This is a genomic window from Rhizobium beringeri, assembly GCF_004306515.1.
Lineage (GTDB): Bacteria > Pseudomonadota > Alphaproteobacteria > Rhizobiales > Rhizobiaceae > Rhizobium > Rhizobium beringeri.
In genome coordinates, this window is record NZ_SILG01000001.1 from 4,320,322 (window position 1) to 4,377,992 (window position 57,671).

General features: G+C 60.1%; 50 protein-coding genes (2 of these 50 only partly in view). 27 read left to right on the forward strand and 23 right to left on the reverse strand.

All coding sequences use genetic code 11. From position 1 onward, the window contains the following. Both ELH03_RS21475 and ELH03_RS21480 read left to right on the forward strand, forming a co-directional pair. Positions 1 to 798, forward strand: partial view of an NAD-glutamate dehydrogenase gene (locus ELH03_RS21475; RefSeq protein WP_130766616.1) — the 3' end only. It extends 3,978 nt beyond the left edge of the window; the window shows 798 of its 4,776 coding nt (coding positions 3,979-4,776); its start codon lies off the left edge, out of view; its stop codon occupies positions 796 to 798. Positions 799 to 825: 27 nt separating this feature from the next. Further along, positions 826 to 2,214, forward strand: a complete 1,389-nt coding sequence (locus ELH03_RS21480) for an MFS transporter (RefSeq protein ID WP_130766617.1) — start codon at positions 826 to 828, stop codon at positions 2,212 to 2,214. 58 nt (positions 2,215 to 2,272) lie between these two features. Here the strand turns inward: ELH03_RS21480 and purH are convergent, their stop codons facing one another. The 4 genes from purH to htpX form a co-directional block, all read right to left on the reverse strand. Further along, positions 2,273 to 3,889, reverse strand: coding sequence for a bifunctional phosphoribosylaminoimidazolecarboxamide formyltransferase/IMP cyclohydrolase (purH, locus tag ELH03_RS21485; protein ID WP_128404990.1), 1,617 nt, complete (start codon positions 3,887 to 3,889; stop codon positions 2,273 to 2,275). Positions 3,890 to 4,095: 206 nt separating this feature from the next. Continuing rightward, positions 4,096 to 5,769 (reverse strand): heparinase II/III family protein, encoded by a 1,674-nt coding sequence (locus tag ELH03_RS21490; protein ID WP_128404989.1) that lies wholly within the window; start codon positions 5,767 to 5,769, stop codon positions 4,096 to 4,098. 213 nt (positions 5,770 to 5,982) lie between these two features. After that, the gene (locus ELH03_RS21495; RefSeq protein ID WP_128401966.1) at positions 5,983 to 7,371 is read right to left on the reverse strand and encodes an RsmB/NOP family class I SAM-dependent RNA methyltransferase; all 1,389 of its coding nucleotides are present in this window, start codon (positions 7,369 to 7,371) and stop codon (positions 5,983 to 5,985) included. Next, the gene (htpX, locus tag ELH03_RS21500; RefSeq protein WP_128401967.1) at positions 7,362 to 8,324 is read right to left on the reverse strand and encodes a zinc metalloprotease HtpX; all 963 of its coding nucleotides are present in this window, start codon (positions 8,322 to 8,324) and stop codon (positions 7,362 to 7,364) included. Before htpX ends, ELH03_RS21495 begins: the two co-directional genes overlap by 10 nt. Positions 8,325 to 8,434: 110 nt before the next feature. On the opposite strand from htpX, the gene ELH03_RS21505 reads away from it, so the two are divergent. Further along, on the forward strand, positions 8,435 to 8,659 hold the full coding sequence (locus ELH03_RS21505) for a DUF1674 domain-containing protein (protein ID WP_128401968.1): 225 nt from the start codon (positions 8,435 to 8,437) through the stop codon (positions 8,657 to 8,659). A gap of 102 nt (positions 8,660 to 8,761) precedes the next feature. Here the strand turns inward: ELH03_RS21505 and acs are convergent, their stop codons facing one another. Next, positions 8,762 to 10,717 carry an acetate--CoA ligase gene (acs, locus tag ELH03_RS21510; protein ID WP_105007762.1) on the reverse strand — a complete coding sequence of 652 codons (1,956 nt, stop codon included), beginning with the start codon at positions 10,715 to 10,717 and terminating at the stop codon, positions 8,762 to 8,764. Positions 10,718 to 10,949: 232 nt separating this feature from the next. Between acs and ELH03_RS21515 the strand changes: the two genes are divergently transcribed. Further along, a complete protein-coding gene (locus tag ELH03_RS21515; protein WP_007632151.1) occupies positions 10,950 to 11,654 on the forward strand; it encodes a DUF1013 domain-containing protein in 705 nt (234 codons plus the stop codon). A gap of 79 nt (positions 11,655 to 11,733) precedes the next feature. On the opposite strand, the gene ELH03_RS21520 is transcribed toward ELH03_RS21515, so the two are convergent. From ELH03_RS21520 to ELH03_RS21530, 3 genes are all read right to left on the reverse strand, one after another. Then, on the reverse strand, positions 11,734 to 12,669 hold the full coding sequence (locus tag ELH03_RS21520) for a flagellin N-terminal helical domain-containing protein (RefSeq protein ID WP_018244147.1): 936 nt from the start codon (positions 12,667 to 12,669) through the stop codon (positions 11,734 to 11,736). A 155-nt stretch (positions 12,670 to 12,824) separates the two neighbouring features. Continuing rightward, the gene (locus ELH03_RS21525) at positions 12,825 to 14,735 is read right to left on the reverse strand and encodes a propionyl-CoA synthetase (RefSeq protein WP_130766618.1); all 1,911 of its coding nucleotides are present in this window, start codon (positions 14,733 to 14,735) and stop codon (positions 12,825 to 12,827) included. 82 nt (positions 14,736 to 14,817) lie between these two features. Further along, a complete protein-coding gene (locus ELH03_RS21530; protein ID WP_130766619.1) occupies positions 14,818 to 15,477 on the reverse strand; it encodes a YggS family pyridoxal phosphate-dependent enzyme in 660 nt (219 codons plus the stop codon). A 200-nt stretch (positions 15,478 to 15,677) separates the two neighbouring features. On the opposite strand from ELH03_RS21530, the gene leuS reads away from it, so the two are divergent. From leuS to holA, 3 genes are read left to right on the forward strand one after another with little or no spacing between them, the layout of a single operon-like run. Continuing rightward, positions 15,678 to 18,308, forward strand: a complete 2,631-nt coding sequence (gene leuS / locus ELH03_RS21535) for a leucine--tRNA ligase (protein WP_130766620.1) — start codon at positions 15,678 to 15,680, stop codon at positions 18,306 to 18,308. Continuing rightward, positions 18,298 to 18,819, forward strand: a complete 522-nt coding sequence (gene lptE, locus ELH03_RS21540) for an LPS assembly lipoprotein LptE (protein ID WP_130766621.1) — start codon at positions 18,298 to 18,300, stop codon at positions 18,817 to 18,819. The genes leuS and lptE overlap by 11 nt, the downstream gene beginning before the upstream one ends. Before the next feature lie 10 nt (positions 18,820 to 18,829). Further along, the gene (gene holA / locus ELH03_RS21545) at positions 18,830 to 19,870 is read left to right on the forward strand and encodes a DNA polymerase III subunit delta (protein WP_128410375.1); all 1,041 of its coding nucleotides are present in this window, start codon (positions 18,830 to 18,832) and stop codon (positions 19,868 to 19,870) included. Positions 19,871 to 19,971: 101 nt separating this feature from the next. Here the strand turns inward: holA and ELH03_RS21550 are convergent, their stop codons facing one another. The 8 genes from ELH03_RS21550 to hemE all read right to left on the reverse strand — a co-directional run bounded on the left by ELH03_RS21550 (position 19,972) and on the right by hemE (position 28,764). Continuing rightward, entirely contained in the window at positions 19,972 to 20,853 is an 882-nt protein-coding gene (locus ELH03_RS21550) for a ParB/RepB/Spo0J family partition protein (RefSeq protein WP_128401975.1), read from the reverse strand. A gap of 32 nt (positions 20,854 to 20,885) precedes the next feature. Further along, positions 20,886 to 21,680 carry a ParA family protein gene (locus ELH03_RS21555; RefSeq protein WP_011654065.1) on the reverse strand — a complete coding sequence of 265 codons (795 nt, stop codon included), beginning with the start codon at positions 21,678 to 21,680 and terminating at the stop codon, positions 20,886 to 20,888. A gap of 19 nt (positions 21,681 to 21,699) precedes the next feature. After that, complete coding sequence (rsmG, locus tag ELH03_RS21560; RefSeq protein WP_130766622.1) at positions 21,700 to 22,317, reverse strand: 16S rRNA (guanine(527)-N(7))-methyltransferase RsmG; 618 nt, start codon at positions 22,315 to 22,317, stop codon at positions 21,700 to 21,702. A 25-nt stretch (positions 22,318 to 22,342) separates the two neighbouring features. Then, positions 22,343 to 24,220, reverse strand: a complete 1,878-nt coding sequence (mnmG, locus tag ELH03_RS21565; protein ID WP_130766623.1) for a tRNA uridine-5-carboxymethylaminomethyl(34) synthesis enzyme MnmG — start codon at positions 24,218 to 24,220, stop codon at positions 22,343 to 22,345. A 70-nt stretch (positions 24,221 to 24,290) separates the two neighbouring features. After that, the gene (mnmE, locus tag ELH03_RS21570) at positions 24,291 to 25,610 is read right to left on the reverse strand and encodes a tRNA uridine-5-carboxymethylaminomethyl(34) synthesis GTPase MnmE (protein WP_130766727.1); all 1,320 of its coding nucleotides are present in this window, start codon (positions 25,608 to 25,610) and stop codon (positions 24,291 to 24,293) included. Between the two features lie 105 nt (positions 25,611 to 25,715). Beyond that, entirely contained in the window at positions 25,716 to 26,981 is a 1,266-nt protein-coding gene (gene rho, locus ELH03_RS21575) for a transcription termination factor Rho (RefSeq protein ID WP_020052216.1), read from the reverse strand. Positions 26,982 to 27,178: 197 nt separating this feature from the next. Continuing rightward, positions 27,179 to 27,715 carry a protoporphyrinogen oxidase HemJ gene (hemJ, locus tag ELH03_RS21580; RefSeq protein WP_105007771.1) on the reverse strand — a complete coding sequence of 179 codons (537 nt, stop codon included), beginning with the start codon at positions 27,713 to 27,715 and terminating at the stop codon, positions 27,179 to 27,181. Between the two features lie 2 nt (positions 27,716 to 27,717). Then, positions 27,718 to 28,764 carry a uroporphyrinogen decarboxylase gene (gene hemE, locus ELH03_RS21585; RefSeq protein WP_130766624.1) on the reverse strand — a complete coding sequence of 349 codons (1,047 nt, stop codon included), beginning with the start codon at positions 28,762 to 28,764 and terminating at the stop codon, positions 27,718 to 27,720. Between the two features lie 401 nt (positions 28,765 to 29,165). Here hemE and ELH03_RS21595 point away from each other — a divergent pair, with 401 nt between their 5' ends. The 5 genes from ELH03_RS21595 to dnaQ are packed head-to-tail and all read left to right on the forward strand — an operon-like array spanning position 29,166 to position 32,790. Then, positions 29,166 to 29,987, forward strand: coding sequence for a pyruvate, water dikinase regulatory protein (locus ELH03_RS21595; protein WP_011649834.1), 822 nt, complete (start codon positions 29,166 to 29,168; stop codon positions 29,985 to 29,987). A 33-nt stretch (positions 29,988 to 30,020) separates the two neighbouring features. Further along, complete coding sequence (locus ELH03_RS21600) at positions 30,021 to 30,620, forward strand: Maf-like protein (RefSeq protein ID WP_128401981.1); 600 nt, start codon at positions 30,021 to 30,023, stop codon at positions 30,618 to 30,620. Continuing rightward, positions 30,613 to 31,470, forward strand: a complete 858-nt coding sequence (locus ELH03_RS21605; protein WP_128401982.1) for a shikimate dehydrogenase — start codon at positions 30,613 to 30,615, stop codon at positions 31,468 to 31,470. The genes ELH03_RS21600 and ELH03_RS21605 overlap by 8 nt, the downstream gene beginning before the upstream one ends. Continuing rightward, a complete protein-coding gene (gene coaE / locus ELH03_RS21610) occupies positions 31,470 to 32,081 on the forward strand; it encodes a dephospho-CoA kinase (protein ID WP_128401983.1) in 612 nt (203 codons plus the stop codon). Before ELH03_RS21605 ends, coaE begins: the two co-directional genes overlap by 1 nt. Beyond that, positions 32,074 to 32,790 (forward strand): DNA polymerase III subunit epsilon, encoded by a 717-nt coding sequence (gene dnaQ, locus ELH03_RS21615; RefSeq protein WP_128410369.1) that lies wholly within the window; start codon positions 32,074 to 32,076, stop codon positions 32,788 to 32,790. Before coaE ends, dnaQ begins: the two co-directional genes overlap by 8 nt. Positions 32,791 to 32,857: 67 nt before the next feature. Here the strand turns inward: dnaQ and secB are convergent, their stop codons facing one another. Beyond that, positions 32,858 to 33,340: a protein-export chaperone SecB gene (gene secB / locus ELH03_RS21620; RefSeq protein ID WP_017995590.1), complete on the reverse strand. Its 483-nt coding sequence runs from the start codon at positions 33,338 to 33,340 to the stop codon at positions 32,858 to 32,860. A gap of 101 nt (positions 33,341 to 33,441) precedes the next feature. After that, positions 33,442 to 33,948 (reverse strand): FxsA family protein, encoded by a 507-nt coding sequence (locus ELH03_RS21625; RefSeq protein ID WP_130766728.1) that lies wholly within the window; start codon positions 33,946 to 33,948, stop codon positions 33,442 to 33,444. Positions 33,949 to 34,079: 131 nt separating this feature from the next. Here ELH03_RS21625 and ELH03_RS21630 point away from each other — a divergent pair, with 131 nt between their 5' ends. The 5 genes from ELH03_RS21630 (at position 34,080) to gyrB (ending at position 39,406) form a co-directional block, all read left to right on the forward strand. After that, entirely contained in the window at positions 34,080 to 34,784 is a 705-nt protein-coding gene (locus tag ELH03_RS21630; RefSeq protein ID WP_018068923.1) for a Tim44/TimA family putative adaptor protein, read from the forward strand. Then, positions 34,777 to 35,895 carry a murein transglycosylase A gene (gene mltA / locus ELH03_RS21635; RefSeq protein ID WP_130766625.1) on the forward strand — a complete coding sequence of 373 codons (1,119 nt, stop codon included), beginning with the start codon at positions 34,777 to 34,779 and terminating at the stop codon, positions 35,893 to 35,895. Before ELH03_RS21630 ends, mltA begins: the two co-directional genes overlap by 8 nt. Then, entirely contained in the window at positions 35,895 to 36,461 is a 567-nt protein-coding gene (locus ELH03_RS21640) for a Smr/MutS family protein (RefSeq protein ID WP_130766626.1), read from the forward strand. The genes mltA and ELH03_RS21640 overlap by 1 nt, the downstream gene beginning before the upstream one ends. After that, positions 36,458 to 36,835 carry a helix-turn-helix domain-containing protein gene (locus ELH03_RS21645; protein WP_018244167.1) on the forward strand — a complete coding sequence of 126 codons (378 nt, stop codon included), beginning with the start codon at positions 36,458 to 36,460 and terminating at the stop codon, positions 36,833 to 36,835. The genes ELH03_RS21640 and ELH03_RS21645 overlap by 4 nt, the downstream gene beginning before the upstream one ends. Before the next feature lie 135 nt (positions 36,836 to 36,970). Then, positions 36,971 to 39,406, forward strand: a complete 2,436-nt coding sequence (gene gyrB, locus ELH03_RS21650) for a DNA topoisomerase (ATP-hydrolyzing) subunit B (protein ID WP_130766627.1) — start codon at positions 36,971 to 36,973, stop codon at positions 39,404 to 39,406. A gap of 86 nt (positions 39,407 to 39,492) precedes the next feature. Here the strand turns inward: gyrB and ELH03_RS21655 are convergent, their stop codons facing one another. Continuing rightward, entirely contained in the window at positions 39,493 to 40,092 is a 600-nt protein-coding gene (locus tag ELH03_RS21655; protein WP_128403873.1) for a nitroreductase family protein, read from the reverse strand. Positions 40,093 to 40,138: 46 nt separating this feature from the next. Next, positions 40,139 to 40,423: a DUF2218 domain-containing protein gene (locus ELH03_RS21660; RefSeq protein WP_128403872.1), complete on the reverse strand. Its 285-nt coding sequence runs from the start codon at positions 40,421 to 40,423 to the stop codon at positions 40,139 to 40,141. A 275-nt stretch (positions 40,424 to 40,698) separates the two neighbouring features. Between ELH03_RS21660 and ELH03_RS21670 the strand changes: the two genes are divergently transcribed. The 10 genes from ELH03_RS21670 (at position 40,699) to ELH03_RS21715 (ending at position 50,915) form a co-directional block, all read left to right on the forward strand. After that, the gene (locus tag ELH03_RS21670; RefSeq protein ID WP_130766628.1) at positions 40,699 to 41,658 is read left to right on the forward strand and encodes a glutathione S-transferase family protein; all 960 of its coding nucleotides are present in this window, start codon (positions 40,699 to 40,701) and stop codon (positions 41,656 to 41,658) included. A gap of 143 nt (positions 41,659 to 41,801) precedes the next feature. Next, positions 41,802 to 42,644, forward strand: coding sequence for a fumarylacetoacetate hydrolase family protein (locus ELH03_RS21675; protein ID WP_128403869.1), 843 nt, complete (start codon positions 41,802 to 41,804; stop codon positions 42,642 to 42,644). Positions 42,645 to 42,849: 205 nt separating this feature from the next. Next, positions 42,850 to 44,127, forward strand: a complete 1,278-nt coding sequence (locus tag ELH03_RS21680; RefSeq protein WP_128403868.1) for a polyhydroxyalkanoate depolymerase — start codon at positions 42,850 to 42,852, stop codon at positions 44,125 to 44,127. 145 nt (positions 44,128 to 44,272) lie between these two features. Beyond that, a complete protein-coding gene (locus ELH03_RS21685; RefSeq protein WP_130766629.1) occupies positions 44,273 to 44,707 on the forward strand; it encodes a DUF2852 domain-containing protein in 435 nt (144 codons plus the stop codon). A 107-nt stretch (positions 44,708 to 44,814) separates the two neighbouring features. Then, the gene (locus ELH03_RS21690; RefSeq protein ID WP_128410363.1) at positions 44,815 to 45,573 is read left to right on the forward strand and encodes a M48 family metallopeptidase; all 759 of its coding nucleotides are present in this window, start codon (positions 44,815 to 44,817) and stop codon (positions 45,571 to 45,573) included. Positions 45,574 to 45,751: 178 nt separating this feature from the next. Continuing rightward, positions 45,752 to 46,420 carry a phosphoribosylanthranilate isomerase gene (locus tag ELH03_RS21695; protein ID WP_026230987.1) on the forward strand — a complete coding sequence of 223 codons (669 nt, stop codon included), beginning with the start codon at positions 45,752 to 45,754 and terminating at the stop codon, positions 46,418 to 46,420. A 2-nt stretch (positions 46,421 to 46,422) separates the two neighbouring features. Next, positions 46,423 to 47,643, forward strand: coding sequence for a tryptophan synthase subunit beta (gene trpB / locus ELH03_RS21700; protein ID WP_003544114.1), 1,221 nt, complete (start codon positions 46,423 to 46,425; stop codon positions 47,641 to 47,643). 3 nt (positions 47,644 to 47,646) lie between these two features. Then, complete coding sequence (gene trpA / locus ELH03_RS21705) at positions 47,647 to 48,486, forward strand: tryptophan synthase subunit alpha (protein ID WP_018068911.1); 840 nt, start codon at positions 47,647 to 47,649, stop codon at positions 48,484 to 48,486. 143 nt (positions 48,487 to 48,629) lie between these two features. Continuing rightward, positions 48,630 to 49,535, forward strand: a complete 906-nt coding sequence (gene accD, locus ELH03_RS21710) for an acetyl-CoA carboxylase, carboxyltransferase subunit beta (protein ID WP_018068910.1) — start codon at positions 48,630 to 48,632, stop codon at positions 49,533 to 49,535. A gap of 27 nt (positions 49,536 to 49,562) precedes the next feature. Then, on the forward strand, positions 49,563 to 50,915 hold the full coding sequence (locus tag ELH03_RS21715) for a bifunctional folylpolyglutamate synthase/dihydrofolate synthase (RefSeq protein WP_197730003.1): 1,353 nt from the start codon (positions 49,563 to 49,565) through the stop codon (positions 50,913 to 50,915). Positions 50,916 to 50,985: 70 nt separating this feature from the next. On the opposite strand, the gene trxA is transcribed toward ELH03_RS21715, so the two are convergent. The 3 genes from trxA to addB all read right to left on the reverse strand — a co-directional run. Next, on the reverse strand, positions 50,986 to 51,306 hold the full coding sequence (gene trxA / locus ELH03_RS21720; RefSeq protein ID WP_128403865.1) for a thioredoxin: 321 nt from the start codon (positions 51,304 to 51,306) through the stop codon (positions 50,986 to 50,988). Positions 51,307 to 51,381: 75 nt separating this feature from the next. Continuing rightward, positions 51,382 to 54,933 (reverse strand): double-strand break repair helicase AddA, encoded by a 3,552-nt coding sequence (gene addA / locus ELH03_RS21725; protein WP_130766630.1) that lies wholly within the window; start codon positions 54,931 to 54,933, stop codon positions 51,382 to 51,384. Further along, on the reverse strand, positions 54,926 to 57,671 hold the 3' portion of the coding sequence (gene addB / locus ELH03_RS21730) for a double-strand break repair protein AddB (RefSeq protein WP_130659365.1). 446 nt of this gene lie beyond the right edge of the window; 2,746 of the gene's 3,192 nt are visible here — the last part of the coding sequence; its start codon lies beyond the right edge, outside the window — the gene reads right to left on this strand; its stop codon occupies positions 54,926 to 54,928. Before addB ends, addA begins: the two co-directional genes overlap by 8 nt.

A 57,671-nucleotide genomic window follows, 5' to 3' on the forward strand; every position in this document is an offset into this window, starting at 1 on the left:
AACCGTGGCGGACCAAGCTTCACCGTCGCCATGATGGACGCGACGGCAGCTTCTGCACCGGAAGTGGTGCGTGGCGCAATCGTGGCTAGAGACGGTTTCGACCTGACCCGCCTCTGGGCCGAGACGGACGCCCTGGACGGCAAGATATCAGGCGAGATGCAGAACCGCATCTACGAGGAGATCAGCCACAGCTTTATCGTGCTGACGCGCCTGCTGCTGAAAACGGGCATGACCAAGGCCGATATGGCGGAAGTGATTAGCCGGCTGCAGGCGGCCCTGAAGAAGCTGAAAACCGCCTTCGCCGGACAGGTGGCCGACGAGGTCGCCGCGCGCCAGGCGGAGTACAGCCAGGCGGGCCTGCCCGAAAAACTCGCGGCCGAGATCGCCAGCCTCCCGATCTTCGCATTGGTGCCGGAGATCATGCAGATCGCCGAGCGCACCGGCGAACCCCTGGTGCGCGCCGCCGAGAACTACATCGCGGTGTCGCAGACCTTCCGTATTGGCAGGCTGCTGGCGGCGGGCGGGCGGATCCTCACCTCAGACCATTATGAGAATCTTGCGCTTGCTCGCAGCATCGACCAAATCGCCAGCGCAAGGCGCGACATCGTCATCTCGGCTCTTTCCGATCACGGCAAGGAAAAGCTTCCAGTTCAAGCCTGGCATGCACAGGATCGCATCCGCATCAACCGCATCCTCGAGGAGCTTTCAAGCCTCAGCGACGGCGGTGATCCCAACCTTGCGCGTATTACCGTTGCTGCAGGTATCCTGACCGATCTTGCGCGCGACCGGGCGAGGTGAGACAGTCCGCGTCAAAAGAAGGAGCGGATGTTGAATCGCATTGACTGGACAGGAACGCAACCGCCGAAGGCCACGGAGAAGGGCATCTGGGGGTGGATGTTCTTCGATTGGGCAGCACAACCCTTCTTCACCGTGGTCACAACCTTTATCTTCGGACCCTATTTCGTTTCCCGCCTGACCGATGACCCGGTTTCCGCGCAGACGACGTGGAGCAACATGGCGACGATCTCCTCGGTGATCATCGCCCTGCTCTCACCCGTCCTCGGCTCAATCGCCGACCAGTCCGGCGCACGCAAACCCTGGATCGGCTTCTTCGCGATCATCAAGATCGCCAGCCTCTTCTGCCTGTGGTTTGCCGCCCCCGGTTCGCCTGTTGTCTATCCCGTCATTTTCATGATCCTCGCCTCGATCTCGGCGGAGTTTTCGATCGTCTTCAACGATTCGATGATGCCGCGCCTGGTCGGCAAGCACGAGGTCGGAAAGCTCTCCAACACCGCCTGGGGGCTCGGTTACCTCGGCGGCATAATCGTGCTCATTGCCGTCGTGACGCTTTTGGCGGCGAGCCCCGAGACCGGCAAGACCATCCTCGGTCTCGATCCGCTATTCGGCCTCGATCCTGAGACCGGTCAGGATGCACGCATCACCGGGCCGATCTCGGCCGTCTGGTATCTAATCTTCATCCTGCCGATGTTCTTCTTCACGCCGGATGTCGGCATGGGTCTTCCCTTCGGCACCGCCGTCCGCTCCGGCCTGCGGGAACTCAGCAATACGCTTGGCGAACTCAGAGAACGCCGCGGCATCCTGACATTCCTCATCGCCCGTATGATCTATCAAGACGGGGTCAACGGGCTGTTGATCCTTGGCGGTATCTTCGCGGCCGGCATGTTCGGTTGGGCGACGATCGAAATCGGCATCTACGGCATCATCCTGAATGTTGTCGCGATCTTCGGCTGCCTGATCGCCGGCCGCGTCGACAAGAGCGTCGGCTCGAAGGTGACCGTCGTCATCAGCCTCACCATGCTGCTTCTCGCCACCATCGGCATCATCTCGACAGGACCGGGTTACACCCTGTTCGGACTGATGCCGCTGCCGACGGCCGATTCCGGCGGCCTTTTCGGTACTGCGGCGGAAAAGGCCTATATCCTCTATGGTCTGCTGATCGGGCTCGCCTTCGGGCCGGTGCAGGCCTCGTCGCGCTCCTATCTCGCCCGCAGCGTCAGCCCGGAGGAAGCCGGCCGCTACTTCGGCATCTACGCGCTTTCAGGGCGCGCCACGAGTTTCATGGCGACGCTGTTCTTCTCGTTGGTGACCTATATGAGCGGATCACCGCGGCTCGGGATGGCAACGCTGATCCTGTTTCTTGCCGGCGGACTGGTGCTCTTGTTCCGCACGCCCTATCCGGCCGATCGGGCATAAGAACGAGCCCGATCAAGCCGAAGCCGGAGACGAGCGCGTGACCGCGCCCAATCCTCACTCAGTGCCGGAAATGGCGCATGCCGGTAAAGACCATCGCGACGCCGTGTTCGTTGGCGGCATCGATGACTTCCTGGTCGCGCATCGAGCCGCCCGGCTGGATAACCGCCGTCGCCCCTGCAGCGATCATCGACAGAAGACCGTCGGCAAAAGGCAGGAAGGCCTCGGAGGCGACCGCCGAGCCATGTGTCATCGGCACTGCAAGGCCAAGCGCCTTGGCGGCCTCTTCGGCCTTCAGCGCGGCGATGCGGGCGGAATCGACGCGGCTCATCTGCCCGGCGCCGATACCGGCGGTCTGGCCGTCCTTGGCATAGACCACGGCATTCGATTTCACATGTTTAGCGACCTTGAAGGCGAACTTCATGTCATCCAGTTCCCGTGCCGTCGGCGCGCGCTTGGTGACGACCTTGAGTTCCAGATCCTCGACCATGCCGTTGTCGCGGCTCTGGACGAGCAGGCCGCCGGAAACGGTCTTCGCCGTCAGGCCTGCGGCACGCGGATCGGGCAGGCCGCCGGCGGACAGCAGCCGCAGGTTCGGCTTACGGGCGACGATCGCCTTTGCCTCCTCCGTGACATCGGGCGCGATGATCACTTCGGTGAAGAGCTTGACGATCTCCTCGGCCGTTTCGGCATCCAGCGTCCGGTTGAGCGCGATGATGCCGCCGAAGGCGGAAACGGAATCGCAGGCGAGCGCCCGCTGATAGGCCTCGACCAGACTGGATCCGGTGGCAACGCCGCAGGGATTGGCGTGCTTGATGATGGCGCAGGCCGGCGCCTTCTCAGGCAGGAACTCGGCGACGAGTTCGTAGGCGGCATCCGTATCGTTGATGTTGTTGTAGGAGAGCTGCTTGCCCTGGAGAAGGGCGGCTGTCGAAACACCCGGACGCTTCTCGCCGGTCACATAGAAGGCGGCCTTCTGATGCGGGTTTTCGCCGTAGCGCATCTCTTCCTTCAGCGCGCCGCCGATAACCCGGTGGCGCGGCGTGTCGATCGACAGCGCCTCGGCGAACCAATTGGAGATCATTGCATCATAGGCGGCGGTGCGGGCATAGGCCTTGGCGGCCATACGCTGGCGGAAGGCATAGGCGGTCTTGCCGTCATCTGCGGAAAGCTGCTCCAGCAGCTCGGCATAATCGGCCGGATCGGTCAGGGTCGTCACATAGGCATGGTTCTTGGCCGATGCGCGGATCATCGCCGGACCGCCGATGTCGATATTCTCGACCGTCGTCGGATAGTCGCCGCCGGCGGCGCGCACCTCCTCGAAAGGGTAGAGGTTGATGACCGCGAGGTCGATGCCCTCGATGCCGTGTGTTTTCATCGCATCCTGGTGTTCCCCGTCGTCACGGATCGCCAGCAGGCCGCCATGCACCATTGGGTGCAACGTCTTGACGCGCCCGTCCATGATCTCGGGAAAACCGGTAATTTCGGAGACATCGGTGACGGCAAGACCGGCCGCAGCGATCGTTTTGTAGGTGCCGCCGGTCGAGAGCAGGCGTACACCTCTGGCAGACAAGGCGTGGGCGAGTTCGACGATCCCGGTCTTGTCGAAGACGGAAATGAGCGCGGTCTTGATTTCGACCTTGTCGGGGGCGGGGATCTTCTTGGAAATGACGGCCATGAAACCTTCTCCGTTCGGGCTTCGGGAGGACATCCGCAAGGGATGTTTGCATGCTGGCGCCGCGTTAGCACAGGTTTGCCGCCGCGCAAACAGGCGTCAGAGCAGATGTCTAAAAGCACGAGCCATTTTTGGATGGCATCATACCTTACTTCCTTGCTGTGAATGTGATCCCCATCTTTGACCACTCGGCCTAAAATCATCCGCCTCTAGCTTTTGCGGGATAGGAACCAGCGGATTTCCGTTTTCTCGGCAAGATCGAAGTCGATTTCGATCTGGTCCGAACCGCAGATGCCGGAGCTGTCGGCAAAGAAAATGTCCTCGGCGATCAGCACTTCATTGCCGGGCGCCGAAAACAGCCAGCTTTCGCCGTCCGGCGCCGTCAGCAGCACGGACTCCCCGTCACTCTGATGCAGGACGATCGAGGGATGGATATGAAAACGGGCGACGGCCTTCAAAGGTTCGTCATGCTCATATCCTTCGCGGACGACGAGCCGATCGCGGCCCGTCACGATCGAGCCTGCGGCATTGAGTGTCAGCTCACGCTCGTGCAGCACCCCGAACACCCTGAGATAACCGTCATGGCTGAGCTTGATGCCGTCGCGTCCGTCCTCGGTTTCGGCGCGCTCAACAGTGATGGTTCTCACCGGTTCGGTGATCGCGTGATTAAGGAAGGGTGAGGGCGAAAAACGGCTGGACGACGTGTCGTTGAGGATGACGGTCGAATGCGCCGCCGTCGTGCGCGCCATCTGGACATAACGGTGCCCGGCAAATTTCGGCGAACCGGAATTGACGATGAAGCGATGGCGGCCGGACGACATCTCGAAGGAGAGGCTGCCGGCATGCACGGTCCGAAGTGCGCCTCCCGAAGGCGGCGTGCCGGTATCGGCAATAATCACCGTCTTTCCCCCGGAAAGCCGCTGATAGCGCGATTGCGGCAAAGCCTTGAACGGCTGGCCGGCAGTCTCGTCATATCGCAGCACCGACATCAGCTCGTTTGCGAGCGTCGAGGTCGCCCCGTTGAACAGCGCTAGATCCCCGTCCTGATGGCGAAAGAACCGCAATGCCGGATACATCCGATCTATGCCGGAGATCAGCTTCTGCGGCAGGTCATGGCCGAGATTGACATAGGTCTGCCTGAGCGGCAGCAGATCGAGCAGCAGTTCCAGCCCGACGCGCGGATTGCGCGACACATGGCCGCCATCTGGCAGAATCTGGCTATCGAATTCACGGTCGAGTGCCTGCGCCGCCCTTCTCAGCGTGGAGGCGCGCGCCGGCATGGCAACGGAGGCCATGGCGAGCGCGATGCGCAACCGAAACAGCTCCAAGCCGCCGAGGGTGAACGGCGCCATGCGGCGCAGGAACCTCACCTGGAACGCCAGCGACTTCATGAAGCGGCGATAGAAGCCGCGGTCGGCGTTCTGCAACACCACCGGCGAATGCGACAGCCAGGCGATAACGCGTTGGGCGGTAACGTCGGTCTCCCAGGCAATCCCCTCCATGCGACCGGCATGGATGGAAAGCCAGCTGTCGACGATCGCGCGGGCCGCAGCCGAACTACGCTCCGTCTTGTTCGCCCGCATATGCCGCAGCCAGCCGAAGCTGTGGAGACGCGTCGCGAAGGGGCGCGAGGGCAGGGTGAAGGTGAAGGGCGACTTTCCGTTTGTTTCCAGCATGCGCCCGGCCAGGAGAAACCGTCCGTTGAGGATCTCGTCGGCCACATGTGGATCGATGCTGCGGAGATCGGTCGGCGCGACGATCAGACGCTCGGGCACCTTGATCGAATGACGAAAGAGCTTCAGGCGCAGCAACGCGACGCGGCGCAAGGCGCGCCGCCAAGCCTCCCGAACATACATGCTCGCAAAACGCCGACCGGACTGCATATTCTATTGTCTATTGACCCTCGTGGTTAAGAATAGGTGAAAAGCGGCCGATTTCATCGTCCGCAATGAATTAATTCGTGACAAGGTTCGAATATACGCAAATTAACGCGTTTCACCTGAAATCATGCGGGCGGTTTTGGAGAACGGCATGCGTGACACGAGGCTATGAAGCACCTCGTTTAGTGCGAGCGTGCGAGCGCTCAAGCCTTGCAATCAGGCCACGCGCCGCAGCACAGCCGCATAGAAGCCGTCGAGGCCGGAGCCGATGCCATCAGGCATTTTCAGCATGGTGGGAAGCGTGCGGAATTCGCCGAGCGGCGTGATCGCCGCCTCAAGGCCGGGCCAGTCACCGGCGCCGATCGGAACGCGCTCGACCGCATCCGTATCGGAAAGAACACGGGCGACGACTTCCTCACCCTCGAGAGGATCGAGCGAACAATTCGAAAAAACCAGTGTGCCACCCGGTTGCAGCAATGTCAGCGCATGACGCAGCAGCCGCTCCTGCAGCGCCGCCAGCCTGGCGATATCCTCAGGCCCCTTGGTCCACAACACGTCAGGGTGCCGGCGTGTCGTGCCGGTAGAAGAACAGGGAGCATCGAGCAGGATCGCAGCGAAGCGTTCCGCCGGCTCGAATGTCGTCAGGTCTGCCGCAATCGTCTCCGCTTTGAGGCCGAGCCGGTCGAGATTCGAGCGCAGCCGTCTCAGCCGGCTTTCCGACTGGTCGAGTGCGGTGACTGCGCCGCCGGCAAGGATGAGCTGCGCCGTCTTGCCGCCGGGCGCAGCACAAAGATCGGCGGTGCGTTTGCCGGAGAGATTGCCGAACAGCTTCGCCGGGATGCTTGCTGCCGCATCCTGCACCCACCACGCGCCCTCATCGAAGCCTTCGAGCGAAGGAATGCCGCCGTCGAAGGCGGCGAGCCGCACGCCGCCCGTGGGCAGGACGACGCCGGTAAGCCGCTTCGCCCAACCTTCGGGGTCGGACTTGACGGTCAGATCGATTGCGGCCGGTTCGAGCTGGGATTCCGAAATCGCCAGCGCCGTCTCCCGGCCATAGGCCTTTTCCAGCCTGGCGATGAACCAGGCCGGCATCGGCGCGACGTTGCCGATCTCATCAAGCACCTGCTCCTTCTCGCGGCCGAGCCGGCGGAGGATGGCATTGACCAGCTTGGCGAAACGGCGATTTCGTGGATCCAGATTGGCCTGCTCGACGGCAAGATCGACAGCCGAATGATCCGGCACATCGAGATAGAGGATCTGCGCCGCCCCGATTGCGAGCACATGATGCAGCGCCCTTGCGCCCTCCGGCAGCGGCGAATCCAGCAATGCGGCAATCGCGGCATCGATGCGCGGCAGATGGCGCAGCGTCGTGTTCAGGATGGCGCGGACGAGCGCCCGGTCGCTTTCGCCGAGCGCCCTATAGGCCGGATTGCCGTGTTCATGATCGAGAGCACCGTCGAGCGGCAGCTTGCGGTCGACGACGGCTGCAAGAATTTTTGCCGCCGCGGCCCGGGCCTGCAGACCGGGCTTATCAGGCGCAGATCGCTCAGTGGAGGGCTTATGCTTGCGGAATGGCTTCTTCGTGCCGTCTGAATTCAAGACCACGGACCTTTTGGCGGTTGCGAACCACCGCGACCAAGACCCGTATCCGGAACAGAGCGCGATTTGCGCGACGGATTAGCAGCACGAGCCGGCGACGTCGAGACATTCATGCCGCCTTGCGCCATGTCGTGCAGCGCAGCGATGCGGTTTTCCGTGTTCGGATGCGTGGAGAACAGATTGTCCATACGCTCGCCGGAGAGCGGATTGATGATGAACATATGTGCCGTCGCCGGGTTGCGCTCGGCGTCCGCGTTCGGCACGTGGGCAGCGCCGCGCGCGATCTTGCCGAGCGCCGAAGCGAGCCAGAGCGGGTTGCCGCAGATCTCGGCACCGCGGCGGTCTGCCGAATATTCGCGCGTGCGGCTGATCGCCATCTGCACCAGCATGGCGGCGAGCGGCGCCACGATCATCGCGACGAGGACGCCGACGAAGCCGAGGGGATTGTTGTTGTTCTCGCGGTTGCCGCCGAAGAAGAAGGCGAAGTTGCCGAGCATAGAGATCGCGCCGGCAAGTGTTGCCGTGATCGTCATCGTCAGCGTGTCGCGGTTCTGAATGTGCGCCAGTTCATGCGCCATCACGCCTGCGACCTCCTCCGGAGACAAGGCGCTGAGCAGGCCGGTCGAGGAGGCGACGGCGGCATTATCGGGATTGCGGCCGGTGGCGAAGGCATTCGGCTGCGGGCTGTCGTAGAGATAGACCTTCGGCATCGGCAGGCCGGCATTGTGGGCGAGATCGCGCACGATCCGGAAGAATTCCGGCGCATTGCGCTCATCGACCTCCTGCGCGTGATAGGCCGAAAGCACCATCCGGTCGGAATTCCAGTACGAAAAGAAATTCATGCCGGCGGCAATGACGAACGCGATCATCATGCCGGCCCGACCGCCGATCAGGAAGCCGACAAACATGAAAAGCGCCGTCATGAAGGCAAGCAACATGGCAGTGCGAACGAGGTTCATTGCGGATCTCCATCTCCGATTTCGGCGTCACAAGCTTTTAATCCCGGCACCGGCGCATTATGATTTGGTTATTCACCAGCCATTTTCAATATTTCCGGCAGGAGACGGCCATGCAGGACGCCGATAACGACAATAGCGAAACGCCGATGGCCGGGGGAACGGAGCCGCCGCGCAAGATGCTGTCCCCGGCTGCCAGACGCGCCCTTGCCGAAGCCGAGGAGCGGCGAAAGAACCAGAAGCCGCTGGAGCTGCCGCCGGAGATCGGCGGCCGCGGCGGAGCCGAGCCGGCGCGCTTCGGCGATTACGAAATCAATGGCCGAGCGATTGATTTCTAAGTCAATATTCCTATTGGCGTCTTACGATCGAAATAGCCGAGAACCCGGCTAACGAACGAGTGAGCCGCTCCGGAACCGAACGGACCGGAGCAGCTCAATATGTCAGGCGGTTGCCTTGTTTTGCCGATTGGCGATCAGATCGTCGACCACGGCCGGATCGGCAAGCGTCGAGGTGTCGCCGAGAGCACCGAAATCGTCTTCGGCGATCTTGCGCAGGATGCGGCGCATGATCTTGCCGGAGCGGGTCTTAGGCAGGCCGGGCGCAAACTGGATCTTGTCAGGCGCAGCGATCGGGCCGATTTCAGCACGAACATGTTTCACCAGATCCTGGCGAAGCGTATCCGATCCCTCGTGACCGGCCATCAACGTCACGTAGCAATAAATGCCCTGGCCCTTGATCGGATGCGGATAACCGACGACTGCGGCTTCCGAAACCAGGTTGTGAGAGACAAGCGCGGATTCCACCTCTGCCGTGCCGAGCCGGTGGCCGGAGACGTTCAGTACGTCGTCGACGCGGCCGGTGATCCAATAATAACCGTCCGCATCGCGCCGGCAGCCGTCGCCGGTGAAATACTTGCCCTTGTAGGTGGAGAAATAGGTCTGAATGAAGCGCTCGTGATCGCCATAGACCGTGCGCATCTGACCCGGCCAGCTGTCGGTGATGCAGAGATTGCCGTCGGCCGCGCCTTCCAGCACCTTGCCCTCATTGTCAACAAGCTGCGGCTTGATGCCGAAGAACGGGGTCGTCGCCGAACCGGGTTTCAGATCGGTGGCGCCAGGCAGCGGCGTGATCATATGGCCGCCGGTTTCCGTCTGCCACCACGTATCGATGACAGGGCAGCGCTTGTCGCCGACGACATTGTAATACCATTCCCAGGCCTCGGGATTGATCGGCTCGCCGACCGTGCCGAGCAGGCGCAGCGAAGAGCGCGAAGAGCGCGTCACGAATTCGTCACCGGCCCCCATCAGCGAGCGGATCGCCGTCGGCGCCGTGTAGAAGATGTTGACCTTGTGCTTGTCGATGACTTCCCAGAAGCGGCCCTGATCCGGGAAATTTGGCACGCCCTCGAACATCAGCGTCGTCGCGCAGTTCGCAAGCGGCCCGTAGACGATGTAGGAGTGACCGGTGACCCAGCCGACATCTGCCGTACACCAGTAGACGTCACCGTCGTGATAATCGAAGACATATTCATGCGTCATCGCCGCATAGACGAGGTAACCGCCCGTCGTATGCAGCACGCCCTTCGGCTTGCCGGTCGAGCCTGACGTATAAAGAATGAAGAGCGGATCTTCCGCCTTCATCTTCACCGGCGGGCATTCCGCCTTCACCGTGGCGATCTCCTGGTGATGCCAGAGATCGCGGCCCGGCGCCCAGCCGGTCTTGCCGCCGGTGCGGCGAACGACCAGCACCTTGCTGACCCTGACATGCTGTCGAGCGGCGATATCGATCGCCGTATCGGTATTGTCCTTCAGCGGCACCGGCTTGCCGCCGCGCACGCCTTCGTCGCAGGTGATGACGAAGGTGGATTCGCAGTCGACGATGCGCCCCGCCAGCGCCTCGGGCGAGAAACCGCCGAAGACGACCGAATGCACCGCGCCGATGCGGGCGCAGGCGAGCATCGCATAGGCGGCTTCGGGGATCATCGGCATGTAGATGGTGACGCGATCGCCCTTCTTGACGCCGTGCTTCTTCAAGACGTTCGCCATCCGGCAGACATGCTCGTAGAGCTCGTTATAGGTGACCTTCTTGTCGATATAGGGGTTGTCGCCCTCCCAGATGATCGCCACCTGGTCGCCATTCGTTTTCAGGTGACGGTCGATGCAGTTATAAGAGACGTTTGTCTGACCGTCCTCGAACCACTTGATCGAAACCTTGCCGGTAAAGGAAGTGTTCTTGACCTTGGTATATGGCTTGAACCAGTCGATCCGCTTGCCGTGCTTGCCCCAGAACTTGTCCGGGTTCTCGACGCTTTCCTCGTACCATTTCAGGTACTTTTCCTTATCGATCAGGGCGCGCGCCTTCACCGGCTTCGTGACCGGATAGATCTTCTCCGACATGCAACTCCTCCTCATGGGACATGCGACGGGCCGCGTGAGCTATGCAGGGCCCGGATTTGAAATCACGGCAATTCATAGCAGTTCGCATCGCCACGGCAATTAGACAAAGGTCATTTCATTTCGGAAGAATTGCAATTATGCGACAGTGCGGTTATATAGCGGCATATTTCCCGGACATTGTGGTGACAATCCACGGACCGCGACCGGCGCGGACGATAGAAGGACTATATCCATGGCTCAAACACTGCTCATGCCGAAGGCGACCGCCATCTGGCTCGTCGACAATACGGCACTGTCTTTCGATCAGATCGCGCAGTTCTGCAAACTGCATCCGCTCGAAGTCAAGGCGATCGCCGACGGCGAAGCCGCGCAGGGCATCAAGGGCCTCGACCCGATCTCGACAGGACAGCTTTCCCGCGACGAGATTGCCCGCGCCGAGGCCAATCCGAACCACAAGCTGAAGCTTTCCGAACCGAAGGTGCGCGTGCCGGAATCCAAGCGCCGCGGTCCGCGTTATACGCCGGTTTCCAAGCGTCAGGACCGCCCGAACGCCATTCTCTGGCTCGTTCGCAACCATCCGGAGCTGAAGGACGCGCAGATTTCCCGGCTGGTCGGCACGACGAAGTCGACCATCGAGCAAATCCGCGAGCGCACCCACTGGAACTCCGCCAACCTGGCGCCGATGGATCCGGTAACGCTCGGCCTCTGCAGCCAGATCGATCTCGACATGGAAGTGGAAAAGGCCTCCAAGGGCCGTCCGCTGCCGACCGCTGCCGAGCTTGGCGCGACGCTGCAATCGGCTCAGGAAACCGAGCGCCTGACCCCGAGCTACGAGCGCGAAGAGGAAAAAGAAAAGGAAATCGACGCCGACGCCGTCTTCCGCAAGCTGAGCTCGCTGCGCTCGGCCCCGAAGGACGAGGACGACGATCAGTACTGAGGTATCAGCGATTTCATGAAAAACCCCGCAGGTATGAGCTGACCGGCGGGGTTTTTTGTTGCAGATTGCCTGTTTCGAATTAGCTGCGGAACAGGGTGAGAATGTTCTGCGCCGAACTGTTGGCGATCGAGAGCGACTGGACGGCGAGCTGCTGCTGCGTCTGCAACGCCGAGAGCTTGCTTGATTCCTCTTCCATATCGGCATCGACCAAACGGCCGACGCCGGAGTCGATCGAATCGTGCAGACCGCTGACGAATGTTTCCTGCAGCTGAATACGGGTCGAGATCGAGCCCAATGCCGAGCCGGCGGCGGTCATAGCGCCGAGAACCAGTTCGACACCGGTCAGGGCTGCGTCAAGCTGACCCTGGGTGAAACCGGTGATGTCGAGATCATATATTGACGCCATGACGATGACGGTGCCGCCATAGGTTCCGTTGAAGGCCGTGCCGATGATACCGCTTGATGTCTCGATCGCACCGGTGCTCGTCATGCCGAAAAGCACGTTTCCAAGCGAGCCCGAATCGAGCACATAGTCCGTCATCTTGACGGAGACGGCATTGCTGCCGTCGCGGACGAAGGACGAAACGACGCTCTTCGTGCCGGAAGCGCCGGCAACCCAGTTTTCGCCAGAGAAGGACGCCGACTGGGCGATGCTGAGCAGCTGCTCCTGCAGCTGGTCGAGTTCTTGCTGGATCTTCGTCTTGTCGACGCCCTTTTCCGTGGCGGCGACGATCTTGGCCTTGATGTCGCTGACGACATCGAGCGCGCTGTCCATAGCCGAATAGGCCGTATCGACCTTCGCCGCGCCGAGACCGAGCGCGTCGGAAACGGCCGAGAGCGCCTTGTTGTCAGAACGCATGGTCGTAGCAATCGACCAGTAAGCGGCATTGTCAGCCGCCTTTTCGACACGATAACCCGATGAAACGCGACCCTGGGTGTCCTTGAGGCTATCGTTTACGCCGCGCAAAGTCTGCAGCGCTGCCATAGCAGCGTTGTTGGTAAGGATGCTTGTCATGATCCGTTCCACAATCGTTGAGAAAGGGGCAATCCGGACTAGGCCGGTAACGGCGACCGCGTCATGCAAAGCCTGCTATGCAAGCCATTGCCGTTAACAAATGCTTGCATCAACATGGTTAACAATTCCTCAATTAGGCTTACCGAAAGTTTAATTCACATCGGCAGGGAGGCTAAACCGCGCCCGCGCAGGGCCTCGGCAATTTCCTCTAAAATCGTTGGATCATCAATGGTTGCAGGCATTTTCCAGGGTATGCCGTCGGCGATCTTCTGCATCGTGCCGCGCAGGATTTTACCGGAGCGTGTCTTCGGCAACCGGTTAACGGTGATGGCCGTCTTGAAGGCAGCAACAGGCCCGATCGAATCACGAATCATCGCCACGACCTCTGATTCGATCGCCGTCGCGTCACGGGAAACATGTCGTTTCAGCACCAGGAAACCGCAGGGCGCCTGACCCTTCAGCACATCGATCACGCCGATAACAGCGCATTCGGCGACATCGGGATGACGCGCACAGACCTCCTCCATCGCCCCGGTCGAGAGCCGATGACCGGCGCAATTGATGATGTCGTCGGTGCGCGACATGATGAAGAGATAGCCGTCCTCATCGACGTAGCCAGCATCGGCCGTCTTATAGTAACCGGGAAACTCATCGAGATAGGCCGAGCGAAAACGTTCGTCCGCGTTCCAGAGGGTCGGCAGGCAGCCGGGCGCCAAGGGCAGCTTGACGACGATATTGCCGAGCGTTCCCGCCTCGATCGGATGACCGGCATCGTCGAGCACCGCAATATCATAGCCGGGCATCGGCAGTGTCGGCGAACCGTGCTTGATGGGAAGGGCGCCGAGACCGAGCGGATTTGCGGCGATCGGCCAGCCGGTCTCCGTCTGCCACCAATGATCGATGATCGGTATGCCAAGCATACGCTCCGCCCATTTCAGCGTCTCCGGATCCGCTCTCTCGCCGGCCAGAAACAGCGCTCGTAGATCCGGCATGGGATACTTGTGCATCAATTCACCGTCACCATCCTCCCGCCGGATGGCTCGGAATGCCGTCGGCGCCGTGAACAGCACCCGCACCTTATGCTCTGAAACGATGCGCCAGAATGTGCCGGCATCCGGAGTGCCGACCGGTTTTCCCTCAAAGATCAGAGTGGTTACGCCGGCGAGCAGCGGGGCATAGACGATATAAGAATGTCCGACGACCCAGCCGATATCCGAAGCCGTCCAGAAAACCTCGCCCGGCTTCAAGCCGTAGATATTCCGCATCGACCAGTTGAGCGCGACCATATGGCCGCCATTGTCGCGCACGACGCCCTTCGGCTGGCCCGTCGTGCCCGAGGTATAGAGGATGTAGAGCGGATCGGTCGCCTTGACGGAGACACAGGCGATCTCGGCGCCACGATGCTGCGCCACCGCCGCCTCGAAATCCTGATCGCGGCCGCTGACGAGATCTGCCCGAAGCTCCGGTCGCTGCAGCACCAGACAGCGCTCCGGCTTCGAACGCGCGATCTCGATCGCCTGATCGACCAGGGGTTTATAGGCGACGATGCGACCAGGCTCGAGCCCGCAGCTCGCGGTGATCACCAGCTTCGCACCGCAATCGTCGATGCGCGCCGCAAGTTCGCTGGCGGCAAACCCGCCGAAAACGACGGAGTGAACCGCACCGATGCGGGCGCAGGCGAGCATGGAAAAGACCGCCTGCGGCACCATCGGCATATAAAGGATGACGCGATCGCCTTTGCCGATGCCGCGTTCGAGCAACGCTGCTGCGATGGCCATCACCTCCCGAAGCAGCTCATCATAGGTGAAATGGCGCTTCTCACCGTTCATCGCGCTGTCGAAGATCACCGCTGTCTCGCCGCCGCGGCCGGCAGCCACATGCCGGTCCAGGCAATTGTGGCAGGTATTGGTTTCCGCGCCGGAAAACCAGCGGCCGTAGACGCCCTCATTGGGCGAAAAAATCCGCGCCGGCGGTTTGAACCAGTCGATGTCACTGGCCGCTTCGCGCCAGAAGGCTTCGGGATCGCCTTTCCAGGCCGCGTAGACCTGATGATAGCCGTTCTGCATCTGCTCCTCCCCAGGACATGCAAACCTCGATATCAATCTAGGCGGCATTGAGGGGAACAGGAAGCCCGACCAAAGCAGCGTTTCAGCGCGTGCCGAATATCGCTGATCCCACACGCACGCTGGTGGCGCCGAAGGCGATTGCCGTCCCGTAGTCGCCTGACATGCCCATGGAAAGTTTTTCGACGCCGCTTTTGAGCGCGAGCTTTGCCAGCAGGGCGAAATGCGGCCCGGGATTTTCCTCGGCCGGCGGAATGCACATCAAACCTTCGATGGAAAGGCCGAGCTCATCGCGGCAAAGGGCAACGAAGTCCGACGTGTCGTCAGGAGCAATGCCCGCCTTCTGCGGTTCGAGCCCGGTATTGACCTGGACATAGAGCCGCAGCGCCTTGCCCTGCCGCTTCATCTCCTCGGCAAGCGCGCGGGCGATCTTTTCCCGGTCCACCGTCTCGATGACGTCGAAAAGCGCTACCGCGTCCGCGGCTTTGTTCGATTGCAGCGGTCCGATCAGATGCAGCTTGATATCCGGACGCTCGGCTTTCAGCGCTGGCCACTTGCCCTGGCTTTCCTGCACCCGGTTCTCGCCGAAGACGCGCTGTCCGGCTTCGATGGCCGGACGGATCGCGTCCGCCTCGAAGGTCTTCGACACCGCGACTAGCTGAACGAAACCCGCCGGACGACCTGCCGCTCGTTCCCCGGCCGCAATCCGTGATCGCACGTCGTTCAACCGCTCTTGAAGTTCCATCGTTCTGCCTCGACATACCAGGATGAAAGGATTGGCAATGAACTAACCAGCCAACCTGTGCTTGCCAAGACCCGCCTTCGCGAAATCGCTTGCGCGTGATCAAGATCGGACGCTTGCAGCGCCTGCAAAACTTGACGCTACGGTGGTTTCATGGTGAAGGTCTCGGCCAACTCCCCTGATTTTCCGGAAATACGAATACTATGGCCACCGAACGTTATAATCCGCGCGATGCCGAGCCCCGCTGGCAGCAGAAATGGAATGAAGACAAGGTCTTCGAGACCGACAATGCCGATCCGCGCGAAAAATATTACGTCCTCGAAATGTTCCCCTATCCATCGGGGCGCATCCATATGGGCCATGTCCGCAACTACGCCATGGGCGATGTCGTCGCCCGCTACAAGCGCGCGCGGGGCTACAACGTCCTGCACCCGATGGGCTGGGACGCTTTCGGCATGCCAGCAGAGAATGCCGCCATGGAACGCGGCGTGCATCCCGCTTCCTGGACCTACCAGAATATCGGCTCGATGAAGGCGCAGCTGAAGGCCATGGGGCTCTCGCTGGACTGGAGCCGCGAATTCGCCACCTGCGACGTTGAATATTACCAGCACCAGCAGCATCTCTTCGTGGATTTTCTGGAAAAGGGCCTGGTCTACCGCAAGCAGTCGAAGGTCAACTGGGATCCTGTCGACAACACCGTGCTGGCCAACGAACAGGTGATCGACGGCCGCGGCTGGCGTTCCGGTGCGTTGGTCGAACAGCGCGAGCTGACGCAATGGTTCTTCAAGATCACCGATTTTAGCCAGGATCTGCTCGACGCGCTGGATACGCTCGACCAGTGGCCAGAAAAAGTGCGGCTGATGCAGAAGAACTGGATCGGCCGCTCGGAAGGCCTGACGATCCGCTGGGAGATCGTGCCGGAAACGGCACCTGCCGGCGAGAGCGAAGTCACGGTCTATACCACCCGGCCGGACACGCTGTTCGGCGCCTCCTTCCTGGCGATCGCCGCCGATCATCCGCTGGCGAAGGATGCTGCCGCGAAGAACGCCGATATCGAAGCCTTCTGCGAGGAGTGCCGCCGTGCCGGCACGTCGCTCGCAGCACTCGAGACCGCCGAAAAGAAGGGCATGGATACCGGCATCCGCGTCAGGCATCCGCTTGATCCCTCCTGGGAGCTGCCTGTCTATATCGCCAATTTCGTCCTGATGGATTACGGCACGGGCGCGATCTTCGGCTGCCCATCAGGCGATCAGCGCGACCTCGATTTTGCCCGCAAATACGGCCTGCCGGTCGTGGCCGTAGTCATGCCGAAAGATGGCGATGCTGCAAGCTTTGCCGTCGGCGACACCGCCTATGACGGCGATGGCGTGATGATCAACTCCCGCTTCCTCAACGGCAAGACGACGGAGGAAGCCTTCAATATCGTTGCCGACCGCCTGTCTGCCGCTTCACTCGGCAATGCGCCGCAGGGCGAACGCAAGGTCAATTTCCGTCTGCGCGATTGGGGCATTTCCCGTCAGCGTTATTGGGGCTGCCCGATCCCGGTCATCCATTGCGATGATTGTGGTGTCGTGCCGGTGCCGAAGAAGGACCTGCCGGTCAAGCTGCCCGACGACGTCACCTTCGACCAGCCGGGCAATCCGCTCGACCGTCATCCGACCTGGCGTCATGTCTCCTGCCCGAACTGCGGCAAGGATGCCCGCCGCGAGACGGATACGATGGATACTTTCGTCGATTCGAGCTGGTATTTCACCCGCTTTACCGCGCCCTGGGAAGGAAAGCCGACCGATCCCGAGGCTGCGAACCGCTGGCTGCCGGTCGACCAGTATATCGGCGGCATCGAGCACGCGATCCTGCACCTGCTCTATTCCCGCTTCTTCACCCGCGCCATGCGCGAAACCGGTCACGTCGCCGCCACCGAACCTTTCAAGGGACTCTTCACCCAGGGCATGGTGGTCCACGAAACCTATAGCCGCGGCGCCGGCGCCGGCCGCGAATGGGTGGCACCCGCTGATATCCGCATCGACGAAATCGACGGCAAACGCCGGGCTTTCTTGCTGACGAACAACGAGGAAGTCGCGATCGGCTCGATCGAGAAGATGTCGAAATCGAAAAAAAACGTTGTCGATCCTGACGATATCATCGCCTCCTACGGCGCCGATACCGCTCGTTTCTTCGTTCTGTCCGACTCCCCGCCGGAGCGTGATGTCATCTGGTCCGAGGCAGGCGTTGAAGGCGCTCATCGCTTTACCCAACGTCTGTGGCGCCTGATTTCCGAAGTCGCCGATGCGTTGGCCGCCGTCGCACCGGCGCCGGCAACCGATGGCGAAGCCTTGTCAATCTCGCAGGCTGCCCACAAGACGCTGAAGGCGGTCCAGAACGACTATGACAAGCTCTGGTTCAACAAAGCCGTTGCCCGAATTTATGAACTCGTCAACGCGCTGGCCGCACCGATGACGAGGGTTGCGGCAGGCGAGGGTGATGCCACCTATCGCGCGGCGGTACGCGATGCTGCGGAGATCCTGATTCAACTCGTCTCTCCGATGACGCCGCATCTGGCTGAGGAATGCTGGGCCGCGCTCGGCAATAAAGGACTGCTTGCCCGGGCAAGCTGGCCGCAATACGACAAAACACTCGTCATCGAAAACGATGTCGTCCTGCCGGTACAGATCAACGGCAAGAAACGCGCTGAATTGACAATTTCTCGCGATGCAGATCAGAATGCCGTCACCGACGCCGTGCTGGATCTGGATGCGGTGAAGAACGCGTTGAACGGACAGGCACCGAAGAAGATCATCGTGGTTCCCCAAAGGATTGTAAACATTGTCGTCTGATATCGCTTGCAAGCTGGCTCGCAATGCCGGCATCGCCATGATCCTTGCCTCCGCGGCTTTTCTCTCCGCCTGCCAGGTTCGCCCGCTCTACTCCGAGAATTCCGGCGTCACTGAAAAGCTTTCATCGGTCGGCTTTTCCCCGGCAGGCAGCCGCATCGAGCAGCAGGTTCGTAACCACCTGATCTTCCTTGCGTCGCGTGGGGCCGGCGAGCCTGAAAAACCGGAATATCAGGTCGAAATACACGCCTCATCGTCCGTTGCCGATACGTTGCTGACGGAATCCGCCGATACCTCGCGAGCCGGTCGTGTGACCGTCAGCGTCACCTACATGCTGCGCGCGGCGACCGACAATCACGTCATCAAGGCGGGCAGCCGAGCGACCACGGCGCTGGTGGATTTCCCTGACCAGGAATTTGCCAAGCAGCGGGCAATCCGCGATGCCGAAAACCGAGCGGCGGATCAGGTGGCGGAATTCGTAGGAGCCGATATCGCCGCTGCTCTCAGCCGCTGAGGGCGGAGATGTGGCAGAGATAAAATCCCACGAATTCGAGACTTTCCTGCAGAAATCGGCACGGAACTATCGGATTTTCGTCATCTACGGGCCGGATCGCGGCCTTGTTTCCGAACGAGCGGGCCTGCTCGCCGGCAAGAGCGGTGTCGCTCTCGATGATCCCTTCTCATTGACGAAACTCGATATCGGCGACCTGCAGAAGGATCCCGGTCGGTTGGTCGACGAGGTCCACTCGATCGGGCTGTTCGGCGGTGAGAAACTGATCTGGATCCGCGGTGCCGCCAACGAGAAATACCTCGTCGATTCCCTGGCGCTGCTGGCTGAAAAACCACTCGAAGCCGCCAATCTGATCGTCGAGGCCGGCGACCTGAAGAAGGGCTCGTTGCTGCGTAAGACAGCCGAAGCCGCACGATCTGTCATGACGATCCCGTCCTACGCCGATGACAGCCGCGCCCTCAATGCCTTGATCGATACTGAACTCGGTGCAGAGAAGCTCGGCATTACGCCGGCCGCGCGCCAGGCGCTCATAGCCTTGATCGGCGGTGACAGGATCGCTTCCCGAAACGAGGTGCGTAAGCTCGCTCTCTACTGCCGCGGCTTCGATACAGTCGAAGAACATCACGTTACCGAAATAATCGGCGACGCCAGCGCCATTTCGGTTGACGATGCCGTTGATGCCATCCTCGGCGGCGATCTCAACGCCTTTCTGCACGCCATGCAAAAAATCAGCAGCTCGAAGACCGCAATTTTTCTCGTTCTGCAGGCATGCCTGAAGCAATTCCAGCTTCTGGACTCGATGCGCGCCGAGATGGATGAAAAACGGCTGCAGCCGCCTCAAATCATGCAGACGATGGGGAGGCATCTGCATTTTCGCCGCAAGCCGATCATCGAACAGGCACTGCGCCAGTGGACCGCGGAAAGCATCGCGCGTGAATCCAATCGGCTGCAGGCCGCTATTCTGCAAAGTCGACGGCGACAGGTGCTGGAGGACAGCGTCGCAATGCAAACGCTTCTGTCCACCACGCTTCAATCTGGCCGAAAATCCGCCTGAATAGTATCGGGCCGAAAATCGGAACCAATTTTCGGCCCGCACGATGCGAGAATTGAAAGAGTGAGTGCGTCCTTTGCGCGTTTGAAAGGACGCACGGCGCTCTAGCGCCTCTCAAGCAAGCGGCAGATTTCCTCGAGCTGTTCTAGTGACTTATAGGAAATTTTGATCTGACCACCACTTGACTTGTGATTGATCGCAACTTCAAGGCCAAGTGCATCGGAAAGTGTCCGCTCCAGCGCCAGCGTGTCGGAATCCTTCTGATCTCGCCGTAAGGCCGCCTGCTGTGGTTCCGACTGGGCCTTGATATTGTTTTGCGCCAGCTTTTCCGCGTCACGCACCGACATGCCCTTGGCAACGATCGTACGGGCGAGACTTGCCGGGTCAGATGTCGAAACCAGTGCGCGCGCGTGCCCAGCCGACAGGCTGCCGGCGGCAAGCAGATCGCGAACCGGATCCGGCAGCTTCAGCAAGCGCAAGGAGTTGGCAACGTGGCTGCGGCTCTTACCAATGATCTCCCCCAGGTCGTTCTGGGTGTAACCATATTCGGCAATAAGCTGCTCATAGCCCAGCGCCTCTTCGAGCGCATTGAGATCCGCGCGCTGCACGTTTTCGACAATGGCAATTTCCAGCGCCGTCTTATCATCCACGTCACGGACGATGACAGGAATCTCGATCAGCCCGGCAAGCTGAGCTGCGCGCCAACGTCGCTCGCCGGCGATGATTTCATATCGATCCCGCGACATAGTCCGCACAACAATCGGCTGAACAATACCGTGTTGACGAATGGAGCTTGCGAGATCATGCAGCTCAGCGTCATCGAAGAAACGACGAGGATTGCGAGGATTACGGCTAACGAACTCGATCGGGATCATCCTGTCGGCACTGATAATCCGCTCGGCTTCCACCGGAACAGGCTGATCCATTTCACCAATCAGCGCCGCAAGGCCACGGCCCAATCGCCTCTTCGATACATCGTCATTCATGATCTACACTCACCTACACCCCGAAAATGATATCACGCGGCCAGTCTTTGGCGCTCTCGCTGGATGACCTCGGAGGCCAGCTGCAGATAGGCCTGACTGCCAGCGCACTTCAAGTCATAGAGAATGGCCGGCTTGCCGTAAGACGGAGCCTCAGAAACCCGGACGTTGCGCGGAATTAACGTGTGGTAAACCTTGTCCCCGAGATGCGTGCGCACATCATTGACAACCTGCTGGGCAAGATTGTTGCGCGCATCGAACATCGTCAGGACGATCCCTTGAATATCCAGACGCGGGTTAACCGTCCGCCGGACCTGGCTGACCGTCTCAAGCAGCTGACTCAACCCCTCCAGCGCAAAGAATTCACATTGCAGCGGCACCAAGACCGAATGAGCTGCCGCCATGGCATTCATCGTCAGCAGATTGAATGATGGCGGGCAGTCCAGAAGAATATAAGAGAACGCCATTGCTTCGGGCGAAGACAACGCTTTCCGCAATTTGAAGACCCGATCGCTCTGCTGCGAGATCTCCATCTCGATGCCGAGAAGGTCCATCGTCGACGGGACGATAAAGAGATTAGGAACCGCTGTTTCGAGAGTGACTTCGGGGATCCCACGATCACCAACCATCAGATCATAGGAGGAAAGCTTGCGATCACGACGATCGATACCGAGGCCGGTGCTGGCATTGCCCTGCGGGTCGAGATCGACGATCAAGACACGCTCACCAATAGCAGCAAGCGCCGTTGCTAGATTGATTGCTGTGGTCGTTTTACCAACGCCACCCTTCTGATTTGCGATGGTGATAATCCGATGTCGTTCGCCAGCCATTGCCGCAATATCCCATCTGTTAAACCAAGCGCCGGAGATTTGATACTTCCAAAACAACGGATTCCTGCTCGACGGCGCTCTTATGTTCTAACAGATCGAATTCCCACCGACCACGTGCTTTGTCGATTTCCCTCAGGTAATCCCGGCCTTTGTGAAAAAAGCCATGACAATTTTCCTTGCCAAGCATCCAGGAGGCTGAATAGCCGAGAAGCCCATCAAGATCGGCAAGGGCGCGCGCTGAAATCGCGTCACATTCGCCAACTTCCGTATAGGCATCTTCGATTCGAGTGATATGCACGCTGCCGCGCGCATTTGTCTCCCGCAACGCGGTCCTAAGAAACGCCGCCTTTTTATGGTTACTTTCGACCAGATGTACCCATCCGTCCTGCAATTCGGCCAGAAAAATCGCCGTAATGACGCCGGGAAAGCCACCACCACTCCCGAGGTCGACCCAGCTTATCGGTTGCGGATGGATCTGAAAGACCTGGCTACTATCAGCGATGTGCCGGTCCCATAAGTCATCGAGGGTCGACGGTGCCACTAGATTAATAGCTTTCGCCCACTTCTGAAACAGCGCAGCGAAGTGTAGAAGCCGTTCCTGTGTTTCACGTGAAACACGCAAGCCGTTTAATTCCATTCTGAAAGACTCTCAAATCTTGTAATCAGGCTCTATGACGCTCAGAAGAGGGCAGGCGCCGCAAGTGAACAAGCAGCAATGCGATTGCCGCGGGCGTCATTCCTTCAACGATTGCAGCCTGGGCAATATTGAAAGGGCGAGCAGCACTGAGCTTCGCCTTAAGCTCGCTGGAGAGACCGGAAAGTGCGTCATAATTGAAATCAAGTGGTATCTGTCGCTCTTCGTCGCGCTGCTGATCAGCAATCGCCGTCGCTTGCCGATCCAGATAAACCGAATAGCCGGCCTCGATTTCCAACGCTTCCGCAACTTTCGGCCTGATCGCGACATGCGTCTCCGGCCAGACCTGCCGGAGCGTGGAAAAATCGTAATTTGGATAAGATAGTAAATCATAGGCAGTTCGGCGCTGACCATCGAGATTGATATTCAGGCCAGCGCGTCGCGCCTCATTCGGTGTAACCGTCAGCGACTGCAACAGCACTCGACCACCTTCGATTTCTGCCTGATAGGATGTGAATCGCTGCGCCCGCTCGCCGCTTACGCATCCAAGCCGCATAGCCAGGGGCGTCAAACGCATATCGGCATTGTCAGCTCGTAACGTCAGTCGATACTCCGCACGCGATGTAAACATTCGATACGGTTCCGTAACACCCCGTGACGTGAGATCGTCAATCATGACGCCGATGTAGGAGCTCGTCCGGCTAAAATGAAACGGATCCGAATCATTGCTTCGCAAAGCAGCATTCAACCCGGCTGCGAGGCCTTGAGCGGCTGCCTCTTCATATCCGGTTGTGCCATTGATCTGGCCGGCGAGAAACAGGCCTCTCAACCGTTTGACCTCCAACGATGGCGTCAGCTCTCTCGGATCGACATGATCATATTCGATCGCATAGCCCGGTTGCAGTATTCTTGCCAGTTCGAGACCCGGAATCGTTTTAATGAATTCGGCCTGTACCTCCGCCGGCAAGGAGGTGGAAATCCCGTTTGGATAAATCGTGTCATCGTCCAGCCCCTCAGGCTCGAGAAAGACCTGATGTCCATCCCGCTCTCCAAATTTCACCAGCTTGTCTTCGATAGACGGGCAATAACGAGGCCCGACGCCTTCGATCTGCCCAGAATACATTGCCGAGCGCATAATATTGTCGACAATGATGCGATGGGTCGCTTCGGTCGTCCTGGTGACTCCGCATTCGATCTGTTGGGTGGTAATCGCGTCGGTCATGAAGGAGAAAGGAACAAGCTCCTCGTCTGCCCCTTGTCGACCGACGGATTGCCAGTCGATCGTCTTTCCATCCAGCCGCGCTGGCGTTCCGGTCTTCAGACGTCCCAACTGTAATCCCAAGCGGCCCAGGGTAGCAGACAATCCGATCGACGGTGGTTCACCGACACGCCCGGCCGGTGTCTTTTCCGAGCCGATATGAATAAGGCCGCGTAGAAAGGTGCCAGTGGTCAAAACCACCGCCGGCGCTTTCAAGATCCGACCATCCTTCATGATCACGCCGGCGACGCGACCATCGACAACCTCTAGATCAAACGCATCGCCTTCGATGATATCCAGGCCAGGCGTCGCTTCGATCGCCGCCAGCATTGCCGAGCGATAAAGCTTTCGATCAGCCTGCGTCCGCGGTCCTCGGACAGCCGCGCCTTTCTTCTTGTTCAGCATCCTGAACTGAATGCCCGCGGCATCGGCGACGCGTCCCATCAGACCGTCCATCGCGTCGATTTCCCGAACCAGATGGCCCTTGCCAAGCCCACCGATCGCCGGATTGCAAGACATGACGCCGATCGTGTCTCGTCTATGCGTAACCAGGCCGGTTTTCGCCCCGAGGCGCGCAGCTGCGCTGGCAGCCTCCGAGCCCGCATGGCCGCCACCTATCACAATCACATCGAAGGCATTATCCGTCATTCAAGACTCCACATCCGGCGGACGTTTCACGTGAAACTTGCGCAAGCTGGCGCCCAAGGTTTCACGTGAATCATTTGCCGATACAAAACTCTGAGAAGATCACACCGAGTAGCTGTTCGACATCCACCCTTCCGGTAATTCTGCCCAAATACTCAGCCGCAATTCGCAGCTGCTCGGTCCGCAGTTCAAGATTCACATCCGGCTGCGATATGGCCGCATCAAGCGCCGCTAAACATTTCGCTAGCGAATCCTTATGCCGCTGCCGGCTGGGGATTGCCATAGACAGGCCGGCAAAACGTCTGTCGACGATGTCGCCGATCAACCGCCGTAGTTCAGGGAGACCCTCACCCGTCGCGGTCGAAATCTGCAGATCATATCGACCCGAAGCTATTTCGGTCAGATCCTTCTTTGTCCCGACAGTAACATGCGGAGAGGACTGCTCCAAGTCGTCGGGAATCAGCGGTTTCGTCATGTCGACCAGCAACAGGACAAGATCGGCATCACGTAATGCTACGCGCGCGCGCCGCACACCTTCCATTTCGACTCTGTCATCCGCCTCGCGAAGACCCGCAGTGTCATAGAGCTTGATCAGGTAACCATCAATGTCGAGATCAACCTGCAGGACATCGCGGGTGGTTCCGGCAATCTCCGTCACGATTGCGACGTCTCGACGCGCCAAAGCGTTCAATAGGCTCGATTTTCCAGCATTCGGAGCCCCGGCGATGACCACCTTGAAGCCGTCTCGGATAATCTCGCCGGCCGAAGCTGCGGCCAGGTGATCCTCGATATCGCCGCGAAGCTTCGCCATATCGGCCCAAACCACATCCGATACTGACCCTGGAATGTCATCCTCGTCGGGGAAATCAAGCTCCGCCTCGATCAACGCTCGGGCGCGCGTTAATCGTTCCGCCCACGAATCGTAAATTGCCGAAAGTCCGCCCGCGCTATGTTCCACCGCAAGGCGTCTCTGCATTTCGGTCTCGGCGCCAATGAGATCAGCCAGCCCTTCCACCTCGACGAGATCAAGCTTGCCGTTCTCGAAAGCTCGGCGGGAGAACTCACCCTCGACCGCCATCCGAACACCCGGAGTATCGCCAAGCGCGTGAAACAGCGCCGCCAGCACGGCTCTGCTGCCGTGGATCTGCAGCTCGCCAACATCCTCGCCGGTAAACGAATTCGGAGCAGGAAAAAACAGCACCAGGCCGCTATCAATCGGCTGATTGTTACGAGTCCGAATCGTTCGGTAAGACGCATGCCGAGCTTCTGGAACGGATCCGACGAGCTTCATCAAAATGTCTCTGGTCAACGGGCCGCTGATTCGAACGACTGAAACACCCGAAGGCAGGGCACCGCTCGATAGTGCATATATGGTATCATTCAACATGGCCATATCGCCTGGTTGATCGCTTGGGATAGAAATCGATTCCTTCAAATAGAAAAGCTGGCGACATCATGACGATGTCCCCAGCTCTCATAGAATGAATCCGACTAAAGATTATGTGTTCATCGATTCGAAGAAGTCGGAATTGTTCTTCGTCTGCTTGAGCTTGTCGATGAGGAATTCGACCGCATCGGTCGTGCCCATCGGAGCAAGGATGCGGCGAAGCACGAAGATCTTCTGCAGATCCTGGCGCGGAACCAGAAGGTCCTCCTTGCGTGTACCGGACTTCAGGATGTCCATGGCCGGAAAGATGCGCTTATCGGCGACCTTGCGATCGAGGACGATTTCCGAGTTGCCCGTGCCCTTGAATTCTTCGAAGATCACTTCGTCCATGCGGCTGCCGGTATCGATCAGCGCGGTCGCGATGATCGTCAAAGAGCCGCCTTCCTCGATGTTACGCGCCGCGCCGAAGAAGCGTTTCGGCCGCTGCAGAGCGTTGGCGTCCACACCGCCCGTCAGGACCTTGCCTGACGAGGGAACGACGGTGTTATAGGCACGGCCCAGCCGCGTGATCGAATCGAGCAGGATGACAACGTCGCGGCCGTGCTCGACAAGGCGCTTGGCCTTCTCAATGACCATCTCGGCGACCTGCACGTGACGCACGGCCGGTTCGTCGAAGGTCGAGGAAATAACCTCGCCGCGAACCGAGCGCTGCATGTCGGTCACTTCTTCTGGGCGTTCATCGATCAGCAGGACGATCAGATAGCACTCCGGATGGTTGGCGGTGATCGAATGCGCGATGTTCTGCAGCAACACGGTTTTACCGGTACGCGGCGGCGCGACGATCAATCCACGCTGGCCCTTGCCGAGCGGCGCCACCAGGTCGATCACGCGCGGCGACAGATCCTTGGTGGTGGGAATATCCAGTTCCATCTTGAAGCGCTCGTTCGGATAGAGCGGCGTCAGATTGTCGAAATGAACCTTGTGACGGATCTTTTCCGGATCGTCGAAATTGATGGTGTTGACCTTGAGCAGCGCGAAATAGCGCTCGCCTTCCTTCGGCCCCCGGATGGGGCCCTCGACCGTATCGCCGGTTTTCAGCGAGAAACGGCGGATTTGCGATGGGGAGATGTAAATATCGTCCGGGCCCGGCAGGTAGTTCGCATTGGGCGACCGCAGGAAGCCGAAACCGTCCTGCAGCACTTCGACGACGCCTTCGCCGATGATTTCGACATCCTGGCTGGCAAGCATCTTGAGGATCGCAAACATCAGCTCCTGCTTGCGCATCGTGCTTGCATTCTCGACCTCGAGCGATTCGGCAAATGCCAGCAGATCCGTCGGGGATTTACTCTTAAGTTCCTGAAGCTTCATTTCAGCCATGAAGTGACCAATACTCTTTTCAATTTCAAAGGGGAAAGGCGATGTTGGGTCGTATTCGGTACCGCGAAAGGGCTCGCAGACGACTGAACTCTACACACATGCCACGTAGATGAGATGCGCGGAAAATAGCGACTCGCAATCGCTGCCGCAAGAGGGCTGCTGAAAATGAAGCAAATTTAACCTGAGGACGATTTTCCTCAGAACGGCTTCACCACGACGAGGATGACGATCACGATCATCAGCACCGTCGGCGCCTCGTTCATGAACCGCCAATAGCGCGCGGAGCGGCGATTTTCATCCCGCTCAAAGGCTCCAACGGCGCGGCTGAAGAACATATGAACACCGGTCAGCAACACGACGAGACCGATCTTGGCATGTAGCCAACCGCCTTGGAATCCGTAAACCGACCAGGCGAGATAGAGGCCGAAAATCCACGTCAACATCATCGCCGGCGTCATGATGATTCGAAGTAGCCGACGCTCCATCACCTTGAAGGTTTCCGATTGCACCGAGCCCGGCTCCGCATCGGTGTGATAGATGAACAGCCGCGGCATATAGAACAGCCCAGCCATCCAGGAAATGACCGCGATGATGTGCAGCGCCTTGATCCAGAGGTAGAGATTATCGGGGTTCCAGGCAAAAAGCCCGACCGCCATCAGTGCGAAGAATGCCAGCGCAAAATGAGCCCGGCGCCGGGCGTAAGCGCCAGATCTCCGATCCGTCTGTTTTTCCATCATCACGCCCCGCCTCGTACGCGCCCACCTCGCACGTGATCGACCAGCAGACGCACATGCTCTGGGTCGGCCTGCGGCGTAATGCCATGACCGAGATTGAAAATCAGCGGACCATTGCCGAGGTGCTGCAGAATATCGTCGATGCCGTCTTCCAACACCCGGCCGCCGGCAACGACGCGCATCGGATCGAGGTTGCCCTGAACCGGTCCATCCTTTTGAAGTTCGGCTGCAAAGGCCAGCGGGACCGACCAGTCGAGGCCGATTGCATCTGCGCCCGTCTTCTGGCGATAGGTTTTCAGCTGGTAGCCGGCGCCCTTGGCAAAAGCGATGATGCGAGCATGTGGCCGTTGCGATTTGACCGAAGCGATCATCCGCGCAACCGGCCTGATCGCGAACGCCTCGAATTCCTTCTCGCCGAGAACACCAGCCCAGGAATCGAAGATCTGCACGGCATCCGCGCCGGCATCGATCTGGGCGACGAGATAGTCGGCCGATACGTCGGCAAGCAGCATCAGCAGATGCTCGAAGGCGCGGGGATGCCTGTAGGCGAAGAGACGGGCAGGCGCCTGATCCGGCGTGCCGTGACCGGCGATCATGTAGGTCGCAACTGTCCATGGCGCGCCACAGAAGCCGAGCAGCGTCGTCTCCGCCGGCAACTCGTCCCGCAGCCGCCGCACCGTCTCCAGAACCGGCCTGAGATAATCGACAACCTCTTCGCCATTCAATCTGCCGATACCGGCTTCATCGATGGGATCCATCTCCGGACCATGACCCTCGGTGAACCGGACATTCCGCTTCATTGCATCGGGAATGACCAGGATATCGGAAAACAGAATGGCGGCATCGAAGCCATAGCGGCGGATCGGCTGCAATGTCACTTCGACGGCGTGGTCAGGCGTATAGCAGAGATCGAGAAAACTCCCTGCCTTTGCCCGCGTCTCCCTATATTCCGGGAGATAACGTCCTGCCTGTCTCATCAGCCAGAGAGGAGGAGGGGAGAGGCTCTCGCCACTCAAAACCCTCATGATCTTTCGCCGCGTATCGCTCAAGCGCTTCTTCCCTATAAAAAAACAAAGATCTTTTAAAAGGTTTCTATTTCTTAGAGTCGGTGACTATCAAGGATTAAAATCCATCCACCGCCGATGCCATTTGTCGCGCGGCTGTAGAAGAACATCGGAAAGATTTGTCCATCTTGTCCAAATTTCGGGGAGAAGCCGAATCCGAAAATGATTCCAAATCCTTCCAGCTCGGCAATTTTTCTCATAGCTGTGGATAGGCTGTGGACGAGCTTTCAAGAAGCCTAGCCCTTCCCCGTCGTCCACAGGGTCAACCGAAACCGATCGGCAAAATCCGAAATGTGGATAAAGAGGCATGTTTTCCCTTGCCGGAGACTGCCTCGCCGCCGTAGCTCTGTTTCATCCAGTCTTTTCAACAGGCAGCGGAAAATAGCGTGGAGAACAGAACGAACTTCTTTCATCTGCATCTGATTTCTGACTCAACCGGAGAGACTCTGATCTCTGCCGGGCGCGCCGCGTCGGCGCAATTCAGATCGGCGCAGCCGATCGAACATGTCTACCCGCTGATCCGCAATCGCAAGCAGCTGCTGCCGGTTCTGCAGGCGATCGATGACGCCCCCGGTATCGTGCTCTACACCATTGTCGACCGGGAGCTTGCAAGCCTGATCGATGAGCGCTGCATCGAGATGGGCGTCGCCTCGGTGAATGTGCTGGAGCCGGTGATGAATGCCTTCCAGATCTATCTCGGGGCTCCATCGCGCCGTCGGGTTGGAGCCCAGCATGTGATGAATGCCGGCTACTTCGCGCGTATCGAAGCGCTGAATTTCACCATGGATCACGATGACGGTCAGATGCCCGACGACTACAACGACGCCGATGTCGTGATCATCGGCATCAGCCGTACGTCGAAAACACCGACCAGCATCTACCTCGCCAACCGAGGCATCAAGACGGCGAACATTCCGATCGTCTATGGCGTTCCATTGCCGGAGAGCCTCTTCGTCGCGAGCAAACCGCTGATCGTCTGTCTGATCGCCACCACCGACCGCATTTCCCAGGTGCGGGAAAATCGTGTGCTCGGGGTGACGCAGGGCTTCGACCGCGAACACTACACCGATCGCGCCGCGATTTCGGAGGAGCTGAAATATGCCCGCTCGCTTTGCGCCCGTCACAACTGGCCGCTGATCGACGTCACCCGCCGCTCAATCGAGGAAACAGCCGCGGCAATCGTTGCCCTGCGCCCGAAGCTGCGCTAAGCGCTGACGAAAAGCCGGCACTCCGAGGAACCCATGACGCCGAAACTCATCCTTGCATCGTCGAGTCCCTTTCGCCGGATGCTCATGGAAAATGCCGGTCTGTCCTTCGTGGCGCATGCCGCAGGGATCGATGAACGGGCCGTCGAAGCGCCGTTGGAAAGAGCTGGCGCAAAGCCCGATACTGTGGCCATCGTCCTGGCCAGGGCCAAGGCCGAGGAAGTCAGCAGCCGTTTTCCGGATAGCCTGGTCATCGGTTCAGATCAAACGATGTCGCTCGGTGACCGCGTCTTCCATAAGCCGAAGGACATGGCCGACGCAGCCAGTCATCTTCAAGCCCTTTCGGGCGTAACACACCGATTGAACAGCGCTGTCGCAATCATCAGCGATGGCGTGGTCTTGTGGGAACATCTCGCCCATGCGGACCTGACGATGCGGCAGCTGACGGTGGAGTTTATCGCCAGACATCTGGCGCGGGTTGGCGAGCGAGCGCTTTCCAGTGTCGGCGCTTATCAATTGGAGGGGCAGGGCATCCAGCTCTTCGAGAAGATCGAGGGTGACTATTTCACCATTCTTGGCCTGCCGATGCTGCCGCTCTTAAAAAAATTGCGAGAACTCGGAGCGATCGATGGGTGATTCACGTGAAACATTCGGGCCGAAAGCGTTTGTCACGGGCTTTCCCATCAAGCACTCGCGCTCGCCGCTGATCCACGGATATTGGCTGAAGACGCTCGGCCTGCCGGGTAGCTACCGCGCTCATGAAGTGGCACCCGAGGCCTTTGCCGATTTCATTCACTCGCTAAAGGACGGCAGTTCCGGCTTTACCGGAGGCAATGTCACCATTCCCCACAAGGAATTGGCGTTCCGGCTCGCCGACAAACCGGACGCGCTATCGCACGAGCTCGGCGCCGCGAACACGCTCTGGCTGGAGGATGGTGCGCTACATGCGACGAATACCGACGGTCGCGGCTTCATCGCCAATCTCGACGAACGCCATCCGGGCTGGGACCGGCATGGCACGGCGGTCGTCTTTGGCGCCGGCGGCGCCAGCCGGGCGATCATCCAGGCGGTCCGTGATCGCGGTTTCAACGAGATCCATGTCGTCAATCGTACCGTCGAACGCGCGCGTGAACTCGCGGATCGCTTTGGCCCGCGTGTTCAAGCCCACCCGGCCGGGGCGCTTGCCGAAGTGATGAAAGGTGCGGGCCTGTTCATCAATACCACCTCGCTCGGCATGGACGGCGAAGCGGCGCCGCAACTCGATTTCTCGCCTCTGGCAGCCGATGCCGTCGTCACCGATATCGTCTATGTACCCTTGAAGACGCCGATCCTGACACAGGCGGAAGAGCAAGGATTTCCCATTGTCGATGGTCTCGGCATGCTGCTGCATCAGGCCGTGCCCGGATTCGAGAGATGGTTCGGCCAGCGTCCCATCGTCGACGCAGCGCTGCGCGCGCTCATCATCGCGGATATGGAATCACACTGATGCTGAAGATCGGTCTCACCGGCTCTATCGGAATGGGAAAATCGACGGCGGCAAAGCTCTTCGCCGATGCCGGAATCCCGGTGAACGATTCTGATGCCGTGGTCCACGATCTCTATGCCGGCGAGGCTGCACCCCTGGTGAATGCCGCCTTCCCCGGCACGATGAAGGATGGAGCAGTCGATCGGCGTGAACTTGGCCGCCGGCTCGCTGTTCATCCTGACGGCTTCCAACGCCTGGAAGCGATCGTCCATCCGCTGGTTCGTAAACGCGAGACGGAATTTCTGGAGCGACAGCGCGCAGCCGGCGCCGACATGGTATTGCTCGATATTCCATTACTTTTCGAAACCGGCGCCGAGGCAAGAGTGGATATCGTCGTCGTCGTCAGCACTGATCCACAGATTCAGCGCCAGAGGGTGCTTGCGCGCCCAGACATGACCGAGGAAAAATTCGACATGATTCTCTCCCGCCAGACACCGGACGCGGAAAAACGGCGGCGGGCCGATTATCTGATCGACACCAGTCACAGTATCGCGGCGACGAGGGAACGGGTGCTCGAGATCGTCGCCGACCTGAAAACGCGGATTGCCAAGGGAGATTTCCGGAATGCGTGAGATCATCTTCGATACGGAAACCACCGGCCTCGACAACCGCGCCGACCGCATTATCGAAATCGGCGGCATCGAGCTCTTCAATCATTTCCCCACAGGCAACACGATCCACATCTTCATCAATCCTGGAGATCAGAAAGTTCATCCGGATGCGCTCGCCGTGCACGGCATCACCGATGAATTCCTGAAGGACAAGAAGCCTTTTGGGGAGGTTGCCGAACAAATCCTTACCTTCTTCGGCGATGCGAAGTGGATTGCCCATAACGCCACCTTCGATATGGGCTTCATCAACGCGGAATTCGCGCGAATCGGTTTGCCGCCAATCCTGCCGGAAAGGGTGCTTGACACCCTATCGATGGCGCGGCGCAAACACCCGATGGGACCGAATTCGCTCGATGCGCTCTGCCGACGCTACGGCATCGATAACTCGCACCGCACCAAACACGGCGCGCTGCTCGACTCCGAATTGCTCGCCGAAGTCTATATCGAGATGATCGGTGGCAGGCAGGCAGCCCTCGGCCTCGGCATGGCCGGCAAATCCAACCAGGCAGCTCGCGGTGACATGGAAGACGATGTGGTGATTGCCGCGGTTCTCGAGCGGCCCCGGCCGCTCGCCCCGCGCCTCAGCCAAATCGAGGAGCAGGCACATGAGGCGCTCGTCGCCAAGCTCGGTGAAAAAAGCGTCTGGGCGAAATACGCCAACCTCGATTAAACCGGTCCTCAATTGAAAATGCCCGGGACCAGCCCGGGCATCCGCATTTCAGACAAGAAAGAGCCGGTCAGTTCGGAACGGCCTGAACCTTGGCGCGGGCCTGTTCTTCGGCAACGCGCTGAGCGAACATTTGCGTGAAGTCGATCGGATCGATCATCAGCGGCGGGAAACCACCGTTGCGGGTGACGTCGGCGATGATCTGACGGGCGAAGGGGAAAAGCATGCGCGGGCACTCGATGAAGAGAACCGGCAGCATGTGTTCCTGCGGGAAACCGGCAACCCGGAAGACGCCGCCATAGGTGAGTTCGGTATGGAAAACCGTCTTGTCGCCGTCCTTGGCTTCGGCATTCAGCGACAGCACGACATCGAAATCCGTATCGGAAAGCGGGTTGGCGTTGACGTTCACATTGATGTTGATCGTCGGCGCCTTGTCGCGGGCCTGCAGCGAACGCGGCGCACCCGGATTTTCGAAGGAAAGATCCTTGGTATATTGCGCAAGGATCGAAAGGGTGGGGTTGGTCGCACCGTTGCTGTTGTTATCGTCTGCCATTGGCTTTTCCTCGAGGGGCATGGGAATGGTGCCGCCATCTAACATTTCAGGGAAGGGCTTACAACCCTGGGCGCTTGGCGCGGTTGATCAGCCGCAGTGCCTCAATCGCCGAGATGCTTGCCGGACCACGGCGAGTTGCGATCCGGCTCTCTATGATAGTCCTCTTCGTCGAGATCGACCACCTTCGAGTTCGGCTTGCGGTCGCGGAAATCGGGTTGCGGAGCGGAGGAAAAACCGCCCTTGGCATTGACGACGACGAAGCGTTTGACGATCACCCGCCAGACGAGATCGCGCACCGGCGGGATGAGAATGAGGATCGCGATGATATCTGTGAGGAAGCCGGGAATGATCAGGAGCAGCGAGGCGATGACGTTCATCGCCGGCCGCAGCAGGTCGCGGCCCGGCATTACCCCATTTCGTCCTTCACTCGACATGCGGCGCAAAATACCGATGCCCTGCCTGCGCAGCAGAACCACACCGATAACAAAACCCAGCATGACGAGCGCGAGTGTCAGCCACAATCCGATAGCCCGGCCGACGACGACGAAACCGGCAATTTCGGCGAGCGGCAGCAGCAGAATGAAAGCTGGCAGGATCGAAAAACGCATCTCGGTCATGTCCCGGGCTCGCCGGTCTCCTCTTGGCGCTGGCGAAGATGCCAGCCATCATTTGAATCATCTGTATAGGCAGACTATATGGGAGTACAAATCAGAGATGTTAACGGCGGCTGCGATACGATATGAGTTCGAACGACTTCATCACATTATTTTTCCTGGTGGCGGCTGTGCTGATTTTCTTTCAGCTCCGCTCCGTGCTCGGGCGCCGCACAGGAAATGAGAAGCCGCCGCGCGATCTCTATACGCCGCGGGATGCGGCTCCGGCCGAAGCCGCCGATGCCGGCAAGGTCGTGACGCTGCCGCGCCGCGATGCGACGACGGAGGACGAGGATCGCTTCGCCGCCATCGATGCTTTCGCGGCGCCCGGAACGCCGCTCAACGAATCGCTGCGCGCGCTGAACAAGGCCGATCCCGCCTTCAGCCCGAAGGAGTTTCTGAACGGCGCCCGCATGGCTTACGAAATGATCGTCATGGCCTACGCCGATGGCGACCGGAAAACGCTGAAGAACTTGCTGTCCCGCGAAGTCTATGACGGGTTCGATGCGGCGATCGGCGAGCGCGAAGCCCGGGGCGAGAAGGTGAAGTCCACCTTCGTCGGCATCGACAAGGCCGAAATCACCCATGCGGAAACGAAGGGCAGCGAAGCGCAGATCACCGTGCGCATCGTCAGCCAGCTGATATCGGCCACCTACGACAAGGCGGATGTGCTGATCGAAGGCGACGCCGAAAACGTCGCCGAGGTCAACGACCTCTGGACCTTCGCCCGCGACACTCGTTCGCGCGATCCGAACTGGAAACTCGTGGCGACCGAATCGGAACATGAGTGACCACGCATCGGACTTCGTCCTGCAGGCCATAAGCTTCGACACTCTGGAAGGCTGGAAGGATGATGATCCCTCCGGCCTTTTTGAAGTCATGCGAAGCTGCCGGCGGCAGATCACCGATGTCAAACCGTACCGTACCGGATCGCTTGGCCTGAGCTCGGAAGACCTGCTTCCGCTTCTCGCCGCCGCCGAAGATTTCACGCCGTCATCTCCGGCATTGGCACGCGCCTTTTTCGAAAGGCACTGTCGGCCTTTTCTGATCCGCCGCAAGGATGGCAATTCCGGCTTCGTCACCGCCTTCTACGAACCTGATATCGACGTGTCGGAGCGGCCGGACGAAATTTTCCGTTTTCCTTTCTACAGGCGCCCGGACGATCTGATCGATCTCGACGACGCCAATCGTCCCGTCGAGCTCGACAAGACCTATGCTTTCGGCCGTCTGCATGACGGCCGCGTCGCAGCCTATCCGGACCGCCGCGCCATCGATCAGGGTTTTCTCGAAGGCCGCGGCCTCGAAATTGCCTGGGCGAAGTCGAAGGTCGATGTCTTCTTCGTGCATGTGCAGGGTGCTGCCCGCCTGCGCTATAAGGATGGTCGTATCGGCCGCATCACCTATGCGGCGAAGGCCGGCCATGCTTTCTCGGCGATCGGCAAGCTGCTGATCGAGCGCGGGGAGATCGACCGGGCGGAGATTTCGATGCAGGCGATCCGTGCCTGGCTGGCGCGCAATCCCGAACGCGTCGACGAGGTGTTATGGCATAACCGCTCTTATATTTTTTTCCGTGAAGCGCCGGTTGCCGATCCGCAGGCAGGTCCGATAGCGGCCGCCAAGGTGCCGCTTCTCGCCGGGCGGTCGCTTGCGGTCGACCGGATGATCCATACCTTCGGCTTTCCGTTTTTCATTCACGCCGAAAGCCTCACCCATCTCGACCAGGGCCGGCCGTTCAGCCGGCTGATGCTGGCGCTCGATACCGGCTCAGCGATCGTCGGGCCGGCGCGGGGTGATATCTTCACCGGCTCGGGGGATATGGCCGGAGAAAGTGCCGGCACCGTCCGCAACGACGCCGATTTCGCCATCCTCATTCCCAATGCCGCCGCCGGAAGATTCGACTGATGGCCAGGGATCGCAAGCTGAGCGCGGATGAGAGGATCCTCTGGGGCAAGGTTGCCTGCAGCACGCGGCCGATGCCTGGTAAGGCGGGGGCGTTGACCGAACTCGATGCCTTTCTTGCCGAAGCCGAAGCGGCGGCTGAACGGGAACAGGAAAAGCAGACGCCCGCCACACTCATGCCGCTGCACCCGACAGCGCCGTCACCGCCGAAGCCATCGGCTGGGGTGCATCATCCGCTGGAAAAGCCGGTCAAGCGTAAGATCGCCAAGGGCCGGTTGGCGCTCGAAGCACGGATCGACCTGCACGGGCTGGTGCAGAGCCAGGCTCATGCCATCCTTCTCGATTTCCTGATCCGCGCCCACGAGCGCGGCATGCGCCATGTGCTCGTGATCACGGGCAAGGGCAGCTCGATGGGCAGCGAGGGCGCGCTGAAGCGGGCCGTGCCGCTCTGGTTTTCGAAGCCCGAATTTCGCTACCTGATCTCCTCCTATGAGCCGGCCGCACAGCACCATGGCGGTGAGGGCGCGCTTTACATTCGCCTGTCGCGGCGGCATGGGGAAAGGCCATGACACCCTTCGGGGAGGCGGTTCGCAGGCTACGGGCGCGCAAGGGTGTCTCGCAGAAGGAGATGGCGGAAGCGCTGAATGTCTCTCCCGCCTATCTTTCGGCGCTCGAACATGGAAAGCGTGGTTTACCGACCTTCGATCTGCTGCAGCGCATCGCCGGTTATTTCAACATTATCTGGGATGAAGCCGAGGAACTGTTCCTGCTCGCCCGCTCGTCCGACCCGCGCGTCGTGATCGACACCTCCGGCCTGCCCCCCGAATATACCGAATTTGCCAACCGGCTGGCCCGGCAGATTCGCAACCTTGACAGTGCAGAGATAGGCCGGCTATCGGCTCTTCTCGAAAATGGCGGCAAAGGCGACGGAAAAGCGTCATAATCCCCTGTTTTATGCCTTGTTTTAGGGGCTTGCCATTGGGAACTGGGTTCAAAAAACCTATATACGAGAGTGAAGAAAGCCGGTGATTCGCAAGGCACGCCGCAGCTTTACGACAACAGGGAAAATCTCGACAGAATGAGCGATACATCCGCGACGGAAAACGGCGTAAGCACCGAATATGGCGCAGATTCCATCAAGGTTCTGAAGGGCCTCGATGCCGTGCGCAAACGCCCCGGCATGTATATCGGCGATACCGATGATGGCTCCGGCCTTCACCACATGGTCTATGAAGTCGTCGACAACGCGATCGATGAAGCGCTTGCCGGCCATGCCGACATCGTCACCGTTACCCTCAATCCGGATGGCTCGGTGACCGTCACCGACAATGGTCGCGGCATCCCGACGGACATTCACACCGGCGAAGGCGTGTCGGCTGCCGAAGTCATCATGACGCAGCTTCACGCCGGCGGTAAGTTCGACCAGAATTCCTACAAGGTTTCCGGCGGCCTGCACGGTGTCGGCGTCTCCGTCGTCAACGCGCTGTCCGTCTGGTTGAAGCTGAAGATCCGCCGTCACGACAAGATCCATGAAATGAGCTTCACCCATGGCGTGGCCGATGCTCCGCTGAAGGTTACGGGCGACGCGCCGAATGAGACCGGCACGGAAGTGAGCTTCATGCCGAGCACCGGCACCTTCACCATGACGGAGTTCGACTACGGCACGCTGGAGCATCGCCTTCGCGAGCTCGCCTTCCTGAATTCAGGCGTCCGCATCCTGCTGACCGACAAGCGCCATTCCGACATCAGGCGGGAAGAACTGCGTTATGACGGCGGCCTCGAGGCTTTCGTCGCTTATCTAGACCGCGCCAAGAAGTCGCTCGTCGACAAGCCGGTTGCCATCCGCGGCGAAAAGGACGGCATCACCGTCGAAGTCGCGATGTGGTGGAATGACAGCTATCATGAGAACGTGCTGTGCTTCACCAACAACATTCCCCAGCGCGACGGCGGCACGCATATGGCCGGCTTCCGCGCAGCGCTGACGCGCCAGGTCGTTTCCTATGCCGACAGTTCCGGCATCACCAAAAGGGAAAAGGTAACGCTGCAGGGCGAAGACTGCCGCGAAGGTCTGACGGCGGTTCTGTCGGTCAAGGTGCCCGATCCGAAATTTTCCTCGCAGACCAAGGATAAGCTCGTTTCCTCGGAAGTCCGTCCTGTCGTCGAAAGTCTCGTCAATGAGGCGCTGAACACCTGGTTCGAAGAACATCCGAGCGAAGCCAAGATTCTCGTCGGCAAGGTCGTCGAGGCCGCCGCCGCACGCGAAGCGGCCCGCAAGGCCCGCGAGTTGACCCGCCGCAAGGGCGCACTCGATATCGCTTCGCTGCCGGGCAAGCTCGCCGACTGCTCCGAGCGTGATCCGACAAAATCCGAAGTCTTCCTCGTCGAGGGCGATTCTGCCGGCGGCTCGGCCAAGCAGGGCCGCTCGCGCGAGAACCAAGCGATCCTGCCGCTGCGTGGCAAGATCCTGAACGTCGAACGCGCCCGTTTCGACAAGATGCTGTCGAGCCAGGAAATCGGCACATTGATCACCGCCCTCGGTACCGGCATCGGCAAGGACGAGTTCAATGTCGAAAAGCTGCGCTACCACAAGATCATCATCATGACGGACGCCGATGTCGACGGCGCCCATATTCGCACCCTGCTGCTGACCTTCTTCTTCCGCCAGATGCCGCAACTGATCGAGCGCGGTCATCTCTATATCGCCCAGCCGCCGCTCTATAAGGTCTCGCGCGGCAAGTCGGTGCAGTATCTGAAGGATGAGAAGGCGCTCGAAGAATATCTCATCAGCCAGGGCCTGGAAGATGCTTCGCTGAGGCTCGGTAGCGGCGAGGTTCGCGCCGGCCAGGATCTGCGCGAGGTTATCCTCGATGCTTTGCGCATGCGCGCGCTCCTAGACAATCTCCATTCGCGCTACAATCGTTCCGCCGTCGAACAAGCGGCGATTGCCGGCGCCCTCAACGCCGAGCTCGCCAGCGACCCGGCCAGAGCGCTGGCGCTGGCAAACGAAGTGGCTGGACGCCTCGACATCATCGCCGAGGAAACCGAGCGCGGCTGGCGGGGCGATGTGACAACCGACGGCGGTCTGCGCCTCGAGCGCATGGTCCGCGGCGTCAGGGAACTCGTCGTGCTCGACATGGCGCTGATCGGTTCCTCGGATGCCCGTCACATCGACCAGCTGACGGCACGCCTCAAGGAAATCTATCAGACGCCGCCGTCTCTGCATCGGCGCGAAGGCGACGTCGAAATCTCTGGCCCGCGCGCCCTGCTCGACGCGATCTTCGCAAGCGGCCGCAAGGGCCTCACCATGCAGCGCTACAAGGGTCTTGGCGAGATGAATGCCGAGCAGCTCTGGGAAACGACGCTCGATCCGAACGTGCGCTCGCTGCTGCAGGTCAGGGTCAACGACGCCACTGACGCCGATGGTCTCTTCGCCCGCCTGATGGGGGACGAAGTCGAGCCTCGGCGCGAATTCATCCAGGAGAATGCGCTGAGCGTTGCAAACCTCGATATCTAATTGTTATTTCAGAAATAAATGGCCCCGCTATCTTTAGGATGGCGGGGCTTTCGTTTGCGCGATATCTGCTTGGCCTTTGGCGTCGCTCAATTCACGACGAAGCGGCCGTTGAAGGCGATCTCGGAGAGCGGCTTGCGCTGGCTGGGGAATTCGCGCGCCTGATTGCGTTCGGAAAGAACGCTCTTGTCGGCCAGGCGGCCGACGGCGATGCCTGCTTCGACCCGGTATGCCTCGGGAATGGCGAAAGCCTGCCTGATCTCTTCATGCTTGATGCCACCCATGCCATGGGCGTAAAAGCCGGAGAGGCGCGCCTGGATCGCCAGATGCCCCCATGCCGCACCGGCATCGAAGGAATGGGTGTAGCTCGGCTTTTCCTCAGCCGAGCCGGCAGTCCCCGTGAAGGCGCGCGACACGACGAAGATCAGCGCCGATGCATTCCTTGCCCATTCCTGGTTGGAATCGTTGAGCAATGCGACGAATTTCTCCCAATACTCCGAACCCTTGAGGCCATAGATGAAGCGCCAGGGCTGGTGGTTGGCCGAGGACGGCGCCCAATGGGCGGCGTCGAGCAAACCGAGCAGCTGCGCTTCCTCGATGATTTCGCCGGTAAAGGCGCGCGGCGACCAGCGGTCGAGAAACATCGGATCGATCGGATAGTCGGATTCGCGGTGATTGCTCTTCGTCATGCTTGTTCCAGGGTTTGGGCCAGAAAATTTGGATCGGGGGCTGGGCTTAGTCCGACCAGACGATGTCGAGTTCTTCGCGGAAGGCGAAGCGCTTCAGATGATCGTCGATGACCTGCTGCATCCTTTCCTGTTGCGAGGGATCGGCGACGGAAAGTGTCATGGTCAGCGCCGTATCGTCGGCCGCAAACATCACCTCGGTCGTATCGCTGAACGGCACCCGCCCCTTCAGAGCATCAAAATCGACACTGAACTTGTGGCTCCAGTGTTTGCAGAGCTGCTGCAGGTAGCGGCTCGCATGTTCGGTCCGCACGACGGCCTTCGAGATATGCATTTCGAACTCCACGTCATCTTGACTAAAGCATGTCGCGTAAAAGTGTGCAGCGGTTTTGCGATAACGACATGCGGAGAAATAAAAAACTAAAGCGCAAGGAGCGAATCTGGAAGATTGCGACGTGCTTTAGCGCAGTCATATTTCCTGCTTCACCGGCTTGGCAAGCGCAGCATCGTCGCAGTTTGGGTGTACAGACTGTCTTCATGAGAGCGGCCTGACGCCCGCGTCAAAGCAGGATAATCAACCACCTTAGTCAATCGATTGGGAAGTTGCGCATGCTGGTGAACGGAAAATGGACGGAAGATTGGCAGCCCGTTCAGGCAAAGGACGAGAAGGGCGGCTTTGTCCGTCAGACCTCAAGTTTCCGCAATTGGGTAACCCCGGATGGCAGCGCTGGGCCGACGGGCGAAGCTGGCTTCGAAGCCAGCGCCGGCCGTTACCATCTCTATGTCGCCTATATCTGCCCCTGGGCCTCGCGCACCCTGATCGGCCGCAAGCTCAAGGGCCTGGAAGACGTCATTTCCGTCTCGGTCGCTGAACCGCTGCTGGGCAAGCAGGGCTGGCGCTTCGGTGACTATCCTGGCGCGACGGAGGATCACGTCAACGGCGTAACCTATATGCATGAAATCTATACTAGGGCGGCACCGGATTACACCGGCCGGGCCACCGTGCCGGTTCTTTGGGACAAGCAGAGAAAGACCATCGTCAACAACGAATCCGCCGATATCCTGCGCATGCTGAACAGCGGTTTCGGCGCCCTGGCAAAAAATCCGATCGATCTTTACCCGGCGGAGAGGCGCACCGAGATCGATGCTTTCAACGACCGCATTTATCCTGAGCTCAACAACGGCGTCTACCGCGCCGGTTTCGCCACCACGCAGGTCGCCTACGAAGAAGCCTTTGCCGATGTCTTTTCCTGCCTCGACTGGGTCGAGCAGCAGTTCGAGGGCCGGCCTTTTCTCTTCGCGGATCATCCCACCGAGAGCGATATCCGGCTTTTCGTGACGCTGGTGCGCTTCGACGTCGCCTATCACGGCATCTTCAAATGCAATCTGCGCCGGCTTTCCGACTATGCCAAGCTGCGCGCCTTCTGCCGCCGCATGCTGGATTGGCCGGGCATCGCCGAAACGGTGAACCTCGATCACATCAAGCGCGGTTACTATTCGATCGAAAGCCTCAATCCGACGAAGATCGTTCCCGTCGGCCCTGATCTGGCGGAAATTTTTAGAGCATGATGGCGAGAGATACGGGCGCTTTTCGGCAGAAAAGCACCCAAATCGCGGAAAAGCCGTACCGCTTCCCGGCAAAGCCGTAATGACACCGATGAATAATTCGTTCATAGGTGGTTGCAAATCCGTTTTCGATGAGGAGGAATTCCATGAAGCTGATGCGTGTTGGCGAAGCAGGCAGTGAAAAACCCGCGCTTCTCGATGCCGGTGGCAAGATCCGCGATCTCTCCGGTCATGTCGCCGATATCGGCGGCGAAGCGATCACACCGTCAGGCCTTGCAAAGATAGCGGCCATCGATCCGAAGAGCCTTCCGGAAATCGCACCCGGCCGCATTGGCGCCTGCGTCGCGGGCACTGGCAAGTTCATCTGCATCGGCTTGAATTATTCGGATCATGCTGCCGAAACCGGTGCGACCGTGCCGTCCGAGCCGATCATCTTCATGAAAGCAACATCCGCAATCGTTGGGCCGAACGACAATGTCATCATTCCCCGCGGTTCGGAAAAGACCGATTGGGAAGTCGAGCTCGGCGTCGTCATCGGCAAAACAGCCAAATATGTGACGGAGGCTGAAGCGCTGGATTATGTCGCCGGTTACTGCGTCTCCAATGACGTTTCCGAGCGCGCTTTCCAGACCGAGCGGTCCGGTCAATGGACCAAGGGCAAATCCTGCGACACCTTTGGCCCGATCGGCCCCTGGCTCGTAACCAAGGATGAAATTCCGCAACCGCAGAACCTCGGCATGTGGCTGACGGTCAACGGCCAGAAGATGCAGAACGGCTCATCGAAGACGATGGTTTACGGAGTTGCGTTCCTCGTCTCCTATCTCAGCCAGTTCATGTCGCTGCATCCCGGTGACGTGATCTCGACCGGCACGCCTCCGGGCGTCGGCATGGGCCTCAAGCCGCCGCGTTATCTCAAGGATGGCGACGTGGTCGAACTCGGTATCGAAGGTCTCGGCACGCAGAAACAGACTTTCGTAGCGGATCGTTAACGACGCTTCCTCTTGAGAAACTTAAGTTTTCAGGTCGATAATAGTGCCGGAGATCAATTCTGCGGCATTTCTTGTGTCGGTCTGGTTCGTCCATGTTGCTGTGCAACAGAAACCTGTTAGTCTGCGTTACGTGCCCGCATTACGAAAAGAGTCGATGCCCCTCAATCGGCGTCATCTTTTCGATAGAGAAAGGTGGCGCCTTCCAATGTTTTATCAGCTTTATGAATTGAACCATGCCGCCATGGCGCCGTTTCGCGCCGCGGCCGATATCATGCGATTTGCCTATGCCAATCCGCTGAACCCGTTCTCCCACACGCCGTTCGGCCGGACGATGGCGGCAAGCCTCGAAATGTTCGAACGCACGACGCGCCGCTATGGGAAACCGGAATTCGGACTGAAGCAGACGACGATCGGTGACCGGACGGTGTCCGTCCGCGAAGAGGTCGTCTGGTCGCGACCCTTCTGCGATCTCCTGCATTTCGCGCGCAGTGTTCCAGCCGCCCGCGGCAATGATCCGCGCATCCTGATCGTCGCGCCGATGTCCGGCCACTATGCCACGCTGCTGCGCGGCACGGTCGAGGCGCTGCTGCCGAGTGCGGATATCTACATCACCGACTGGATCGACGCCCGCATGGTGCCGATGACGGAAGGCACGTTCGATTTCGACGATTACGTCGACTATGTCATCGAGATGCTGCATTTCCTCGGTCACGACACGCATGTCATCGCCGTCTGTCAGCCTTCCGTTCCGGTGCTGGCAGCCGCTGCGGTGATGGAAGAAGCCAGGGATCCGCTTTCGCCGGCGTCGATGACGCTGATGGGCGGCCCGATCGACACGCGCATCAACCCGACGGCGGTCAATAAGCTCGCCCAGGAGCGATCGCTGCAGTGGTTCTCCGACAATGTCATCATGAACGTGCCCTGGCCGCAGCCGGGCTTCATGCGCCCGGTCTATCCGGGATTCCTGCAGCTCTCGGGCTTCATGTCGATGAATCTTGATCGCCACCTCGTCGCGCACAAGGAATTCTTCATGCATCTCGTGAAGAACGACGGCGAGCCGGAAAAACATCGCGATTTCTACGACGAATATCTCGCCGTTATGGATCTGACCGCCGAATTCTATCTCCAGACGGTGGAGGAGGTCTTCATCAAGCATTCACTGCCGAAGGGCGAACTGATGCATCGCGGCAAACGCGTTGATCCGGCGGCGATTCGCAATGTGGCGCTTCTGACCGTCGAAGGTGAGAATGACGATATCTCCGGGGTCGGCCAGACAAAGGCGGCGCAGACCATCTGCGTGAACATTCCCGAAGATATGCGCATGCACTATCTTCAGCCGGATGTCGGCCATTATGGTGTTTTCAATGGTTCGCGGTTCCGCCGCGAGATCGCGCCGCGCATCATCGATTTCGTCCGCCAGCATTCGCGTTCTGCCGTGAAGCCTCCGGTCCCGCGTGTCATCAAGGGCGGCCGGGCGGGCTGAATCAGGAATAGCTGAATTAGCAAAACGGATTCAAGGCCTTGTCCGATTTCGCGGGCAATCGTCTTGAAGGCGGTTATTGCGGTAACCACATCGATTTCAGCGTTCGGTATTCTGCCGGGCGCGGAAAGCGAGGGATACCCGCACGATGAACCAGTCAGCATTGCTTCGACCGGATTGGACTCCGGCTACCATTGCCCTGATGATTCTCGGCTTCATGGTTTTCTGGCCTCTGGGTCTTGCCATGCTTGCCTACATCATCTTCGGCGACCGTCTGCGCGGCTTCAAGCGTGACGTCAACCAGGCGACCGATGGCTTCTTTGCCTCCTGCCGCCGCCCGCATGGCCGTCACCGCCCGCACTTCTCGACCGGCAACGTCGCCTTTGACGACTGGCGCAAGGCCGAACTCGAACGGATGGAGGAAGAGCGCCGCAAGCTTGACGAAATGCGCGAGGAATTCGACTCCTATCTGCGCGAACTCCGCCGCGCCAAGGATCAGGAAGAGTTCGATCGTTTCATGCGCGACCGCAGGAACGCCAAGCGCGATGACAACGGCCCGGTCGCTGAATACCAGACACCGTAAACGCCTGAACGATGAATTGATGACCGGCATCTCGCGATGCCGGTTTTTCCATGTCCGCCCTTCCGGCGATCATTTAGATTTGCCGGCGAATCGTATAGAAAACACGCATGTTCTCGCTTCTGAAAACAAGGTCGAAGGCGCGAAAGCCGGCTCCGCCCGAAATGCGGACGCTCGACGTCGCTGGCCGGCTCATGCCGCTGACGATCAAGCAGCATGACCGGGCGACACGCATTACGCTGCGCATCGAACCGGGTGGCCGCGCCTTGAAGATGACGGTGCCGAAAGGTCTTGCGGCGCGTGAGGTCAATGCCTTCCTCGATCGTCACCAGGGCTGGCTGCTCACCAAGCTTGCGAAGTTTTCGACCGATGCCGGCTTGCGTGACGGCGGCGAAATCCTCCTTCGCGGCGTTTCCCATCGCATCCAGCATAGCGGCAGCTTGCGCGGGCTGACGGAGGCGGTTTCCATAGACGGCAGGGCGGTGCTGCGCGTCAGCGGCATGCCGGAACATGTCGGGCGGCGCATTGCGGCCTTTCTCAAGAAGGAGGCGCGCGCCGATCTCGCAAGACTGGCGACGATGCATGCCGCAACGATCCGGGCGCCGATCCGCTCGATTTCGATGAAGGATACCCGCAGCCGGTGGGGCTCGTGCTCGTCGGAGGGAAATCTGAGCTTTTCCTGGCGTATCGTCATGGCGCCGCCTTCGGTGATCGATTATCTCGCCGCCCATGAGGTCGCCCATCTCAAGGAAATGAACCACGGCCCGCACTTCTGGGCCCTCTGCCGTAAGCTTTGCCCCGGTATGGAGGAGGCGAAGTCCTGGCTCAAGCGGCATGGCAGCCAGCTGCATGCCATCGATTTCGACTAGCGCATAACCCCGAAAATCGGAATCGATTTTTCGAAAAGGATTATGCGCAGATTTAAAGCGATAGAGCGTCCCTAGCGCGTGCTTGGGACGCGCGGCGCTCTAGCCGAGAGCCGCGCTAAATTCAGCGTCCGTCGCAAATTGGCTCGACTCTTTCCGCATTTCGTGTCACTTCGCTGCCATGAGACCGGATATCAAGATCTGTGGCTTGAAGACGCCTGACGCTGTCGATCGCGCGCTGAAACGCGGCGCGACCCATATCGGTTTTATCTTCTTCGAAAAGAGCCCGCGTTACATCGAGCCGGACCTGGCGGCAAAGCTTGCCGAACCTGCGCGTGGCAAGGCGAAAATCGTCGCCGTCGTCGTCGATCCGACCAATGACGAACTCGACGAGATCGTGTCGTTGTTGAAGCCGGATATGCTGCAGCTTCACGGCAACGAGAGCCCCGAACATGTGCTGACCATAAAGGCGGTCTATGGTCTGCCTGTGATGAAGGTCTTTTCGGTACGCACGGCAGACGACCTGAAGCGGGTCGAGGCCTATATCGGCATCGCCGACCGTTTCCTCTTCGACGCCAAAGCGCCGAAGGGTTCGGAACTGCCTGGCGGCAACGGTATTTCCTTCGATTGGAGCCTTCTCAGCTGGCTTGACGGCAGCGTCGACTACATGCTTTCCGGCGGGCTGAACAAGGACAATGTCGCAGAAGCGCTTTTCATCACCAAGGCACCGGGCATCGACGTCTCCTCGGGAGTCGAAACTGCGCCTGGCGTGAAAAGCGTCGCGAAGATCGATGAATTTTTTGACGCGGTCGAAAAGGCGAATGCGCCGATGATGGCCTCAGGGAGTTGAGAGTGAACGAGACGCCTAAACCGAATTCCTTCCGTTCCGGCCCCGATGAAGATGGCCGTTTCGGCATTTATGGCGGTCGTTTCGTCGCCGAAACATTGATGCCGCTGATCCTTGATCTGCAGGACGAGTGGAACAGGGCAAAGAACGATCCGGCATTCCAGGCCGAATTGAAGCATCTCGGCGCGCATTATATCGGCCGCCCGAGCCCGCTCTATTTCGCCGAGCGGCTGACGGCCGAACTCGGCGGCGCGAAGATCTATTTCAAGCGCGAGGAGCTGAACCATACCGGCTCGCACAAGATCAACAACTGCATCGGCCAGATCCTGCTCGCCAAGCGCATGGGCAAGACCCGCATCATCGCCGAAACCGGTGCCGGCCAGCACGGCGTCGCCTCCGCGACCGTTGCCGCCCGCTTTGGCCTTCCCTGCGTCGTTTATATGGGCGCCACCGACGTCGAGCGTCAGGCGCCGAACGTTTTCCGCATGAAGCTGCTCGGCGCGGAGGTCAAACCGGTCACGGCAGGCAGCGGCACGCTGAAGGACGCCATGAACGAGGCGCTTCGCGACTGGGTCACCAATGTCGAGGATACTTACTACCTGATAGGAACGGCAGCCGGTCCGCATCCCTATCCGGAGATGGTCCGCGATTTCCAGTCGGTGATCGGTATCGAAGCGAAAGAGCAGATGCTGGCAGCCGAAGGCCGCTTGCCTGATCTCGTCATCGCTGCCGTCGGCGGCGGCTCGAACGCCATCGGTATTTTCCATCCTTTCCTGGATGATCCGTCGGTCAAGATCGTCGGCGTCGAAGCCGGCGGCAAGGGTCTGCAGGGCGACGAACATTGCGCCTCGATCACAGCCGGTTCGCCGGGCGTGCTGCACGGCAACCGCACCTATCTGCTGCAGGATGGTGACGGCCAGATCAAGGAAGGCCATTCGATTTCGGCCGGCCTCGATTATCCCGGCATCGGCCCCGAACATTCCTGGCTGAACGATACTGGCCGCGTCGACTATGTGCCGATCATGGATCACGAAGCGCTCGAGGCTTTCCAGACCCTGACCCGCCTCGAAGGCATCATCCCGGCGCTCGAGCCCTCGCATGCCATTGCCGAGGTGATCAAACGCGCACCGACGATGGGCAAAGACGAGATCATCCTGATGAACCTCTCCGGGCGAGGCGACAAGGATATCTTCACCGTCGGCAAGATTCTGGGAATGGGACTGTAAGACATGACTGCACGCATGGACAAACGCTTTGCCGAGCTGAAGGCCGAGGGCCGTCCGGCGCTTGTGACCTATTTCATGGGCGGCGATCCTGATTATGACACCTCGCTCGGCATCATGAAGGCGCTGCCGGAGGCGGGCTCCGACATCATCGAGCTCGGCATGCCCTTTTCCGATCCGATGGCCGACGGCCCGGCGATCCAGCTGGCCGGCCAGCGCGCCCTGAAAGGCGGCCAGACGCTGAAGAAGACGCTGCAGCTGGCGGCCGATTTCCGGAAGACGAACGATGCGACGCCGATCGTGATGATGGGTTACTACAATCCGATCTATATTTATGGCGTCGAGAAATTCCTCGATGACGCGCTCGCCGCTGGCATCGACGGCCTGATCGTCGTCGATCTGCCGCCCGAGATGGATGACGAACTCTGCATTCCGGCCATCCGCAAAGGCATCAATTTCATCCGCCTGGCGACGCCGACGACCGATGAGAAGCGCCTGCCGAAGGTACTGAAGAACACCTCCGGCTTCGTCTACTACGTCTCCATGAACGGCATCACCGGTTCGGCGCTGCCCGATCCGTCGTTGGTTTCGGGCGCGGTCGAGCGCATCAAGCAGCATACCAATCTGCCCGTCTGCGTCGGCTTTGGCGTCAAGACGGCGGAACATGCAAAGGTCATTGGCGGTTCGGCCGACGGCGTCGTCGTCGGCACCGCGATCGTCAATCAGGTCGCGACCAGCTTGACGAATGACGGAAAGGCAACGGCGGACACGGTTCAGGCCGTTGCCACGCTGGTGCGCGGCCTTTCCACGGGAACACGTTCGGCGCGCCTTGTTGCTGCCGAATAGTTTGCCCACATTGGCACTAAAGCATGTCGCGCAAAGGTGTGCAGCGGTTTGCGGCAACGACATGCGGGAAACCAAAGACCTAAAAGCGTGGCAGGCAAATCTGAAAGATCGCGACGCGCTTCAGTCAATCAGGAGTATTCGAGTTGAACTGGATCACCAACTACGTTCGCCCGCGGATCAATTCCATGCTGGGCCGTCGCGAAGTGCCGGAGAACCTCTGGATCAAGTGCCCGGAAACGGGCGAGATGGTCTTCCACAAGGACCTCGAAGGCAACAAATGGGTCATTCCGGCGTCCGGTTATCACATGAAGATGCCGGCCAAGGCCCGGCTGGCCGATCTTTTCGACAATGGCGAGTTCGAATCGCTGCCGCAGCCGAAGGTCGCGCAGGACCCGCTGAAGTTCCGCGATTCGAAGAAATATAGCGATCGCCTGCGTGACAGCCGCCTGAAGACCGAACAGGAGGATACGATCCTCGCCGGTGTCGGAAAGGTGCAGGGACTGAAACTCGTGGCCGTCGTGCATGAATTCAACTTTATCGGTGGTTCTCTCGGCATGGCCGCTGGCGAGGCGATCGTTAAGGCTTTCGAGCGTGCGACGTCTGAAAAGTGCCCGCTGGTGATGTTCCCCGCTTCCGGCGGGGCGCGCATGCAGGAAGGCATCCTGTCGCTGATGCAGTTGCCGCGCACGACGGTTGCCGTCGACATGCTCAAGGAATCCGGCCAGCCCTATATCGTCGTGCTGACCAATCCAACGACCGGTGGCGTCACGGCCTCCTATGCCATGCTTGGCGATATTCATCTGGCAGAACCCGGCGCCGAAATCGGCTTTGCCGGCAAGCGCGTGATCGAGCAGACGTTGCGTGAAAAACTGCCCGAAGGCTTCCAGACCTCCGAATATCTGCTGGAGCATGGTATGGTCGATATGGTCGTCAAACGTCACGATATTCCGGAAACGCTGGCGCGCCTCTTGAAGATCCTGACGAAGAAGCCGGTTTCTGCGGCGAACGACATGAATGGCGGCGCGATTGCTCTGGCGGCGAGCGCCTGATAACCGACAAGCAGGCGGGGTGCCGAATTGATACCCAGAGGCCAAACCGCGGTGAGTGAGGCAGCACAGCAGATCGACAAGCTCATGGGATTGCATCCCAAGGGCTTTGATCTGTCTCTCGATCGCATCACTCGTCTTCTCGATGTGCTCGGCAATCCGCACAGGAAACTGCCGCCGGTGATCCATGTCGCCGGCACCAATGGCAAGGGGTCGGTCACCGCCTTCTGCCGCGCCCTGCTCGAAGCCGGCGGCTACAGCGCCCATGTCCACACCTCGCCGCATCTCGTCAATTGGCACGAGCGTTATCGCATTGGCGTCAAGGGCGGACGCGGGCAGCTTGTGGATGACGCCGTCTTTGCCGAGGCCGTGCGTCGCGTGGCCGATGCCAATGCAGGACAACACATTACCGTCTTCGAAATCCTGACGGCGGTCACCTTCATCCTGTTTTCCGAACATCCGGCCGATGCCGCGATCATCGAAGTCGGTCTCGGCGGCCGGTTCGACGCCACGAATGTCATTTCCGATCCGGCCGTCTCGGTCATCATGCCGATTTCGTTGGATCACCAGCCCTATCTCGGCGACAGGGTCGAGCTGATCGCGGCCGAAAAGGCCGGTATCATGAAGCCGGGATTTCCCGTTGTCATCGGTCATCAGGAATATGACGCAGCACTCGACGTGCTGATGTCGACGGCCGAGCGGCTGCATTGCCCGAGCGCCGTCTTCGGGCAGGATTTCATGGCGCATGAGGAATATGGCCGGCTCGTCTACCAGGATGAATTCGGTCTTGCCGACCTGCCGCTGCCGCGACTTCCCGGCCGGCATCAATATGCCAATGCCGCCGCCGCCATTCGTGCGGTCAAGGCGGTGGGTTTCACTGTCACTGAGACGATGATGGAAAAGGCGATGAGTTCGGTCGAATGGCCGGGCCGGCTGCAGCGTCTGAGCGAGGGCCGGCTGCTGTCGCATGCGCCCGCCGGCGCCGAGATCTGGATCGATGGCGGACATAATCCCGGTGCAGGCGAGGTGATCGCCGAAGCCATGGCCAATTTCGAGGAGCGTCAGTCTCGGCCGCTTTTCCTGATTACCGGCATGATCAACACCAAGGATCCGGTCGGCTATTTCAAGGCCTTTACCGGCCTGGTCGAGAAGGTTTTCTGCGTGCCGATCCGCGGCAGCGAAGCGATGATCGACCCCGTGATATTGTCGAATGCCGCTTATGATGCCGGTTTGGTTGCCGAACCGATGTTGACGGTCGGCGATGCGCTGGAAGCAATAAGAGCCGTTCTCGATCCAGAGGCTTTGCCGCCGCGCATCTTGGTCGGCGGCTCTCTCTATCTCGTCGGCGATGTCCTTGCCGACAACGGTACGCCCCCGAAATGAAGGCTGCAAAATGAAAAAAGCCCGGTCGAACCGGGCTTTTTTCATTGTGATACAAATTGAGCGATATCAATCAGGCAGCGTTCGAAATCCAGTTCGAAAGGGCCGTCTTCGGCTTTGCGCCAACCGAGATATCGGCAACTTCGCCGCCCTTGAAGATCGCAAGCGTCGGAATGGAGCGCACACCGAACTGTGCAGCGAGTTCCGGGTTCTCATCGATATTCAGCTTGGCCACCTTGACCTTGCCTTCCATCTCGATGGCGATTTCCTCGAGGCTCGGAGCAATCATCTTGCACGGGCCGCACCATTCAGCCCAGAAATCGACGACGACGGGTTCTGCGGATTCCAGAACTTCCGACTGGAAGTTATTGATATCGACTTTCACGGTAGCCATGGGCTGCTCCTTTATCGGAATTGGGTGTTGAACCACATGTGATGGTGCGGTGCCGAATTTTCAATGTCCGGTATTTCACTTTGTCTTGACCGCTGCAAGCGCCAAACCGAGCGCCTTTTCGCTTAGTGTGAAGAGCGAGGCGTTCTCAGTATAGACAAGCATGCAATCGATACGCTTCTCAGGATAGAGCGGCGCCAGGATCTCGCGATAGATCGCCAGCTGCGCCCGGTGCGCGAAGGGGATAGCCTCTTCCGTTGTCGGCGGCACCCGATTGGTCTTGTAGTCGAGAATGACGACGCGATCGGCAAGGACGGCAAGCCGGTCGATGCGACCGGAGACGGCATAGCGCTTGTCGTCGAGCGTCAATGTTCCCATGATCGAGACCTCTGGCTGGGCCTGCGCACCGAGAACGGCCTGCAGACCTTCCTCGTCCAATAGTTTCAGAACCGAATCGACAAGCTTGCGCCGTTCGGCTTCCGGCCAGAACCGCGCCGCCCGTTCGGCATAACGGCTTGCCGCGTCGGGCCGTTCGCCAAGTGGAATTTCGGGAAGCGCCTGTAGCATGCGATGGATCAGCCTGCCCTTTTCCAGTGAACGATCGCCGCGCTCCTTCTCGCCGAACAGCGGCGAAACGACCAGCAGACCGCCTTCATCTTCATCGATGATCGTCCCGGCACCGGAAGGGCTGAGCGGCCGGGGCAGCTCAGCCTGCGGCGGCAATGGCCGCAACAGGCCGTCCGGCAAGGTCTCCTCGCTGTCGCGCTCTTCGCTGCGATCGATACGCTCGAAGCTTCGTTCTACCCGCGGCACGCGCCATTTGATGCCCGGCCATTCTCCATCGGGGCCGGAGAATGTGGTCGCCTCCACATGCGGATGGTCGTCGTCCAGTGCCGTCGAAATCATCATATGCCAGGTGTCGTTGTTCACACGCACGCCACGATAGCCGCAGACGACCAGCCGGTCGGCCGCGCGTGTCATGGCGACATAGAGCAGCCGGCGATATTCTTCTTCCGCCAGCATCTGGATACGCGCCGCATCATCCTGGGTCAGCGAATTGGCGAGATCGGAGACAGGAACCCAGACGGGCATCGGCGGCTCGTCGGGGCCGGTCTCGATCAGCCGAAGCTTCGGCAGATGGGTATGGGTGAAGGCCTTCGAACCGCCGTCAACGAGGAAAACGATCGGTGCTTCAAGGCCCTTGGAGGCATGCACCGTCATGATCCGCACCTCGTTGCGCCCCTTGTCCTGCTCGCGCTTCATCACGGGTGCTTCGAGTTCCAGCGTCGAGATGAAGGATTGCAGACCGGGAAGGCCGGAGCTCTCGTGGTCGAGCGTGAAGGTCAGGAATTCGTCGAGAATATCGCTGACCTCGGTGCCGAGACGGGCAAGGAATTGCCGCCGCCCGCCATAGCTACCCAGCACGCGCGCATAGAAATCATGGACCGACAGGCTCCGGGATTGCCGGAGGAACAGCTCCAGCCTCTCGACGGCAGCACGGAAACGTTCGGTGCCGTCGGCGGCGAAGCTTTTGAGATGGCTCCAGACGCTCTGATTGTCGCCGCGCAATGCGGCGATCGCAAAGATATCGTCTTCGGAGAGATCGAAAAGCGGGCTCTTGAGCACGGCGGCGAGCGAAAGGTCGTCTTCCGGCAAAAGCAGGAAACGGCCGAGCGCCAGCAGATCCTGCACGGCGATATGGCTGGTCAGCACCAGCCTGTCCGCGCCGGCGACCGGAATATCGCCGCGGCGTTTCAGCGCCCGCGTCAGCGCATTGACGAAGGCGTCGCGCTTGCGCACCAGCACCAGGATGTCGCCGGCTTCGATCAGGCGCTCCTTGCCTTTGTCGACGATCGTCTCGCGGCCGACGAGCGTGCCGATCGAATGGGCGATCCGCCGCGCGAGCATTGCGGCCGGCGCGCTTTCCGGCGTCGCATCGAAGGGCGCCGTCCAGTCCTCCTCCTTCACAACCGCTTCCGGCGCGACCATCTCCCAGAGGTCGACAGCGCCGGGATGTCCGATGCGGCTGGAACGATGCACAACCGGCTCGCCGAGCGCGCTAAGGCCGCGCGCGTTGTCGGGTGCCTTGAAAATGTGGTCGACGGCCTCGAGCACGTCGGCGGTCGAGCGGAACGACAGCGGCAGCCGTACGGAGGAAAAGCTCTGCCCGCTGTCGGACACGCGCCGCCGCGTCCGGTCGCTCTCCTCTGAAAAACGCTCAGGCCGCGCGCCCTGGAAGGAATAGATCGACTGCTTTTCGTCGCCGACGGCAAAAAGCGTGCGCACGATCGGTCGGGCGCTTTCGCCGGAGAAGAAATCTTCGGCGAGCGACTGGATGACGCTCCACTGGATCGGGCTGGTATCCTGCGCCTCGTCGACGAGGATATGATCGATACCCCGATCGAGCTTGTAGTGGATCCACGGACCAACGCCACTTTTCGTCAGCAGGTCGGCGGTGCGGGTGATCAGGTCCTCAAAGTCGAGCTGGCTGCGCTGCTTCTTCAGCTCTTCATAGTCGTGATTCAGCCGGTCGGCGAGCACGAGTGCCGCATGCGTGGCGCCGTACATCCGCATCAGTTTCAGCCGGTCACGGCTTGCTGCGACATGCGCGCGGGCAATGGCGATGGCGTTCGCCAGCTGTGGTGCCTCGGCAAGCATGGCCTTGACGAAGAATTGCGAGTCCGCCTTTGGCTCGCCCTTCACGGTCAGAAAGATTTTTTCGAGAAACTCAGCGCGCCTTGCGTCATCGCGCTCCCGCCCGGCGAGCCTGAGGCCGTAGGCAACCTCCTGCGCCTTCGCACCGCCCTTCTGGTCGGCAAGCGAGAGATAAAGTTCCAGCGTTCCGCCCGAAAGCTCCGGCAAAGGCCAATATTGCGTTGCGATCCGGCTTTCCGTCTCGCCAGCGGCGAGACCCAGCCTCTTGCGCAGGACCTTCTCCACACCGCCCTGCTGTTCGGCCGTCGCCGTGAAACGACGAATGGCGTTGCGGTTGGCGACGATGTCGCCGAGCAGGTTCTCCAGTCCGGATTCGTCGCCGAGATTGAGCACGTAGGCGAATGCCTCGGCAAGCGCGCTGTCTTCCTCCGGCGCCGTTGCCGTCAGCAGCGCCCGGCGCGCATCGGAAAGCAGCGCCACCGCCGCGCGATCGTCGAGAACCGAGAAATGTCCGGCAACGTTAGCCTCCAGCGGGAACTGATGCAGCAGCGCCTCGCAAAAGGCATGAATCGTCTGGATCTTCAGTCCGCCGGGTGTCTCCAGCGCTTTGGCAAACAGCCGGCGGGCCTCGGCAAGCTTCAGTCCGTCGGGAGCCGTACCCTCGATCTGGGTGATCCGCCGGCCGAGGTCTTCATCGTCAAGCACCACCCATTCCGCCAGCCGTTCGAAGACGCGGTTCGACATTTCCGACGCCGCAGCCTTGGTATAGGTGAGGCATAAAATGGCGGAAGGCCGCGCACCGGCAAGCAGCAGCCGGATGACTCGCTGTGTCAGTACATGCGTCTTGCCGGAACCGGCATTGGCCGAGACCCATGCCGAACGCAGCGGATCGGAGGCAATCGCCTGCTGGATCGTCGTCCAGCCGATCCAGGCGCCCGGATCGTCGTCGTTGGGAAGGGCGGTCACATCACTCATCACCGCCCTCTTCGGTTTCAGCCGTCGACCATTCGGAGACGCGGGCAAGATGATCGTAGTCGCCGCCGAAATCGAATTGCTGGGCCGGGATCAGCCGTGAGGTGAAACCCCTTTCGTTGGATTGCAGCAGCCCCACGAATTTGATCAGCTGATCGATCGATTCGGCTGCGAGATCCATCGCCGATTTCGCCTTGTCGCTGCGGGCAGAGCTCTCGTTGTTGACAGTATCAACTTGGAGAGGGCTTCTCGGCCGCAGGCGGACATAAAGCAGGTCCTGCGGCACGAGGCTGCCCGCGTCACGGAAAGCGCCGGCGTTCAGGGCCGCGGCCTCCAGAGCGAGCTGCGGATCGAGAAGCGCACGTGCCTGCGCCGGCGTGGGATTGTGACCGGTCTTGTAGTCGATGATGTCGGCCGAGTTTGGTCCTGTCATGTCGATCCGGTCTGCCACACCAGTGAGCCGGATATTGATGGATTCCAGCTCCATGCCGCCCCGTACTTCCGTCAGCGTTTTCCGGATGCCATGTCGCCGTCCGGCCTCCCATTCGAGGAAGACGCGGGCCACCGCGCGAAAGCGCGGCCGCCACACGGCATCGATATGCGGCGGCAGCTGCTCCATGTCGAAAAGCTCGGAAAGGATACGCTCCATCGCCGCTGCCGCATCCGGCGTGCCGGCGATGTGAGCCTCGCGGATGAACCGGTCGATGATCTTGTGGTAGAGCGTTCCGCGTTCGGCCGCCCCTGGATCGCGATTGAACGGGTCGACGGGGTCGAGCCGAAGCACACGGCGGGCATAGATGGCATAGGGATCACGGCGCAGCCGGCCGACTTCGCTGAAGGAATAGGATTTCGGTTGCAGCGCCAGCGGCGGTTTCGGCGAAGGTCGCAGCGCCGGCGCCTGACCATCTCCCCGATCGATGAGAGCCGCCCATTGGAGAAACCGGTTGCCGCGTCCTTTCAATTCCGCTTCGAACGCCTCTCCGCCAAGCGCCAGCAGCCGCTGCAGCCAGCGCGAGGCGACGGTCGGCGTTGAGCCCTGGCGCAGCGCGCGCGCATAGATCAGATGGCGCGTGCCGTTTGCCATCTCGAAATCATGCGCCAGCTGGCCGATGCGCCGCTCCGGCGGCTCGAGGCCGATCTCCGTCTTCATCATCCGCGGGATGAAGGGATTGTTGGCGGTCTGCCCCGGCCAGGTGCCTTCGTTCAGGCCGCCAAGGATCAACGTATCGACGCTCTGCAGGCGGGCTTCCAGCGTGCCGAAGATGAAAAGCCTGGGATGGCTGAGCGCCCGCGGCTTCACCGCATGACCGGCGGCAAGGGCTGCCATGATGTCGATCCATTGCGGTCCGTCGGCCTCCATCTGGCCGTCGGTGTCGATCACTTCACCGAGCAGGGCGGCGAGGGCATCTCCTGCTTCATCAGACCAGAGATCGGCGAGATTGCCTTGCGGATCGACCGCGACCGCTTCAAGCGAACGGCCGGTGCGCTCCGCCCATTCGGACAATGTGAAGCGCAGTGTTCTTCCGCGATCTTCCGGCCGGTGCCGCATCAGCGCCGAAGCCAGAGGTTCGGTCGCTTGAGCGACCCGCCGGGCAAGATCGAATGCGCCGTCGGCGGCCTCAGGCGAAAGCGCTTTTCGCCATTGCGGCGCGTGCCTGTCCAGGGCCTGTTCGGCAAGTTGGTGAGTGAGCAGGGGTTCCAGCGTACTGATATCCACCTCTGCCACCCCGCCGCGCAGTGCCAGCAGCTCGAGAGCCTCGATAGCGGAAATCAATGCGCCGCGTTCCAGACCGAAGCGGGCAAGCGGATGTTTGAGCAAGGAGACGATCGCCACCGGATCGCCCGGCCGCAACGCTGCCTCCAGCAGCAATTGCAGCAAGGTGCCCTGCGGCATGGCCGAAAGCGGCGTGCCCGCCGAATCGTCGGCGAGGATGCCGAAGCGGGAAAGCTCGGCCATCACCCGCCGCGCGAGATTGCGGTCCGGAGTGATGAGTGCTGCCCGGCTTTCGCCGTCCTGGCCCGGTCTTTCCAACGCCAGCCGGAGCGCGATAGCAATTGCGGTTGCTTCTTCGCGCTCATTGGCGGCTTCGATCAGCGGGACATCAGAGAAGGCCGAAGACAGCGCACCTGCCGGCAGGTCGTTCTTCCATGCTCCCCAGTCGCTGGTTGCCTCTGCCGGGGCAAGTGCCCGCGACAGGATTTCGGCGCGCCGGTCGAGATCGGCCTCCGGTCTATCGAGGAGCGTGACATCGGCCCGCGTCAACTTCAGCCGCTTGAGCAGCGCCGACAGACCATACTGCGGATGGCTCCGGCTTGCGGGATTGGCATGTTGGCCGGGCGCCAGTTCCGGCGCGACCATCTGCCAGTGCCTTTCGGGCATGGAGAGATCGAGACCCGGAAGCACGATCACGCCTTCAGGCAGATGGGCAACGGCGTTGATGAGATCGGCGGTGGCGGGAACGGAACCTGTCGAACCGGCGATGATGATCGGTCCAGCCGGTTTCGTCGCCGAAAGCCGGCTTGCCTCAGCTCGGAGAATGGCGTTTCTGTGCCGCGCCGGCGAGGATTTGCCGAGTTCGGACAGACGCGCCGGCCAGAATGCGCTGGCGATCTGCAGAAATTCCGCCGTCAGCTGCCACCAAGCGGCATAGTCGCCGGTGTCGAGTTTCGACAATTCCGACCAGTCGAGATCCTCGGTCTCGATGGAATCGATCAGCTCTGCAAGATTGCGGGCGAGCCAG

Excerpts from the sequence above, each read along its gene's own strand:
- ELH03_RS21675 (WP_128403869.1), top strand. The coding sequence starts at position 41,802 with ATGAAGCTGATGCGTGTTGGCGAAGCAGGCAGTGAAAAACCCGCGCTT.
- ELH03_RS21630 (WP_018068923.1), top strand. The coding sequence starts at position 34,080 with ATGAGTTCGAACGACTTCATCACATTATTTTTCCTGGTGGCGGCTGTG.
- ELH03_RS21550 (WP_128401975.1), bottom strand. The coding sequence starts at position 20,853 with ATGAATGACGATGTATCGAAGAGGCGATTGGGCCGTGGCCTTGCGGCG.
- ELH03_RS21685 (WP_130766629.1), top strand. The coding sequence starts at position 44,273 with ATGAACCAGTCAGCATTGCTTCGACCGGATTGGACTCCGGCTACCATT.
- ELH03_RS21505 (WP_128401968.1), top strand. The coding sequence starts at position 8,435 with ATGCAGGACGCCGATAACGACAATAGCGAAACGCCGATGGCCGGGGGA.
- ELH03_RS21525 (WP_130766618.1), bottom strand. The coding sequence starts at position 14,735 with ATGCAGAACGGCTATCATCAGGTCTACGCGGCCTGGAAAGGCGATCCC.
- addA (WP_130766630.1), bottom strand. The coding sequence starts at position 54,933 with ATGAGTGATGTGACCGCCCTTCCCAACGACGACGATCCGGGCGCCTGG.
- mnmG (WP_130766623.1), bottom strand. The coding sequence starts at position 24,220 with ATGACGGATAATGCCTTCGATGTGATTGTGATAGGTGGCGGCCATGCG.
- coaE (WP_128401983.1), top strand. The coding sequence starts at position 31,470 with ATGCTGAAGATCGGTCTCACCGGCTCTATCGGAATGGGAAAATCGACG.
- ELH03_RS21645 (WP_018244167.1), top strand. The coding sequence starts at position 36,458 with ATGACACCCTTCGGGGAGGCGGTTCGCAGGCTACGGGCGCGCAAGGGT.
- ELH03_RS21660 (WP_128403872.1), bottom strand. The coding sequence starts at position 40,423 with ATGCATATCTCGAAGGCCGTCGTGCGGACCGAACATGCGAGCCGCTAC.
- mltA (WP_130766625.1), top strand. The coding sequence starts at position 34,777 with ATGAGTGACCACGCATCGGACTTCGTCCTGCAGGCCATAAGCTTCGAC.
- rho (WP_020052216.1), bottom strand. The coding sequence starts at position 26,981 with ATGGCTGAAATGAAGCTTCAGGAACTTAAGAGTAAATCCCCGACGGAT.
- gyrB (WP_130766627.1), top strand. The coding sequence starts at position 36,971 with ATGAGCGATACATCCGCGACGGAAAACGGCGTAAGCACCGAATATGGC.
- dnaQ (WP_128410369.1), top strand. The coding sequence starts at position 32,074 with ATGCGTGAGATCATCTTCGATACGGAAACCACCGGCCTCGACAACCGC.
- ELH03_RS21695 (WP_026230987.1), top strand. The coding sequence starts at position 45,752 with ATGAGACCGGATATCAAGATCTGTGGCTTGAAGACGCCTGACGCTGTC.
- secB (WP_017995590.1), bottom strand. The coding sequence starts at position 33,340 with ATGGCAGACGATAACAACAGCAACGGTGCGACCAACCCCACCCTTTCG.
- ELH03_RS21690 (WP_128410363.1), top strand. The coding sequence starts at position 44,815 with ATGTTCTCGCTTCTGAAAACAAGGTCGAAGGCGCGAAAGCCGGCTCCG.
- htpX (WP_128401967.1), bottom strand. The coding sequence starts at position 8,324 with ATGAACCTCGTTCGCACTGCCATGTTGCTTGCCTTCATGACGGCGCTT.
- leuS (WP_130766620.1), top strand. The coding sequence starts at position 15,678 with ATGGCCACCGAACGTTATAATCCGCGCGATGCCGAGCCCCGCTGGCAG.
- ELH03_RS21490 (WP_128404989.1), bottom strand. The coding sequence starts at position 5,769 with ATGCAGTCCGGTCGGCGTTTTGCGAGCATGTATGTTCGGGAGGCTTGG.
- trpA (WP_018068911.1), top strand. The coding sequence starts at position 47,647 with ATGACTGCACGCATGGACAAACGCTTTGCCGAGCTGAAGGCCGAGGGC.
- ELH03_RS21670 (WP_130766628.1), top strand. The coding sequence starts at position 40,699 with ATGCTGGTGAACGGAAAATGGACGGAAGATTGGCAGCCCGTTCAGGCA.
- ELH03_RS21655 (WP_128403873.1), bottom strand. The coding sequence starts at position 40,092 with ATGACGAAGAGCAATCACCGCGAATCCGACTATCCGATCGATCCGATG.
- ELH03_RS21600 (WP_128401981.1), top strand. The coding sequence starts at position 30,021 with ATGACGCCGAAACTCATCCTTGCATCGTCGAGTCCCTTTCGCCGGATG.
- ELH03_RS21640 (WP_130766626.1), top strand. The coding sequence starts at position 35,895 with ATGGCCAGGGATCGCAAGCTGAGCGCGGATGAGAGGATCCTCTGGGGC.
- ELH03_RS21480 (WP_130766617.1), top strand. The coding sequence starts at position 826 with ATGTTGAATCGCATTGACTGGACAGGAACGCAACCGCCGAAGGCCACG.
- acs (WP_105007762.1), bottom strand. The coding sequence starts at position 10,717 with ATGTCGGAGAAGATCTATCCGGTCACGAAGCCGGTGAAGGCGCGCGCC.
- mnmE (WP_130766727.1), bottom strand. The coding sequence starts at position 25,610 with ATGGCCATGTTGAATGATACCATATATGCACTATCGAGCGGTGCCCTG.
- purH (WP_128404990.1), bottom strand. The coding sequence starts at position 3,889 with ATGGCCGTCATTTCCAAGAAGATCCCCGCCCCCGACAAGGTCGAAATC.
- ELH03_RS21515 (WP_007632151.1), top strand. The coding sequence starts at position 10,950 with ATGGCTCAAACACTGCTCATGCCGAAGGCGACCGCCATCTGGCTCGTC.
- hemJ (WP_105007771.1), bottom strand. The coding sequence starts at position 27,715 with ATGGAAAAACAGACGGATCGGAGATCTGGCGCTTACGCCCGGCGCCGG.
- ELH03_RS21680 (WP_128403868.1), top strand. The coding sequence starts at position 42,850 with ATGTTTTATCAGCTTTATGAATTGAACCATGCCGCCATGGCGCCGTTT.
- rsmG (WP_130766622.1), bottom strand. The coding sequence starts at position 22,317 with ATGGAATTAAACGGCTTGCGTGTTTCACGTGAAACACAGGAACGGCTT.
- ELH03_RS21520 (WP_018244147.1), bottom strand. The coding sequence starts at position 12,669 with ATGACAAGCATCCTTACCAACAACGCTGCTATGGCAGCGCTGCAGACT.
- ELH03_RS21530 (WP_130766619.1), bottom strand. The coding sequence starts at position 15,477 with ATGGAACTTCAAGAGCGGTTGAACGACGTGCGATCACGGATTGCGGCC.
- trxA (WP_128403865.1), bottom strand. The coding sequence starts at position 51,306 with ATGGCTACCGTGAAAGTCGATATCAATAACTTCCAGTCGGAAGTTCTG.
- ELH03_RS21555 (WP_011654065.1), bottom strand. The coding sequence starts at position 21,680 with ATGGCTGGCGAACGACATCGGATTATCACCATCGCAAATCAGAAGGGT.
- ELH03_RS21605 (WP_128401982.1), top strand. The coding sequence starts at position 30,613 with ATGGGTGATTCACGTGAAACATTCGGGCCGAAAGCGTTTGTCACGGGC.
- ELH03_RS21625 (WP_130766728.1), bottom strand. The coding sequence starts at position 33,948 with ATGCGTTTTTCGATCCTGCCAGCTTTCATTCTGCTGCTGCCGCTCGCC.